Origin of the sequence: Budvicia aquatica DSM 5075 = ATCC 35567 (assembly GCF_000427805.1) — a bacterium.
Taxonomy (GTDB): domain Bacteria; phylum Pseudomonadota; class Gammaproteobacteria; order Enterobacterales; family Enterobacteriaceae; genus Budvicia; species Budvicia aquatica.
This window is the reverse complement of sequence record NZ_KE386587.1, coordinates 3669-44796: the sequence shown is the minus strand read 5'-3', so window position 1 is coordinate 44796 and position 41128 is coordinate 3669. Positions and strand designations below refer to the sequence as shown.

Sequence of the window (41128 nt, the reverse complement as noted above, 5' to 3'; positions counted from 1 at the left end):
TGGTCAATAGGGCTTGGTATACTGAACAGACTGGTCAAAAGGGTGAAACCGACTCTATTGACCGGTAAAAACCGCGTTATTCGAGCCGGTCAAATAACCAAGGTCTATTGAGTGGTACCAAGCGTTAATAACAATAAAGGCTACCCGTGGTGGATAGCCTTTGATGAGGTGGTGGTAAGTAAGTGGNAGGGTGTTATTTATACAATCGGGATGGTTGCAGGGGGATCTCACTGATTGAGCAATGCATCCGGTTCTTGCTTAGCCCCTGAATCTGCTGATGGAATATTACGGATAGCCATATCGTGACTTTCATTTAAGTCGCTTTTGTCTCCGTCATCGTTACCGTTAAGGTGGTTAAAGATAACGCCACCAGCGACAGCGATTAATGCCGTTGCAGCCATGATAAGTTTTAGAGTGATATTCATTGTCGGTATTTCCTGTGGTTTGGATTAATAAGTTTCATCTGATGCTGATGAAAAGTCAGAAGTGGACATGGACGTGGACATAAACATATTGAAGTGGGCCATCATCGCCTGAACCAATACGGCAGCGAAGGCTGATAGGGCGGCTTTAAAGGCTTCCCAGAGTAGAGCGATAAGTTGGGGTGACATTACTCCTGTTCCTCCAGCGTGACCTGACATTGATAGATGCCCAAGTCGTGATAACGGCTGAAGTTACGCTGCCAGAGACAGAACAGCGCGGCATATTGGCTGATGGGCTCAGGCGGCAAATGGGCTTGATAGCCGGTTCCGGTACTGAAGTCGAAGTCAATGGCCCGGTCTAGCTCTTGATAACCCGGTGGCCCGTAATAAGAGAACTCGGTGACATAACAGATGGTCCAGCCGTCGGTCTTATCCCGTTGCTTCTCCAGCCGGATTTCAACCGGACGATATCCACCGGACTCAGCCGAATAGTCTGGACTGCGGTAGTTCAGGGTGATGCTGAAAGCGTTTGGATGCTGTCTTATGCGTCCTGACAAGATCTTAATCAGGGGGATAAAGATAGGCAGGTCACAAGTCAGGGTTAATGGGTTCGGTTTGGTCATAGCAGCCACCCCCGTTGGGCAAATGACACCGTGTTCCCACCACCGACGACAACATGGTCAAGCACGGTGACATCCACTAATGCCAGCGCCTGTTGTAACCGGGTGGTGATGTTCTTATCGGCAGCGGAGGGTTCAGCCAGTCCTGAGGGATGATTGTGAGCGAGAATAGTGGCGGCAGCATTGTGTTTAAGCGCCAGCTTGACCACTTCGCGTGGGTAAATACTGGTTTCGTTAATGGTGCCGGTAAAGACTTCGAGGTACTGAATAACCTGATGCTGGTTATTGAGCAGGATAATGGCAAAAACCTCTTGTTCTCTCTGGCCTAGCTTCAGGGCAAGGAAACTTGCGGTATCGTCAGTGTGGGTTAATGCCGGAGAGTGATACAGCCGCTGGCTGAGTATCTCCCGGGCTTTGTTGATGGTGTTGTCGTCTTCGGTAGGCATAACGTGGTTCTCCGTGTTATCAGGATGTGTGTTTCACTTTTCTTATACCGATATCGACGGGGATTATTGACGAGGGAGGGGCCTGAGCGTGGGCCAGAGCCAGAGCCTGTGGTTAGGTACTAGGTATTACGGGGACAGGTAAAGCTTGGTGCTTATCTTCACTCAGGCTGTGGACCTATGGTCAGTACTCTCAGGTTTCTGCCTGTCTGCCAGTTTGGATGCCAAATCTGCCAAAACTCATTCGGTGCTGTTTTCTAAAAAAGCCTTGCAGGGCACGGTTAAAAAGGAAAATCACTCTCAAGGCTGCCACTTTAGATACCTTTTTTAGAAAACTTCCTACGGAAATATTCATAGTAAAAGTTTTACTTATATCGCTTCAAACTGGCAGATTCAGAGCCCAGATTGTCAATCAGGGTTGATGTCACTGCATTATTTGTAAAACAGCGAATAATCCTAAGTGGCATGTTCTGGCAGAATTGGCATTCGGTGGTTGCTTGAGGCGAAATGCAACTGAGTCCTAAGTGCGGTAAAACACATATAATGTAAAAGTGTGTCCTATGCCCAGATTTGAATGCTCGCAAATTCCCTGAAAGCTTTCAAGATGCAAAGTGATATCAGGTAACGTACGGACTTCATTATTAGTCGTTGCTCAATTTGACAGCCAGCTAAGGGCGAGAAGCGGACCATCGACTGTTACTTACAACAAATTATTTAGAATGGTTCCTCTAGCAAGCTATAAGGCCTTCCGATTAATCAATACAAAGGCAATATATTTATAAATACCAACCAGAGGAACTATTACTATCGAACAATTCAAATAAGAATATACATCTTATGATAGATACTTTTTAACTAAATCTAATGTCTCAAGGCTGTCAGAAAAAATATCCATTGGGAATGAGATTGTTGCTGAAATTTTATGACCATCTGTACTGAGTTCTTCCTGATTCAGAATTAGCGCACCTAGTTCTGCAAGTCCTTTGTCTTGAGTCATAAATGCAATGTTAAAATTAGACTTTTCCGTTTCATGTTTTCTTATCAGATTGATTAACCATTCAATAACGCCCAGATCACAGGCGGTATTATAAGCATTTTCTAGAGTATATTCCTGAGAATCTTTAATTACTTTCTGGGCTGAACTTTTTTTACCAGCCATATTAATTCTCAAGAAAACCAAAATTACAGCAATATCACAACGTGTTAGCGTACACTCATCTGCCAGTTTAAAAATCTCATGCACAATAATGCTTCTGGTTTTACTTGTGAACTGACGATTTATAAGTGGGGCTGCTTTAAACAGGAAGTTCATTCTTTGTTCAAGACTATTTCTTATGGAGTTGGCAATTTTATGATAATATTTATTGCCTTCTGGATATTCTGCAATTTTTATGTTTGGCAAAGCGAGTTTTATAATTTCTCTTGCATGCTTCAGTTGACTATCCATACTATCAGTAGAGGGGATTTGCTTTTCATTAGCTTCTAAGACCCAAGAAGTTAAATCTATTGTTAAATCATTCTCACTTAAGAAAATACTATCAAAATAATCGAGTTCTACAGGGCCTTTTTTTTCATTTAAAAAATACCTATGCTTTAATTTCGATATAACATTCCTGTCAACTAGGAGTAAAGTATTCCTCTTCATGTAACTACATGGAATCCAACCGTTTTTAACTAAAAGGAATGCCTCGTGGGTAGTGTCATTCTTTATGCTTAATTCTAATGAAAATAGTTCTTTGAAGTTTTTAGATCTTATGTTGAATAGTCTGATTTTTACGTTTTCACTTTTTTCCATCTGGCAAAGATCATGGTAATTATTAGGCATAATGTCATATGAAGTAATAATAAGGTCGCCATGTTCTGTATTTCTTATCAGAAGATTGCCATCAGCGTCTCTTTCGACAGTCATTTCTTTATTTTCCATTTTTAGAAGCCTCTAAGGGTAAAATCACTAACTTCTGCATATTATCGTTGGTCCAAACACCTGCCTTTAATCCTTATAAGGTACGATGCGAGCCCCTCGTTTTTTTAAAAACGCCAATACAGCCAAACGCAACTGTTCATCTTCCCAAAAAAAATCAAAATCCTGCCCATTGAAACAGGCTGATATGGAGAGATTACCAGAGAGTGTCTCCTCTAGGTAGTAATCATCAATATTTTTCCCCTCATGAGTAAGGTTTTCTATGATTTCTTCATCTGTAAAAGTTTTTACTGTTGCTCTACTCATCAATATTCACTCCTTTTCGGATGTCTTGGTTTTTCTCTTCTTGGTGGTAAGGGGGTTTTATTTGGGCCAGGATAAATAGTTGTTGTTTCTCCTGGTTCTTTTCCCCAAATAATTGAATGCGGCTGTGCTTTGTGATTTGGTTTAAGATCTAACTGCCTATCATAATATTTATTTATTGTTTCCATATCACCAGGTGAAGGCCATTTCTGATAAATGTCCTCTGTCGGGTGCGTATGAGCAACCGGTCTGCTCCTTTTAGGGACCCCTACTTTTCTTGTACCTCCCGAATAAATAACATACTTCATTTGACCGTCAATCTCTTGCCGAACTAGCAGGATTTCCTTTGCCATACCTGACTCATTATTAGTACTAAGCTTATATAAATCGGCATACGACACTGACTGGTCTGTAATCACTACTCCTGTATCACCCGGTAATTTCCCTGTAGCCAGTATATCTTCCATCGAAGAGGATGTTTTAGGTAAGGATGGCGAACTAGAATTGACTGTTGCATTCCCAAATCCAGTGCCATCTTGTCTAAATAACCCCAGCGGATCTACCCAAGAAACTGGATTTCCATCTACATACTGATACCCATTCAACCCACCACCCAGCTTAATCGGGTCCTGCGTCAAATACCGTCCCAATGCTGGATCATAATACCGGTTGAAGTTGTAATGAAGCCCCGTCTCTTCATCCCAGTACTGTCCCTGAAACCGTAAATTAGTCTCAACCCTGATGCCAAACTCTTCCTGTCGATGTTGGGTTTCTTCCTGTAGTTTTCCATAAGCATTATAACTACAGCTATACACCAGATTACCCAGACTGTCAGTCAGGCTATGCGGTGTACCCAGATGGTCATTCTGATACCAGTAGGTTTCAATCTTCTGGTTTTTCTTGGCATTGCCTTCCACCAGAGCAAGAGGGCGGAAGTTGTCGGGCTCATACAGGTAGCTACGCCAGACGGTGTCTTTATCGGAGCACTCAGCGATGAGCTTGTTACCCTGCCAGATAAACTCAATTTTCTTACCGTCAACGGTTTTACTGGTCCGGCGGTTAAATGTGTCATAGGTATAGGTGGATACTCGACCATTGGGTGAAACATGTTTAATCAACCGGTGGCGGCAGTCGTATTCATAGGTCGTGAGAAGTTTATAGGCGGTGCCTCGGCGCTCAGCAATCAGATTACCAAACCGGTCATACTCAAAGTGGCGGTCACCAAAGAAGGCCAGTCGGTTGCCGGTGGCACTGTTATCGTCGGAGATGCGGTTACCGGCTACGTCGTACTTAAAGGTCTCAACGTGGTGGGCATGGTGATGGTCTTTGTTGGCCTCAGGATAGCCTGCTGATGTCAGTTGACCGACTTCATCATAGCGATAGTCTCTGGCGTTATTGCCGACGATTTTCGCCAGTTCACCATCTGACTGATATTGGTAATCCTGTTGCCACAGGGTCTGTGGGTTGTCATCAAACCCCATGCCTTCACGCAGGTAATGGCGGGATAGTCGGCCCATTTCATCGTACTGAAAACGATTAATCAGACCGTTGCCCTGACGGCGTTCGCGCTCACGGCCGCTGTTATCATAACTAAAGGCCGCTATCGGATTGTCATCCAGCGTTATGCCCCGGAGTTGGCCGTCAATATGGTGGTAACCTATCTTCTGACCATCCGGCAGCTTAGTACCGGTAAGTAAGCCAGTCTGTTTGCTGTAATAATGCCTCAGCGTGGCCCAGTTCTGATGCTCAGCGGTTAACTGGTCTGCCCGGTTGTATTCCCATGCCAGTACCTCTTTACCCGCCTGAATCATCGACAGGCGGCCGTGGTTATCGTACTGATACTTTTCTTCGCTACCGTCCGGCAGAATACGGCTCATCAGGCGCCCCACGGTGTCACGGATATAGCGGGTAATCAGCGGTTTCTCATCGTGCTGGTTACCAAATTCTTTTTTCTCAAGCAGCTTACCGTTCAGGTCATAGGCGTAAGTGGTTTTAACATTATCAAAGCCGATTTCTTCGTTTATCAGGCCGGTAGGGGTGTAACCGATACGGTAGACTTCACCTTTCTGGTTCTCGATTTCACTCACCTGAAGGTGAAGGTTATCGTAACGGTATTGCAGGCTCTGACCATCAGGCAGGGTTTTCTTGGTCAGCAGGTGCAGGGGAGCATCATAGTCGTAAGTGGTGATACGACCGGCTTCATCCTTCAGTCGGGTCACTTTGCCGTAAGGATTGTACTGATATTCACGGGTACGGCTATCCGGGAAAGTGATAACGGATAATCGCCCCAACGGGTCATACTGGTAAGCGGTCGTGCGGTTAAGTTCATCACGCTGCTCAACAATGCGCAGCAGGTTATCGTAGGTATAGCGGCGTAGCCGACCGTCAGACAAATTCTCTTCTAACAGCTCACCGTCATCACCCCATACCCAACGTTGACGTATACCATCAGGATAGGTTGCTTCTGTTTTCTGCCCGCGTTCGTTGTAGACATAACGGGTTGACTGACCCAGCGGATTGACCGATTGGGTCATGTCACCGACGGCGTTATGCACATACTGCCAGAGCTTATCGCCGTCACGAACGCTATCAACCAGTCCCCGCTGATAGCTGAAATAAACCACCCGCTCATCCGGATAAATAATGGTCTCCAGATTACCCTGTTGGTCGTAGTCATAGCGGGTGATATGACCTAAGGCATCAGATTCAGCAATCTTCTTACCGTCATCGTTGTACTGATAGTCAACCCGCGCCCCGTCCGGCGTGATTTTAGCCAGCAGCAGCGACTTCTCACCATGCTGATAAATCTCTTTGGTCCCATCCTGATTGATTAACGTGCCGAGACCGTTATCGATATCCCATTGGTAGCGAACGTCTAGCTGATTAAAGTTACCCCAATGACGGATACAGCGGACCTTTTCGCCCTCATCTTCCCACTCCCAATAGAATGTGGTACCACCAGCGAGTTCACGAGAAAGAATGACATTTTGATTATCGTAGGTGTAGCGCTCAGTCTCTTTAGCGGCATTCTCCGCGCTAATCAGTTGGCGTTCAGGGCTATAGCCATAGGTCATGCCCGGAGCAATAGCCTGCCAGTTAGCCTCTTTTGGGCTATAGCGAGCAAAGGCAACTTCTGTGATGTGGTCATCTTGCCAGCTCAGCAGCAGGGCGGGGCCATTGAGTGATTCCGGTGACAGACGCACCAGTTGTCCCTGAGCGTTATAGTGCAAGGTTAAGGTATTCTGATAGCGGTCTTTGATAGCGACGAGCCGGCCACGGTGCGCTTCACGGGTGAAGTAGTAGGTCAGTGGGCTTCCGGTTGAACGGGCAATATACTGACCATTATGGCCCAAATACAGCTCACCCCCGGCTACCGGATTATCCACAAACGGCATGACTTTCGTGGGCAGCGGCAAGGTAATAATCCGGCCTTCGTTATCCATCCAGTAGGCGAGGTCATTATCATCCTCAAAGCGCATATGGTGGTCGAGTGAATGTGACCAACCATCGCCTAATCCACAATCTCGGGATACTCGGGAGGTGCGATAAAGGCGGGAAAAAGTAAACGGCAACAATCCCGGTAAAACGATATCGTCTAACGCCAGCAACTCTTCACCGTTAATCATGGATATCGGGTCGCCGGTGGTGGGATGAGACCCTGCGGGGATCCCTGTTGGTTCATTATGCAATGATGCTGGGGGTTTTGGTTTTGCCGTTAATACCCTAAGGTCTGTGTAAGGGGCATAACCACGGCGAACCTCGATGATGGCTTTACCCTCTCTGAGATAAGAAAACGGACCGAACTTCAGAGCCACTTGCGTCTTATTGAGCGTCCGGGCGCTTTTCGCCATCACGGCCATCACCGCCACCGCACGGGTGGTTTTTATCAGGCTTTCAATACTGGTACGCACAAAAGGGACGCTCAGCTTGGCTAAGGTACTGGCCCCTTTCACTGCCGCACCCACTCCGGCGGTAAACACACCGCTGAGCGCTAATGCCAGAACCTCAAAAAAGACCTGACCGTCAATATTGGCGCGTTCTTTAGGCGGTAGCAGGCATCGCCAGGCAAGCAAGGCTTCTAAATAGAGATAGAGCATGGCATCATCTTGAACGTTGGTGCCCAGTTTTTTCAGCGTCTCTTTGGTTCGGGTTAAATCTTCCGGCGTAATGTCGATTTTTAACAGCTTATCAAAGGCGTTCTCTGGCCTTTTGGGCATGTCCATCTGCTCAGTCACCACATCCCGAATTTTGTTGGAGATGATAGCGCCGGGGGTTAACGACATAATGCCTGAGGCAATGTCATAAATGCTGGTGACAAAGTGCTCTGCGCCAGTTGCCACGCCTTCACCCATGGCTTTAGCTTCAAGGGCTGCTTGAGCCTCCGCAGGCAGGGCCAGATAACTGGTCCAGCTAGCCTGATTCTTTGGGGCAGCCCAAGTGTCATTCAGCCAGGTGAGTAATGTGGACATTACCGGTGCATAGCCTTGCAGCCAGGCTTCATACTCTTCTTTATTAACATCCGGGTTAATGATTAAGGTGTATTCACCGCTTTCGCTGACGTTCTGAAATTCTTCAGATTCACCCTTGGCATTAAACTTGCCGGAGAACACTTCTTTACCGGCCCCATCCAGAAGCTTAAAGGCGGTATCGGGAAACGGCACAAAGGCATCGTCACTGTTGATATCATCGCTAAAGCCGCCATAGCCGTAGCGGATTATCCGGGTCTTTGTCCGTTCGCACATGGCGACAACACCGGAGTTAGTCAATGCGCGAGGTTCGGGGGAGTTACCTGAGCCGGGAGGGCCATCCAGAGGCATATGTTTGACCGCCGCAGCCAGTAGATTGAGCGGGAAAAACATATTAGGTAGCGTATTACGGGCGGCTTGCATAAATTGTTTTGTCAGTGAGTCTTGGAAGCCGTCCAGACAGTGCGTAAAGCCTTCAATCACGTCTGTATATAACTGCTCTTTATCTGTTGCCGTAAACTGTTTGCGTGGCGCCTGATTGTTTACATTATTGGCCGTGTGGTACACGCTACCGAAGTTATCCATAACGGTTAAACCTTAGGAATTCATTATTATTGTTATTAAACCGACAGCAACCAGCCTGCTTTCGATAAAGGTAAGAAAATAAAGACGGAATTTTTAGTTATAACACCAGAATAAAGGGAAGACGTCTAGCTGGTATAAATGACAGTATCCCTGTTACATACTGATAGCATTGCGTTTTTATGGATGATGATTTATTGAAGATACCCAGCTAGATACAGTTAAAGCAGAAAGCAGAAGAGAAAATCCGCCAGTAACAACAGGATGGTTCTCAAGGTCTTTCATTTTGTGTTCTCTCGTCGGGTATAAGAGAGATAAAACCCGTTTCTGCTTGGGGGTGAGGCTGCCGCTCTTGTTCCTGTTCCTGTTCCCGCTGACGATTCCGACGCCTCTACCTATTAGATATTGCCCGCCTGCCAGTTTGGATGCCAAATCTGCCAAAACAAACTCAGTGCTGTTTTCAGAAAAAGCCTTGCAGGGCACGGTTAAAAAGGAAAATCTCACCTAAGGCTGCCACTTTAGACCCCTTTTTTAGAAAACTTCCTACGGAAATATTCATAGTAAAAGTTTTACTTATATCGCTTCAAACTGGCAGATTCAGAACCCAGATTGTCAATCAGGGTTGATGTCACTGCATTATTTGTAAAACAGGGTTTAATCCTAAGTGGCATGTTCTGGCAGAATTGGCTCAGGTGCTGGCATTGTGCGTGTAAGCCATCAGGAGAGGCGATGAAGGTAACCGTGCTCATGCTGCTAGTATCGGTCGTGGTCCTATTCTAGGTCATCCTTTACCCCTAATTGTGAATGCCTGCACCTGTGTCTGAGCCATATTGATTAACTAACTAACAGGTTGAGGTTTTGGTGAAGTACAGCAGGAGCCAAAGAAAAGGGGTAGGCCCGGCTGAGCTTACCCCTTTGGTCTGGCCTATTGGTTATAGGCTAGCGTTGGTTACGGTTGTAATAACTGATATTGTGGCTGAAGGTTCCCTCAGGGACCACTGAGAGCTCGCGGTCTATCAGGGTAATGCCTTTAAATCCATACTTGTTTTGATACCGCGTTTTCTCCAGTCCACGTTCCAGAAGTTTTTTCGTTAACGTTCTCTGGGTCATTGTCCACTCATTACCTTCATTAGCGTAGGCTTTGAAGGCAGGGTAGAGGTCGGCAGTCGCCGTGAAGCCGTTTCCATTAGTGTTAATCACACAGCATTCAGTCAGGAATTCACCCAGCAGGTCGCTTTCTGCACGGTATTCTGCGTTAGCATCCTGAATAAACTGAGGCAAGTTCGCCTTCAGGGGGCGCTGCTGCCACAGTTGTACGCCTCTGATGACCCAGTTGAGAATGCCCGGCAACTCTGCCTTGAGTTTGTCCGGCAGCGTCGGGTCAATCTGGTTAGCGGTGAACTGGGCAGCGAAGGGTATCATGCACATACGACGCCACATCCCGTGAGACATATCATGGATAACCGGTTTGTGGTTACCGATAATCACCAGCGAGAACTGAGCCATAAACTCGATTTCCTGCTTACCGTAAACTGGTCTGGCAACAAGCGTATCGCCTCCGGTCGCAGACTTAAGCATGACTTCATCGAAGCGCCCGTTCTCGGGGAGCTCATTGCTGACGACCAATCGTTTACCATTGAGCTTGGCAATCGATGCATTGGGGCCTCCACTACTACCATAACGGTTAGCCATTAACGCATCGCTGTTAAGCTGCGTGGAATAAGGCCCTGTCAGGTTCTGCATGACGTTAATAAAGGTCGATTTACCGTTACTGCCATGACCGTAGAAGAAAAACAGCAACTGCTCATCCACACGGCCAGTAATAAAGTACCCCGCCATGCGCTGGAGGAAATCAATCATCTCAGTATCACCCAACATGATATCGGCGATGAACTTTTCCCATGTTGGACAGACCGCCAGAGGGTCATACTGTACCGGCGAGTAGAGACTGATGTAATCCCGACGCCGGTTCTCCCGGCAGCACCCAGAGTTGAGGTCAATAACGCCATTATCGACAGCAAACAACATCGTATTGCTGTTGAATACGGTGGATGAGACTTCCTGCTTAGGTTTAGCCAATTCAATCATTGCTTTCAGTTTTGGCAGGGAATGAAGCTTGCCTGCATGGCTCATGACTTCCTTGGCTTGAAGCCTTAGCGTATCAGCCTTAGCTTTATCCTTCTCGTTATTGGCGTCCGCATAGAGTTCACCAGCAACGCCCAACTGAGCCTGTGCAACCTGTTTGGCATATTCCCATATTTGCATCCTTGCGGGAGTCCATTTCTGGTTGGTAAAGTGCATAAACTCGGCACTTTCTGCTAAGTAGCACAGGTTATCTCCATGCATTCGACAGAAGGCGTTAGCATTACCAATATCGTTGAACCCTTCGTCACCGCAGGCCCCTTTAGTTTTGGGCTCAATGACTTCCACTTGCGGGGTAAAGACCGCTTCAGCACCACTATCGACTACGGTCACCATGGTAGGAGTCTGCATCAGCGCCTCCAGAGAGCCACCGTGTTGTAAGTGGGCATCGATATCACTCCCACGCTCGGGAACAACGTAGTGAGTGGCGCAGGGCAGTTTATGGCGGTATTTGTCTCCGGCATCATCGTTGTCGAAGAAGGTGATAACGCGTCGGGTTTCCGCCAAGGTGGTGATTTCAGCGATTTGTTGATGACTGATTGAACCGTTGGTTGACAGTATCGACCCAAGGTAACTAGCTTCTTCTAGGCTGAGTAAATCGTTTTCACCCTCGACGATAGCAATATCTCCGAGGCGATTCAGACTATTCATATTGTAAAATAGCGCAGCATCGGGCAACCAGCACTTTTTGGGTTGTTGATAACACCAGCGCTTATTCGGGTCTTTGAAGGTAAATCGCCCAATGATAGGGATGGGCGATTGCTCAGGGTCTTGAGTCAGTATCTCGTGGGGGTAAACATAGATACCGGACGGGGCAAAGTCCCGAAGTTGGCCGTTTGCATCTAGGCGAAACATACCCGTGGACAACAGCACCTCTTGGGGATACTTATCCTTTAGCGCCTGATACAGCTTACCATCGGTATAACCGATAAGCTTAGCCCGTAACGTCTCTTCACGATGGCCTCGTTTTTCAGTTTGGTAGGTCATGGCGTCGGGGTTATCCAGTAAGCGCTGGTGGCAATGTTGAGCGATATACTGAAAGATAGACGCGATTAAGGGTATATCGCGGTTATCTTCAACGACATCGACCGGCTCTGATGGACTCGATTGGCGTTCTAGAGTGGCAGAGACTAGGTTGCCATCACCCAGCGCTCGCGCAGCTTCATGCACATCCATGTAGTCACCGAGTTTATGGGTAAGGTCGAGTACCGACAGCGACTCACAGCAGGAAAAACAATAGGCTCTGTTTGAATCAATATAGAACCGAAAGCAGTTGAGATGGCCGCAGAGTGGGCAAGTCTCGTCTTCAGGTTCTAAGACGTTATCCCCACAGGGTTGGGTATTAATGTCCGTCAGTTTGGTAAAAACGTCTGCTATGGAGTACGTTGCGTTAACTTCATCGAAGTTATATTTATAGATAGGGTTGTTCATATGAAATGAACTCCTGCCACGTAGTCATGGGAGTGGCGCCCCTAAGGCTCAGATATCCACGTAAATGTGGTTAGCACAACCTCTCTGGACCGAAGTCCTCTGTACATCAGGCCGTAGCCCTCTGTTGCTTTATTAGGACGACATAGAGAATGTCCTGAACATGTTATAGCAAATAAAATCGAACGAAGGAATAGGGTATATTGCACTGAAAAAAATAAGAAAAACCCCGAATTTGAAATAAGGTGTACACCATCAAACTTATTTCCAATCGGGGTATTTTTAGCCGTTTTAATTAAATGAGCAAACCTTGACTTAGATCACCTTTTTAAGGTTCAACCTCGGTATTAACTCAATGTCGTCCTTCATCATATCCGGCGGATAGCTGCCATAGTTTCTACCGACGCCGCTTTGTGTATGGCCGGTAATCGCATACTGGATATCTTCTCGGATACGCAGGCGACGGCACTGGGTGGCAAAGGTATGTCGAAAGCTGTGGGTTGGCTTGATGCCGTCTCGGGTGATACCACAGACCTCTTTAATATAGATGCTAAACCGGCGGGAAAAGAGATAAGACAGTTTCCCCCGGCTGCTGCGAGAAACGGGGAACAGCTGAGGGGTTGTGCATTGTGCAACAAACTCAAGGAAACCCAGCTCGATGATATGGCTATGAATAGGAACCATCCGGGCTGATTGTGCATTCTTTAACGACCGGCCTTCACCTGAGCGAATATGGATGCAGGGCAGTGGATCTAACACAATATCTTCACGTTGCAATTGGCATATTTCTTCCACGCGAGCGCCAATGTAGTAAAGAATAATCGGAACCCAGTAGAGCATGGCGTCATCCGTTGTCGTCGGCTTTGTCTGAAATGCGGGGCTACTGAATATCCGTTGGATTTCTTGTTCGGTGAAATCCCGGTTAGTCGCTGCTTTGGGTTCCATCCGTGTTTTCGGCGTAGTCCTGACCACATTCTCTTTGATAATGCAGTTCACTACCGCAGACTGGAAGATAGCGGATAACCCATTCAGAATATTTCTAACGCGGGCAGGGCTAATTTTCCGACCCGGAACCAATATTTGTTGTTCTAACGGTAACTGACGAGTGGCTTTGTCAGGGTGAAGCGGCATCTGCGCCATGATGTTTCTGAATTCAGCGATATGAATATTTTCATAGTCATCGATGGGTAAGTCGCCGTGTAACTCAATAAATCGATTAACCGATGTCGTATACTCAATGATACGGTTATCTGCCCGGTCAGGAGATTCTCGACGTAGCTGTTCTTGGTATTGCGTAAAGACAGCGGAAAAGCGGGGCTTGGTCGAGGTCGATGGCTCAGCGCTTGAGTCTTGAAGTTTCTTCTGTAGCTTGTCCAACCCTTTCTTTTTCTCCAGCGCTTTGGGACGGCGATAGTTCAGGTAGTTATTGGTGAGGTCATTCCTCCGTAAGGCCAGTCCCCACGCTAATTCATATCGCCAATTGTCCGTCAGAGGGCAATCTAGCGGCGTTAACTGTAAGGCTTCCTCAATTTCATGTTGCATTAGCATGAGGATTTTTGGCTGCTGATGACACTCCCTACGCTGGCCTTCTTCCAGTTGGTCTTGAAGATAACCGTTATCAACCGAATGGTCACGAGATTGGTCGATGGGCTCTACATAGGTGTAGCGGTCACGGATAAGGTCTTCTTGTGAGAGTATGGAAATAGTCCAGTTCTCAACAATGGCATCAATATCGTTCTGGGTGATGGCCTGTTCCGCAGTGAGTTGCCTTCGGGCGTCTTGGATAATACTCTCAATTTCAGCGATTTTGGCTGGAGCACAACGTTTTGCCACCGACAACACTTTGGTATCGAGGGTACGTTTGATTTCCCCACCGAGAATACTTTTAAGGTCAGCAGGAACAACTTTACGGAGTGTATAGACGCCGTGAGAATTCTTTTTTGGTTGTATCATAGTAGACATAATGTACCACCATTATGTACCACCTCGGTGTGATGCCGGTGGCACTTCATGAAAGATAACTACTGATAAACCAACAAGTTTTTGAGTTATAAAGCAAAAACCCCCGCCGAAGCGAGGGTTCTAAATGATGGTGCCCGGACTCGGAATCGAACCAAGGACACGGGGATTTTCAATCCCCTGCTCTACCGACTGAGCTATCCGGGCAACGGGGCGCATTAAACCGGATATCCGCGTTGTCGTCAATGGCTTTCTGGCATTCCTGCTTTAAATTGATGTCGATCGCCGATTTTTCGCACTAAATTGTTTTATTCGTCTAAATAATCAACATTCTGACGCCAATATTAACCCGCGGCTTCGCTGCGTTTTCTGACCCTTTCCAGATGATCTACAAACTCTTTTGCGTTCATAAAACCGGTCACTCGCAGGTCAGTCAGCTCTTTGCCGTTTTTATCAAAAAATATAATTGTCGGCAGGCCGAGAACGTTCAGGTGCTTGAGTAATGCAATATGTTGGTCGTTGTTGGCGGTCACGTCAGCCTGAAGCAAAACGGAGCCGGAAAGGGCCTCTTTTACCGTCTGATTACTGAAGGTGTATTTCTCAAACTCTTTACAGGTTACGCACCAATCGGCATACAGATCCAACATCACCGTTTTACCTTTTGCCTGTGTTAAGGCCCGGCTAAGGTCATCATTGCTGCTGATAGCGCCGAATGCGGTATGCTCAACCGATTGAAAATGTGCAGCCGGGGTGCCAAATACCCAATCTTGCAATGGGCGGCTAACAATCAATGCGGCCGCTAACAAGATTAGTTGCAGCCAGCGAACCCATCCCTGTGAGCCCCTCAAACTGACGATAAACGCCCATCCGAAGAAAGCCAGGCCCAAGGCAGACCACATGCGCAGTTCCCACAGCTCGCCATACAGGCGGCCTAACAGAATCACCGGCAGGGCCAGAATAATAAAGCCGAAGCCTTCTTTAACAAACTGCATCCACGGGCCACTGCGCGGGAGTATTTTATTACCAAACAGCGTGACTAAAATCAGTGGAATACCCATACCTAAGGCATACAGATACAGCGTGCCGCCACCGGCCAGCAGATTACCGCTTTGTGCGATATACAGCAAAATGGCGGTTAACGGCGCAGTGGTGCAAGGTGAACTGATGAGTCCCGCCAGAGCACCCATCACAAACACACCGGTCGGTGAACCGCCTTGCTGGTTATTACTCCACTGTGTCAGCCGGGTTTGCATGGAGGAGGGGAGCTGTAAGGTATACACGCCGAACATCGACAGGGCTAAAAGAATAAACAGTACCGATAGGCCGATAAGAACGACCGGATGCTGGAAGTAAGCCTGAAACTGCATACCGGCCGCCGCCACGACCATACCTAATGCGGTATAGGTCACTGCCATTCCCTGAACGTACATAAAGGCTAAGAAGAAGGTCCGTTTAAGGGTGTAAGTTTGCTTACCGCCCAGAATAATACCGGAAATCAACGGATACATCGGCAGAACGCAAGGAGTAACGGCGGCCAGAATACCAATGGCTAATGCCCATAACGGCGAGAACGGTAACGATGTTGGCTCTTGCTGCGGGCTTTCACTCTTGGTCGTACTTTGCTCGGCAACATGGTTTACCGGTGCTTCTGGCGTTTGTGCGGTCTGAGTACTTATCGCACTGAGCGGAATCTTACGGGTTTCCGGCGGATAGCAGAACCCGGCTTCGGCACAGCCCTGATAGGTGACAATCACCATTGCATCATCGTTGACTTGCTTAAGCGTCAGAGGAATTGACAGTGCCTGAGTATAAATAAAGGTATCGCCGTAGAATTCATCATGGTGTTTTGTACCTGCCGGCAGCGTGAAATCTGCCAGTTCAGCATGCTCGGCGACGATTTTCATTTGATGCTGATACAGATAGTAACCGGGTGCTATTTCCCACTTCAAGGTAAGCAGATGGTTGTTCTGGCTAAAATCAAAGACAAAGGCCCGATCGACGCTGGTAAATTTCCCGGTCGAAGGCGCTGAGTTGCCAAATAGCGATGCCTGTGCGCCAAAAGAGGCGAAAAACAGGGAAAGCCAGAGACAGACAATTAGCTTAGAGATGTGTCGAGCCATGATAAGTATTCTTTATTGCCGCCGCTTATGGGTAAAGCCAGCAGTTCCGGTAATTCATAAGGATGATGCTGTTTTAGCATCGAGAGTAGTTCGTCCTGACGTTGTCTGTTGGTTTTAAACAACATCTGGACTTCGTATTCTTGCGCCAGCTTGCCCTGCCAATAATAGAGCGAGGTCGCGCCGGGAAGTAAAGTGACACAAGCCGCCAGCTTTTCACCCAAAACTAGCGTCGCCAGCTCTTGAGCGCTGGCCTCATCCGGTGCCGTACAGAGAACAATAACTGCATTGGAACTGTGACCGTCGGGATTTACTGGTGTCATAATGCTTACCTCGTTGTGGAGCAAACATACAGAATTCAGAAAAACACTATACTGGTTGGCCGAACGTTTGTCAGTAAGGGTGAAAACAACGGGGAAGAAGTCGATTAAAGAGAGGTTCACCAATACCAAAAAGGATGACCGAAAAATCAAATTAAGAGAGAGGTTGCACTGTGAATTATCGCGAACGGGGCATCATGGATTGAGCTAGAAAAAATGTTAAAACGTTTATACAGTGTCTGGCCCAAGGGACAATCCTTGGGCCAGACAACAGCGACTAGATAACGATATTACCAACAATAAATCCGAACAGAACCGACAGGGCAATCGCCACTACGCCAGGAATTAAGAACGGATGGTTGAAAACATATTTACCAATACGGGTAGAGCCGGTGTCATCCATCTGAACCGCAGCAATCAGCGTTGGGTAAGTAGGAAGAACGAACAGTGCTGAAACCGCAGCAAATGAAGCCACGATGCCGACCGGGCTTACGCCGATAGCCAGTGCCGCTGGTAACAGTGCTTTAGCCGTCGCTGCTTGTGAATACAGCAGCGTCGCAGCAAAGAACAGGATAATGGCTAATAACCAAGAGTGTTCTTGTAGCAGGCTACCTGACACTTCTTTGATTTCATTGATGTGAGCTTGAACAAACGTATCGCCCAACCATGCAACGCCCAGTACGCAAATACAGGCACTCATACCCGATTTAAACGTACCTGCATTCAGGATGTCGCCAGTGTTGATTTTGCACAGTACACAAATCATGGTAGCGATGGTCAGCATAAACACAACGATAGCGTCATCACGGCCAAGGATTGGGTTTGCAATCAAGCCAACAGATTTACTGATAGCCGTTGCGTAAAGCATAACCGCCACGATACCGATCAGGAACAGTAGCACCGATAACTTAGCGCCCGGCTTAATAACAATTTTCTCAGCGACAGCGCTACTGACTAGGCCTTTAGCTAAGCGGTCTTTATATACCGGATCGTCTTTTAACTCACAGCCCAAGAAGTTGGAGATAATCGATGTCAGCATAACGGCAACGAAGGTTGTCGGAATACAGATGGCTAACAGCATCAGATAGCTCACGCCAACCGGCTCTAACAGACCGGCTGTAAATACGACCGCGGCAGAGATTGGTGAGGCTGTAATTGCGATTTGAGAAGCAACAACCGCAATTGATAGCGGACGTGAAGGACGAATGCCTTGACCCTTAGCAACTTCAGCAATAACCGGCATGGTAGAGAATGCGGTATGACCGGTTCCTGCAAAGATAGTCATGAAGTAGGTCACGACCGGTGCAAGGAAAGTGATGTATTTAGGATTTTTACGTAGAAGTTTTTCTGCCAGACTAACCAGATAATCCATACCACCAGCGACCTGCATCGCTGCGATGGCTGCAATAACCGACATGATGATTTGCAGAACATCGAATGGAATTTTACCCGGGTTGATTTGGCAAACTAATGTGAGTACCAGTACGCCAAATCCACCGGCAAAGCCGATGGCGATACCACCTAGCCTCGCGCCGAGGTAAATGGCCAGCAGGACAATAACAAATTGTACAGCTAACATAGATAGTTTCCTTGATTTTTATCGTGTTATAAAAATAACCCATAACACAAATGAGTTAGTAACAAGTACCGTAGGTATTAAAAAGGCATGTAACTTTTTATAGATAACATGCCTTCGTTTATTGAATTAGCTATTTGTCAGCTAAGTTACTTGTTATCAGTCTTCGTAACGTTTTGCTTTATATTCTGGATGCATCAAGTTTTGGATGGAGAAGATATCATCCAGCTCTGCTTCAGTCAGAAGGCCGCGCTCAAGGACGACTTCGCGTACGGTTTTACCGGTTTCTGCACAAATCTTACCAACGATGTCACCGTTATGGTGGCCAATGAATGGGTTCAGATAGGTGACGATACCGATTGAGCCAAATACGTAAGCTTCGCAAACTTCTTTATTTGCAGTGATGCCATCAACACATTTCTCAACCAGGTTGCGACATGCATTTGACAGAATGTGGATTGACTCGAACATTGCTTCACCAATAACTGGCTCCATAACGTTCAATTGTAACTGACCTGCTTCTGCAGCCATGGTGACGCAGATATCGTTACCAATAACTTTAAAGCAGACTTGGTTAACAACTTCTGGGATTACCGGGTTTACTTTAGCTGGCATGATAGAAGAACCAGCCTGTAACTCAGGTAAGTTAATTTCGTTTAGACCAGCACGCGGGCCTGAAGAAAGTAAACGAAGGTCATTACAGATTTTAGACATTTTAACGGCAAGACGTTTTAATGCGCCGTGAACCATCACGTAAGCACCACAGTCAGAAGTTGCTTCGATTAAGTCTTCAGCCAGAACGCATGGGAAGCCAGATACTTCAGCCAGCTTCTGTACTACCAGCGGTGAGTACTCTTTTGGTGTATTCAGACCAGTACCGATAGCCGTTGCGCCCAGGTTTACTTCAAGCAGTAACTCTGCTGTACGCATGATGCTCTTAACTTCTTCTTTCAGCAGGATGCTGTAAGCATGGAACTCTTGACCTAAAGTCATTGGAACCGCGTCTTGTAACTGAGTACGGCCCATTTTTAATACGTCTTTAAACTCAACGGATTTACGGTCGAAACCAGCACGCAGTACTTCAATTGAATCAACCAGTTTTAGCAGTGACGCATAAACCGCAATACGGAAACCACTTGGGTAAGCATCGTTGGTTGATTGGCATTTATTAACGTGGTCGTTTGGATTCAGATACTGATACTCACCTTTTTGGTGACCCATCAGCTCCAGACCGATGTTAGCGATAACTTCATTGGTATTCATATTCACAGAAGTACCGGCACCACCCTGATAAACGTCTACAGGGAACTGGTCCATGCATTTGCCGTTTTTCAGAACTTCATCACAAGCCTGAATGATGGTATCTGCAATAGTACGAGGAATCGTTTTTAATTCCTTGTTGGCCATTGCTGCGGCTTTCTTAACCATAACCATGCCGCGAACAAACTCTGGGATATCACTGATTTTGCTGTTGCTGATATAAAAGTTTTCAATGGCGCGTAAAGTATGCACACCATAGTAAGCTTCAGCTGGCACTTCACGTGTTCCTAATAAGTCTTCTTCGATACGGATGTTATTTGACATGTAAACCTTCTTTTTTATACCAAGATGAATAAATATGAAAAACTGTGTTGCTAACAATTAAATTATTATAGAAGCGTGTGAACTTCGCTTGGTGTCACGATCATAAGCTGCTTTACTTTAAAAGTATGAACCTAGATCAGATATTTGACATCATAAGCGAAAATCTTGATGTATGTGTGACCTATATCACACTTAATGGTTAGTTGCTGATTTTATCGTCAGAGTTGAAATTTTAGGTTGTCGCCACTATCTAATGTCTAGATAGGTAGTTTATTAGTCTGGTTAATGACCTGATAACAGTAGGTCTATTGTTTGTCAAAATGATGTTAATTGTAAATTTTTGTTGATGCTATTTTAGTATAGTCACTCTTTAAAGATTGCCCACTTTTGTTAGTTAAGGAGACTGCGTGCGCTGGTTGCCAATCATAATTCTATTTTTACTGGCTTATATAGAGATCACCCTATTTATTAAGGTTGCCTCTGTAATAGGCGTTGCATTAACTCTAATTCTGGTGGTTGTAACATCATGTTTAGGTGTCTCTCTGGTCCGAAATCAAGGGCTGAAGACCTTTATGCAGATGCAGGCAAAGCTGGTAGCAGGAGAGAATCCGGCTGCAGAAATGATAAAGAGTGTGTCTTTGCTACTCGCCGGCTTCTTACTATTGATTCCGGGGTTCTTTACTGATTTTCTCGGATTATTGCTGCTACTTCCGCCGATTCAGAAATTGCTGACGCTGAGAATGATGCCATATATCAGAACGTTTACGCCGACATCGATGTCTTCTTATCAGTCGAGCGCAGATAGCTATACCGTTGAGGGGGAGTTTCAGCGTAAAGATGAAGATCCAAATAAACGCATTGACGACAAGTGATAGATAAGCCGCTTCCGTCAGTGCTTTCATTGATACAAACAGATGAATAAAAATTTTTTTTCATCTTTACCCTTGAAGGGGGAAGTTACGCCCCCATTATGAATACCACGAGGCTGGTAATTATATACCCGCTCAACCCTGAAACCTGATAAGGACTTTCTCAAAGGAGAGCTATCAATGAAAATTCGTCCATTACACGATCGCGTAATTATTAAGCGCAAAGAAGTTGAAACTAAATCAGCTGGCGGCATCGTTCTGACCGGTTCTGCTGCGGCAAAATCAACCCGCGGCGAAGTGTTAGCAGTAGGTAACGGCCGTATTCTAGAGAGCGGTGAAGTTAAAGGGTTAGACGTTAAAGTTGGCGATATCGTTATTTTTAACGATGGTTACGGCGTCAAAGTAGAGAAGATCGATAACGATGAAGTATTGATCATGTCTGAAAGTGACATTCTGGCTATTGTTGAAGCGTAATTTAGAACGCTCTTTGTTAAATCGAATTAAAAAGTAAAGGGAAACCTAAAGATGGCAGCTAAAGACGTTAAATTTGGTAGTGACGCTCGTGTAAAAATGTTACGTGGCGTAAATGTTCTGGCCGATGCAGTTAAAGTTACTCTAGGACCTAAAGGTCGTAACGTAGTACTGGATAAATCATTCGGCGCACCTTCGATCACCAAAGATGGTGTATCCGTTGCGCGTGAGATTGAGCTGGAAGACAAATTCGAAAATATGGGCGCTCAAATGGTGAAGGAAGTTGCTTCCAAGGCCAATGATGCAGCAGGTGACGGTACGACTACCGCAACTGTTCTTGCTCAATCAATTATTACCGAAGGCTTAAAAGCGGTTGCTGCGGGTATGAACCCAATGGACCTTAAGCGTGGTATCGACAAAGCGGTTATTGCCGCAGTAGAAGAACTAAAAGGCTTGTCTGTACCTTGTGCTGATTCTAAAGCGATTGCTCAGGTTGGTACTATCTCTGCAAACTCCGACGATTCTGTGGGTGCTCTGATTGCAGAAGCAATGGAAAAAGTAGGCAAAGAAGGCGTTATTACCGTTGAAGAAGGTTCAGGCCTGGAAGACGAGTTAGACGTTGTTGAAGGTATGCAGTTCGATCGCGGTTACCTGTCTCCTTACTTCATCAACAAACCAGAAACTGGCGCTGTTGAACTGGAAAGCCCATTCATTCTGTTAGTTGATAAGAAAATCTCTAACATCCGTGAAATGCTGCCAGTATTAGAAGCCGTTGCTAAAGCAGGTAAGCCACTGGTTATCGTTGCTGAAGACGTTGAAGGCGAAGCGCTGGCAACTCTGGTTGTTAACACCATGCGCGGTATCGTGAAAGTTGCTGCTGTTAAAGCACCTGGTTTCGGCGATCGTCGTAAAGCGATGCTGCAAGATATCGCAACGCTGACTGGCGGTACTGTGATTTCTGAAGAAATCGGTTTAGAGCTGGAAAAAGCAACTCTGGAAGATTTAGGTCAGGCTAAGCGCGTTGTTATCAACAAAGACACCACCATCATCATCGATGGCGTTGGCGAAGAAGATGCAATCAAAGGCCGCGTAGCTCAAATCCGTCAGCAAATCGAAGAATCAAGTTCTGATTACGACCGTGAAAAACTGCAAGAGCGCGTAGCTAAATTAGCCGGCGGCGTAGCAGTACTGAAAGTCGGCGCAGCAACCGAAATCGAAATGAAAGAGAAGAAAGCACGCGTAGAAGATGCGCTGCAAGCAACTCGTGCTGCGGTTGAAGAAGGCGTGGTTGCCGGTGGTGGCGTAGCGTTAATTCGCGTTGCCGCTAAGCTTGCTAACCTGACGGCTGATAACGAAGATCAAAACGTAGGTATCCGTGTTGCACTACGTGCAATGGAAGCACCTTTACGTCAAATCGTTGCTAACGCAGGCGAAGAGCCTTCTGTTGTTGCTAACAACGTTAAAGCCGGCGAAGGTAGCTATGGTTATAACGCCGCGACTGAACAGTATGGCGATATGATCGCTATGGGTATCTTGGATCCAACCAAAGTAACCCGTTCAGCTCTGCAATACGCAGCATCTATTGCTGGCCTGATGATTACTACCGAGTGCATGATCACTGACTTACCTAAAGAAGATAAGTTAGACATGGGTGGCGCTGGTGGAATGGGCGGCATGGGTGGAATGGGCGGAATGATGTAATTCCCCCTGCATTCAGTCTTTCTGAATAGCAAAAACCCCGGTGGAGACACCGGGGTTTTTTTATCAGTAATGCTCAGTTTTTGACGTTCAGTAATGCAGTATTAGTTTTTATGAACCAGCAGCTGATTAATTTTTTCAGGATCGTAAAGTCCGCTGTTCTTTAAACTCTGGGCGGTATCAGCAATAGCATTGGGGTACTGGCGCAGCCAGCGATGATAGATATTAACAATATCAATGATTTTGGATTTTCTGATCTGTGAATAGAACATCACCCAGTAGCTAACCAGATTTCTTATTATAAAGCAGTGTGTCACTAACTGGTAGAAGCTTTCTAGGCTGCTTATCTGCGGATGATATGGATATCCGTCATGATAAATCCGATAGAACAGGTAATTAGTTACAATGTGCGGAAATTCATGACTAATCGGTACAACCGTATGATTCCATACCTCATCCAGCAGGGCAATCTTCTGTTCTCCATTGCCCTGCGTCTGATGTATATCCTGATATATATCAGACCAGAAATTCGCCATCGCCGGGACATTCTCAACGTTAGCCAGCGCCGACACTTGGGAACCAATCTCTGCAAACACTTTCCATTGTAGTGCCATATCATGCGGCGTTTTAGCAAGACCCTCTCTGATAGCTTGCGTGGTTAAAGAGGAAGCTAACGTTTTAAGTCTCGAATTAATATTCTTACTGTTTAGTGACTTATCGCCGATGTCAGGCTGATTATTTAGTGTGATTTTGCCGATGGCAAACAGCTTTTCAGTCAGCGTAAGTTCAGGGCGCAGTGCGACAGAGATACATTCAGTGTTAATCGCATGATAAATGCTATCCAGTGGAGAATGACTGGCCGATGAAATATGTTTGGTTGACTCCAGCCAAATAGAGGTCGGGTTCATGAGTATTTGGCCACAGGCCTCCGGGCACTCAATGGCTAAACTTTTACGGGTTTCGTTCTTCCAGCGGATATTAACGTAGGGATAGTCCAGACAGAATTTAGGGCGGGTATGAAGATCGTCTCGATTGCCTATCATACAATAGGTGCAGGATTTTGACTTATCAAAGAAGGAGCAGTAATTATCGCTGCTCAAATGGATAATGCCCCAATTCTCAAGGTCTGTTTTAGCCAGTTCAATACTCCGTTGAGCCACCGTTCGAATATCACTATCAGAACTGCGGAGATATGACTGTGAGCTGACTTTATCTAATGGGATTTCTTTGCCGATGCAACATGTGCATAAGCATCCACCGCCATTACATTGAAACCGACGAACATATTCAGGCTCATAGATATTGATTATATTCATACTAATTCACGACCGGAAAACGAGAGAATTCCTATATGGATTTTTTATATTACGAAATTATCTGATGTGGGTAAACAAATACTACGTTATTTAATTCGAAGTGACTATTTAGATTGAAATTAATTTATTAACGGCGATGTTAATGTAACGTTGCGTTATTAGATGGCTAATATAAAATATTTTAATCCACTGTGCTGATTAACATAATCAACACAGTGGATTTTAAATGGGTAGCGGGCTTATTATGAGTATATCAGTCTAATTAATCGTTAAATAACTTTAAGTCCAGCGGAGTCTTACTTGGCTGTCCGCCAATTTCTCTGGTTAACTTAGGAACAAGATAACCAGATGTTTTTGCTAGCATTTCACCTATAATTTCTCTGGCGGTATCGTCATCAACCATAAAATGCGCGGCTCCCTGAACCTTATCAAGGACATGAAGATAATAAGGTAGTATACCCGTGTTAAATAATGCATTGCTTAGATTAATTAACCGGTCTGCACTGTCATTTACTCCCTTCAACAACACGCTTTGATTGAGCAGTGTAACGCCAGAACATATTAATTTTTTCATGCTATTAGCGACTTCAGAATCAATTTCATTGGCGTGGTTTATGTGTGTGACCAGAATAATTTTCAGCCGTGAATCTGCAAAGCGCTGGCATAATACATCGGTAATACGAGCCGGAATAACAATCGGTAAACGCGAGTGAACTCGTAGCCGCTGAATATGTGGAATCTTTTCTACTTCAGCGATCAGCCAGTCCAGTTCATTATCTTTGGCCATTAGCGGGTCGCCGCCCGAAAAGATAAGCTCATCCAGTTCAGGATGTTGGCTGACATAGTTTAATGCTGCAGACCAGCTTTGCTTATTGCCCGGATTCTGGTGATAAGGGAAATGGCGACGGAAGCAATAACGACAGTTAACGGCACAGCCCCCCTTTACCAGCAGCAGCGCTCTGTTATGATATTTATGCAGCAGGCCGGGAACGGCTGCGTGCTGTTCTTCTAACGGGTCAGCGCTGTATCCGGGGGCTTGAGTAAATTCAGCCTGCTGGGTTAAAACCTGCAGCAACAGCGGATCTTGTGGATCGCCTTTACGCATTCGCGCCACAAATGCCCGGGGAACCCGTAGGGCAAATAAACGGCGTGCTTGGTTGCCTTTGTTCAACTTAGGGTGGTTTTCGAGAGATAAAAGGCGTAATAATTCGTCAGGATCGGTAATAACATCCGATAACTGGTGTAACCATCCTTCTCTAGTTACTGTGTTATGGGTTACAATGTGCGCCATTTTGAGCAGAGCTACCTAATTAATTTAATCTAAGAAAGAGGACCATCATGGCGACTTATTCTAGCAACGATTTCCGTCCGGGTCTTAAAATCATGTTAGACGGTGAACCCTGCGCCGTTATTGAGAGTGAATTTGTTAAACCTGGTAAAGGACAAGCGTTTGCCCGTACTCGTCTGCGTAAGCTGATTTCAGGTAAGCTATTGGAAAAAACCTTTAAGTCTACCGATAGCGCTGAAGGTGCAGACGTCATGGATATGAACCTGACCTATCTGTATACCGATGGTGACTTCTGGCATTTCATGAATAATTCTACATTCGAACAGTTAGAAGCTGATGCTAAAGCCGTAGGCGATAACGCTAAATGGCTGGTTGAGCAGGCGGAATGTATTATCACTTTATGGAACGGTGCTCCTATTGCGGTAACGCCGCCTAACTTTGTTGAGTTAGAAATTATTGAGACCGATCCGGGCCTGAAAGGTGATACTGCCGGTACCGGTGGTAAACCAGCAACGCTGAGCACTGGCGCGGTGGTAAAAGTACCTTTATTCGTTCAGATTGGTGAAGTGATTAAAGTTGATACCCGCTCCGGTGAGTATGTGTCACGCGTTAAATAACTCATCGCTGAGACTCAAATAAGGCCGTATTCACGGCCTTATCTTTATCTTGTAGACCAGAACACGAGGAGTGCCTTATGTTGAAGACGATCAGTGCCATATTGTTATCATTTATTGTCTTATCCGCTCTGAGTGGCTGCAACACTGTTCGCGGCTTTGGTGAAGATATTCGCCATGTCGGCAGTGCTATTGAACGCGGGGCAAGCTGAATTTAGCTTTTTGCCAGATCTCTCGTCGTATTCAGGACTACTCTGTTTATGTCACCGTTAGTGATTACCGTTTTTATGCTGACGCTAAGCAATGTGTTTATGACTTTTGCTTGGTATGGCCACCTTAAATATTTTCACAGTAAAGTCTGGGTTGTTGCTGCATTAGTCAGTTGGGGCATCGCACTGTTTGAGTATTTGCTGCAGGTGCCGGCTAACCGTATTGGTTACCAAGTCGCCTCCGCAGGTCAGTTAAAGATCATTCAGGAAGTGATTAGCCTGTCGGTATTTATTCCTTTCTCAATGTATATCCTTAAAGAACCTTTTCGGACAGATTATATCTGGGCCGGGCTCTGCCTGTTAGGCGCAGTATTTTTTATGTTTCGTGACAAAATAATGGGGTAAGTGGAAAGTATACGGTCAACTAGCTTATACTAAGCTGCGCAGTTTATTTCTATTGGCTAAGCAGGACGACCTGTTTACGCATCAATCATACGGGGACGACCCCACAGTGTCAGGGGAGTACTCTTTATGGCCTGGATTATTTTATTTATCGCCGGAATATTAGAAGTGGTATGGGCGATCGGTTTGAAATATAGCCATGGATTTACCCGCTTAACGCCGAGCATTATTACCGTGGTTGCGATGGCCGCCAGCGTATTTTTATTAGCTAATGCGATGAAAACTTTACCGGTAGGTACGGCTTATGCGGTGTGGACGGGGATCGGCGCGGTAGGGGCGGCTATTACCGGCATTATACTGTTAGGTGAGTCGGCCAGTTTGATGCGAGTGCTTAGCCTGTGCCTGATTATTGCCGGTATTATTGGCCTGAAGTTCAGCACCTAAATCGTTAAGTTAGTATTATCTTGCTTAAACCTTCACTGGCGATCCTAAATGGCGTGTTAGTGAAGGTTTTTTACTTTCTATAAGCTCTGTTTCTCAGGCATGTTTAACGCCTTCAAAATGGCCAGACTGCCGGATAGATCTTCCTTGTTGTTCTCTGCCAGACTCTTTAGACCGGCAACGATAAATGAGAGTAAGTATTCACAGGCTTGCTCTTTGTTTTCAATAGAGCAGTGCATATCGGATAACCCGCCGATTCTGTCTACTTCAGAGAACGTATTACACATCACACCCACCATAAAATCGAATCCCCATTGAATGCTGGCCTCGTCGGCTTCAGGGATTGAACGGCGCATTTCTGCCTGAAATAAGCGTGCGGTGGCATCAAACTGATCTTTTAACAGTCCGAGGTTATACCCCAGTAAGCTTGAAACTATGCGGGAATAGCTTCTCCATCCCGGCCCGCCGTTAAGGTGCCAGAACAGATAGGGCATGATAAATGAGTGTACGATTTGCTCAATGGAGAGCGGTGCTCCGTTGGCCTGATTGCGAAAGTATTCCAATAGCTGTAGGCGGGAGTCGCTGAGCAGGCCAATCCGGCGCTTGATCACCGCTTCAAACAGCGCTTCTTTAGTGCCGAAGTGATAGTGTGCCAGCGCCAGTTTAACGCCCGCAGTTTGGGTAATCTGGCGGATAGAAACCGAATCATAACTACTTTGTGCAAAAAGCTGTTCAGCAGCATTTAAGATTTTTTCTGATGTTGATATCTGCATGTTGTATTTCATACCGTCAAAAAGTGGGGTGGCTGCCGAAACAGAAAAGATCTGAAGCAAAAATCCAAGATGACCAACTCTATACTTACGACAGACACCGCTCCATTATAAAGCCGCAGGGAGTAAATACACTCAAATTTGAGTCATTGTCCCGGCTAATCCCATCGCATCCATTCTGATGATACTCTTATCTCATGATTTTAAAGCTGTTTTCAAGCTATTTTCTAACTTTCAGTTTGCCTCTCACTCTCAGACCATTTGGCTTCAAAGCTGATTTTTTCAGATCTACCTCACTCTTTACTACAAATTAGTTAGACGTCCGTTCAATAATTTAATAGGTTGGACGTACGACCAAGTTATTGGCTGTTTTTAGACCAATAAATAGAGTGACCGTGATTTTAGTAAAAATAATGTGGGAGTTTTTTATATGAGAATTGTCGATCTAAGCGTCACCATTGAAGACCACACGCCCTGCGATCCTCCATCAATGCCAACCAAAATAGAGTATTGGGGGCACGATAAAGGCGCTGAACATATGCGCCAGTTTTTCCCTACGGCAACCGAAAAAGATCTGCCCGGCGGGTTAGGGTGGTCAATTGAATATATCCAGCTAACAACGCACAGCGGTACCCATCTTGATGCACCTTGGCACTATCACCCGACAATGAACAAAGGTGAACCCGCCAGAACCATAGATCAAATTCCGCTGGAGTGGTGCTTCTCTGACGGTGTGATGCTCGACTTCTCCCAGCAGCCGGGAAATGGCGGAAAAATTACCGTAGCCAATATCGAAGCCGAACTGGCGCGAATTAACTATCAGCTGAAGCCCCTCGATATCGTAGTGATTCGTACCGGTGCCGCCGAGCATTGGGGAACGGAAGCTTACCTGAGTGCCGGATGTGGCATGACTCGTGAAGCCACGCTATACCTTCTGGACCGGGGAATTAAAGTTGTCGGTACGGATGCGTGGAGCTGGGATCGTCCGCTTTCTCTTATTGCTGAAGAATTTGAGCAAACCGGAGATTCATCACTGATTTGGGAAGGTCACTTTGCCGGTATTGAAAGTGAGTATTACCACATGGAGAAGATGAGTAACTTGGATCAACTTCCGCCATTCGGTTTTAAAATCGCCTGCTTCCCGATAAAAATTAAAGCTGCCAGCGCAGGCTGGTGCCGTCCGGTCGCTATGTTCGATCTGTGATTGAGGGATATACCATGACGAGTTCCAGCAATACACCCGTTTCAGGTAACAAAAAGACTAAATGGCATGTCCTGTTTGGCGGCTTCTTTGGCTATATGTTTGACGCTATGGACATTCTGTTACTCGCAGTCGCGATGCCGGTTATTATCGCCGATCTTGGTATATCAAGGGCTGACGGAGGCCTGTTAGCTACTGCGACCATGGTAGGCATTGGCTTTAGTAGCATTATCGTCGGCTGGTGTGCCGATACTTACGGACGACGGAAAACCTTATTCTGGAGTCTGATTATTTTCAGCGTATTGACTATGGCTATCGCCTATACCAGTACCTGGTTTGAAATTCTGGTACTGCGCTTTCTGGCCGGCTTGGGTCTTGGTGGCGTATGGAGCATTATTGTTTCTTATATCACTGAAACCTGGCCTGCAAAACAGCGCGGTCGGGCAGCCTCCTTTGTACTGAGTTCCTTCCCTGTTGGTGCCGGCTTAGCGGCGTTCTTAGCCTATTTGATCATTCCTACTTTCGGTTGGCGTGCTCTGTTTTTATGCGGAGGTGGCGCAATTATCGCGGCGCTCTACTTCCTGATTTTTGTTCCTGAGTCAGAGGCGTGGAAGAAACAAAAAGAAGAGCAAAAAGTGAAAGGCGAGAAGATTTCCATTTCTGAGATTTTCTCCCCGGATATGCTGCGTAATACCATTTTAGCCACGACCGTTGCCAGCTTTGGCCTGATTGGCTATTGGGGATGTACCACCTGGCTACCGCTGTTCCTGACTCAGGATCGCGGGTTGAGCATGGAAACGATGTCTCTGTTCTTCGTGGTGCTTAATATCGGCATGTTCGTCGGATATAACGCGTTCGGTATGTTGGCCGATAAAGTCGGCAGGCGCACGGCACTGGTGCTTTCATTTATGGGAACGGCGATTACGTTGCCAATCTACGTCAATATGACCGGCGATATGTCACTGCTGATTATGGGCCCGGTTTATGCCTTCTTTACTGCTTTCGTCGGGCTGATGGGGTCATATTTCCCTGAACTTTTCCCAACCAGAGTGCGCACTATCGGTGCCGGTTTCTGCTTCAACATCGGACGGGGCGTTTCTGCCTTTGCTCCTTTCGCTATGGGCTTTATTGCACAAAGTTATGGTCTGGTTACCGGGCTAATGATTTGTGCAGTCTTCTTCTGTTTAGCCGGTCTGATGATGTTCGCATTACCTAACATTGATGGCAAAAAAGATAAATCTGCTGCACTGCACAACGCTGAATTACAAGAAGGGAATTAACCAGAAGGTCATTATTATGAATACTAAAACGATTATTACGGTAGCAACCACGGGCGCTTTTCCAACCAAAGAAGATAACCCCAATATTCCGCTGACGCCAAAAGAAATTGCCGCTGATGTGCATGAATGCTGGCAAGCGGGAGCGGCCATTGCCCATCTTCATATGCGTGACGATCTGGGTAAAGGCACCATGAATCTGGATAAATTCAGAGAAACCGTGGGGCTGATCCGTGAGAAGTGCGACATTGTCATCAACCTGACAACATCCGGTGACCTAAATGCTACGGATGAAACCCGGATGGAACACGTTATCGATTTGAAACCGGAGCTGGCTTCTTATGACTGCGGTTCAATGAACTGGGCGCACAGCGGTTTGTTTATCAATCATCCTAAGTTTCTTGAGAAGCTAGGGCAGGTGATGATCGATAACGACGTCAGGCCTGAAATCGAAATATTTGATGCGGGAATGTTTTACAACTCGCTGTATTACATAAAGAAGAACCTAATCAAAACGCCTGCTTATTACCAATTAGTGCTCGGTGCCGCAGGCGGAACCGCTGCCACGGTTGAAAACCTGGTTTATCTAAGAAACTTACTGCCACCGGAGGCGCACTGGTCGGCCTTCGGCATTGGCAAAGGGCATTTACCGGTACTGTTAACAACCCTTGCTATGGGTGGTCACGTTCGGGTGGGTATGGAAGATAATGTGTTTTATAGCAAGGGACAACTGGCGAAATCTAACGCTGAATTTGTTGCCCGGGCGGTACGTTTAGCCAATGAGGCCGGTCGATCGCCGGCAACGCCGGCAGAAACCCGGACCATACTTAGCCTGCGAGGATAACGTTATGACAGATATCGTGATTGTCAGTGCGGTACGTACTGCTATAGGTAGCTTTGGCGGCTCACTGGCATCAGTCGCTGCTCCTCAACTCGGGACATTAGTGGCTAAAGAAGCCATCGTCCGCGCAGGAATAGACGCAGGCATAATTGATGAAGTGGTTTTTGGCAACGTACTACAGACAGGCTTAGGGCAAAACCCTGCCCGACAGGTTGCTATTAATGCCGGACTAACGCAGGCGACTCCGGCCACTACCATCAATGTGGTGTGTGGCTCTGGCCTGAAAAGTGTCATTTTTGCGGCTCAAATGATTGGTTCCGGTGATGTTGATATCGTACTGGCTGGCGGCATGGAGAATATGTCTGCCGTTCCTTATCTGCTTGATAAGGCGCGCTGGGGATACCGAATGGGTGACGGGAAAATTGTCGATACGGTAGTTCATGACGGCCTTAGCTGTGCTTTTAATCATTACCATATGGGGATTACGGCAGAAAATATCGCTGAGCGTTATGGCATAGATCGCCTTCAACAGGATGAAGTTGCGGCTTTATCCCAGCAGCGGGCGGCGTCGGCGATTGGGCGCGGTGCATTCCAGCGGGAAATTTTACCGGTGACTATTCAGCATAAAAAAGGCGAGATTATTTTTGCTGAAGATGAGTATGTACGGCCTGACACCTCGGTGACCTCCCTGGGTCGCCTGCGCCCTGCCTTTAAACCCGACGGAACCGTAACCGCAGGAAATGCCTCGGGGGTTAACGATGGTGCGGCGGCTCTGATGGTCATGAGCGCAAGCCGGGCCAGCCAGCTTGGATTAAAGCCGATGGCCCGTATCCGTGGCTATGCTACTTGCGGTGTTGATCCGGCCTATATGGGGATGGGGCCAGTACCTGCGACCCGAAAAGCGCTGGAAAATGCCAAGTTAAGCATGGCAGATATTGATCTTATCGAAGCCAACGAAGCCTTTGCCGCGCAGTTTATTGCTGTCGGACGAGAGCTGGGATTTGATGCGGAAAAGACCAACGTTAACGGCGGTGCGATTGCACTGGGCCATCCTATTGGGGCATCCGGTGCGCGTATTTTGGTGAGCCTGCTTCATGCGCTGGAGAGTAGAGATAAATCGCTGGGGCTGGCAACGCTGTGCGTAGGTGGCGGACAAGGGGTTGCCGTGGTTGTTGAGCGGATGAAATAAGGAAGGCCTGACGATGAAATCTAAAGTCATTACTCTGGATGCGTTTTCGTCGCAGCTACGCGACGGCATGAGCATTATGTTCGGTGGTTTTATGGGAAACGGAACCCCACCGACTCTGATGCAGGCTCTGCTTGATTCCGGAGTAAAAGAGTTAACCTTGATCGGCAACGATACTGCCGTTCCGGGGCTGGGCGTGGCGCCACTTATCGCGGCCAAGCGCGTGCGTAAAGTGATTGCTTCACATATTGGCCTTAATCCGGAGACCGGCCGTCAGATGATGGCCGGTGAAATGGAGGTTGAGCTGATACCGCAGGGAACGCTGGCCGAACGCATTCGTGCCGGTGGCGCAGGTCTTGGTGGTTTTCTGACACCGACCGGCGTAGGGACGGTGGTGGAAGAGGGAAAGCAGCGCATGACCATCAACGGCCGCGACTATTTACTTGAACTACCGCTACGCGCCGATCTGGCGCTTGTCCATGCTAAACGGGGTGATGTGGCCGGTAACCTTTATTACCGTCGTTCGGCCAGAAACTTTAATCCGCTGATCGCCCTGGCGGCAGATCGGGTTTTTGCTGAGGTTGAAGAACTGCTTAATATCGGCGATCTGGATCCCGATTTAGTTATGACGCCGGCAATGCTGATTGAAGGCATAGTGAAAGGAGAGAGCCAATGACGCCTAAAGAGTTAATTGCCCGCCGGGTCGCCCTAGAACTCAGAGACGGTGATATCGTTAATTTAGGAATTGGTCTTCCCACTATGGTGGTTAACTATATTCCTGATGATGTTGATATCACGTTTCAGTCAGAGAATGGTTTTTTGGGTATTTGCCCTGTGGAACAGGGGGAGCACGATCCCGATTTGGCTAATGCCGGCGGTCAGCCGTGTGGCATTATTCCCGGAGGTTCAACCTTTGACAGTGCGTTTTCATTTGCCTTAATACGCGGCAGCCATGTTGATGCCTGCGTTCTGGGCGGTCTGGAAGTCGATCGGCAGGGTAATCTGGCTAACTGGATGATCCCGGGAAAGATGGTGCCGGGAATGGGGGGCGCGATGGACTTGGTGACCGGTGCCAGAAAAGTCATTGTTGCTATGGAACACTGTGCTAAAAATGGCTCATCAAAGATCCTTCAGCATTGCTCATTACCCCTGACGGCTCAGCGTTGTGTGTCTGTTCTGGTTACCGAGCTGGCCGTTTTTGAATTCAGAGGCGGACATTTGGTATTAACCGAACATGCCCCGGGTGTCTCTCTTGAGCTGATTCGTGAAAAGACGGATGCTGAATTTATCGTAGACCCCGATTTCAGACAGATGAGCATTGCTGCCTGACCCTGATATAGCCCTGCTCTTTTCGCTTGTCGGAAAGAATAGGGCTTCATTTTAATGTCGTTATACCCCTTATTTTGACTTAACCGTTTCAGCATATCAACGCTGCTGTCGTTTTATCGAAACGTTTCGATGCCGGTCACAAATTTCTCATAAATCTTTTGCTTTATCTGACTATCTTCCTAAACTCTCGATCAACGAAACGTTTCGATGACCATCAGCAGGGCAGGAAAGATGAAAAAAGGCAGATTACTTAACTCGACGCTTTCTTGGGCTATTTCACGCTTAGGGCACACAGATACCTTAACGATTGGTGATGCCGGGCTGCCCATTCCCGCCGCGGTAGAACGTATTGATTTAGCACTGACTCACGGTGTTCCTTCATTTCTGCAGGTATTTGATGCGGTCACCGATGAGATGCAGGTTGAGAAAGCCATTGTGGCCGCTGAGATAGGCGATAAAAATCCGGATATTCACCAGCAGTTACTGACCCGCCTTAAGGATCTACAGCAGCGCCAGGGTAATGTGATTGCTGTGGAATATGTTAGTCATGAAGCGTTTAAAACCCTGTCCCATGATAGTCGTGCCATTGTGCGTAGCGGTGAATGTTCACCCTATGCCAATGTGATTTTATGTTCCGGCGTTGTGTTCTGAGGTACTGATATGCAACCTCTGCTGAAAATTAGCGGTATTGAAAAATCTTTCCCCGGCGTTAAGGCTTTGTCGGGCGCCTGCCTGAATGTCTATCCCGGTAAAGTGATGGCGTTACTGGGCGAAAACGGTGCCGGTAAATCAACTCTGATGAAAGTACTGACCGGTATTTACACTAAAGATGCAGGGCGGATTGAATATCTGGGTCAGGAAGTGGCATTTAACGGACCTAAGTCTTCGCAGGAAGCGGGCATCGGTATTATCCATCAAGAACTCAATTTAATCCCTCAGCTCAGCATCGCAGAAAATATTTTTCTGGGGCGGGAGTTTGTTAACGGCTTTGGTCGGATTAACTGGAAGAAAATGTACGCCGAAGCCGATCGCCTGCTGCGTCGGCTAAACGTGGAGTACAGCAGTCGTCGGCTGGTGAGTGAATTATCCATCGGCGATCAGCAAATGGTAGAAATTGCCAAGGTGCTGAGCTTTGAGTCTAAAGTTATCATCATGGATGAGCCGACCGATGCGCTGACCGATACTGAAACCGCCTCTTTGTTTAACGTGATTAATGAATTACGGGCTCAGGGTTGCGGTATTGTCTATATCTCTCACCGGCTAAAAGAAATTTTTGAAATTTGCGATGACGTTACCGTATTACGCGACGGTGAGTTTATTGGTGAGCGCCCGGTTGCAGAATTAGATGAAGACCGACTGATTGAAATGATGGTCGGGCGTCGTCTTGATGAGCTTTATCCGCGTTTGGATCAACCGCGCGGTGGTTTACGCCTTCAGGTGAAGAATCTTTCCGGTAAAGATGTCCATGATGTCAGTTTTGATCTGTATCGCAGTGAAATTCTGGGTATCTCTGGCCTGATGGGCGCGGGTCGTACCGAACTGATGAAGATGATTTATGGCGCATTGCCGCATACCCAAGGCAGTGTGATTCTTGATGGTCAGGCGATTAGAGTAGCTAACCCACAGGACGGATTAAAGAACGGTATTGTCTATATTTCTGAAGACCGTAAAGGCGATGGCCTAGTGTTGGGCATGTCAGTTAAAGAGAATATGTCATTAACTGCGCTGCGCTATTTCAGCCAAAGCTGGGGTGCACTTAAGCATGCAGAAGAGCGGCAGGCGGTAAATGACTTCATCAAACTGTTCAATATTAAAACGCCGACCATGATGCAGCCGATTGGCCTGCTCTCCGGGGGTAATCAACAGAAAATTGCGATTGCCCGTGGCCTGATGACTCGCCCTAACGTGTTGATTCTTGACGAGCCTACCCGCGGCGTTGACGTTGGGGCAAAGAAAGAGATCTATCAGCTTATTAATCAGTTTAAACGTGAAGGGTTGAGCATCATTCTTATTTCATCAGAAATGCCGGAAGTCATCGGCATGAGCGATCGCATTTTGGTTATGCATGAAGGCCATATTAGCGGCGAATTTCCTATTGAGCAGGCAACACAAGAAGTACTGATGGCGGCGGCAGTCGGCAAACAGTACGGTGTTATTCAGGAGTAATATACAGTGAATAGTTCACAGACCCCTTCACCAAGCCGCTTTAATAAAGAGTGGCTGCTTGAGCAAAAGTCGCTGATTGCCCTGATCGTATTGATCATTGCAGTCTCGTTCTTGAGCCCTAACTTTTTTACCGTTAATAACCTGTTCAATATTCTGCAACAGACATCGGTTAATGCCATTATTGCCGTAGGCATGACGCTGGTTATTCTTACGTCAGGTATTGATTTATCGGTGGGCTCCTTACTGGCGTTGACCGGTGCGGTGGCGGCCTCGTTGGTCGGTATGGAAGTGAATGCTTTTGTTGCCATTGCTGCGGCATTGACGCTGGGCGCCGGTATTGGTGCCATGACCGGCGTGATTGTGGCCAAGGGTAAAGTTCAGGCCTTTATCGCTACGCTGGTGATGATGTTGATATTGCGAGGTATCACGCTACAGTTTTCTGACGGTAGCCCGCTGAACCTTGGTTTTTCTGACAGTACCGATATTTTTGAATGGTTTGGTATTGGTCGTCCTTTAGGGGTACCAGCGCCGATCTGGATTATGGCGATCGTATTTATTGCCGCCTGGTATTTGCTTAACCATACTCGACTCGGTCGCTATATCTATGCGCTGGGGGGGAATGAATCTGCAACCCGCCTGTCGGGTATCAGCGTTGATCGGGTTAAGATTATTGTATATGCCCTGTGCGGACTATTAGCAGCACTGGCCGGTATTATTGAAGTGGGGCGTTTATCTTCCGCTCAGCCTACTGCCGGTGGCGGTTATGAGTTGGATGCTATCGCGGCTGTTGTACTCGGCGGAACCAGCCTTGCCGGTGGACGTGGTCGGATTACCGGTACTTTAATCGGTGCACTGATTCTGGGCTTCCTGAGTAATGCACTGAATTTATTAAGTATATCTTCTTATTTCCAAATGATTGTTAAAGGCGCCGTCATTCTATTGGCGGTATTAGTAGATAACAAAAGCAGTAAATAACCTTTTATATAGGAATGATGATAATGAATATGAAAAAGCTGGCTATGTTAGTTTCTGCTACAGCGCTTTCCCTGTCCGTCAGCGCCGGCGCTATGGCAAAAGATAACATCGCGCTTGTCGTCTCAACGCTGAATAACCCGTTCTTTGTTTCAATGAAAGACGGTGCTCAGAAGAAAGCGGATGAACTGGGCTATAACCTGATTATTCTGGATTCGCAGAACAATCCGGCCAAAGAGCTGGGTAACGTGCAGGACTTAACCGTACGTGGTGCAAAATTATTACTGATCAACCCGACAGACTCTGATGCTGTGGGCAATGCCGTTTTGATGGCTAACAAAGCGAATATCCCGGTTGTGACGCTGGATCGCGCGGCCAATAAAGGTGAAGTGCTTAGCCATGTGGCCTCTGATAACGTGGCCGGTGGTAAAATGGCCGGTGATTTTATCGCTACAAAACTGGGCGATAATGCCAAGATCATCCAGTTAGAGGGTATTTCAGGTACTTCAGCCGCTCGTGAACGTGGTGAAGGCTTTAAGCAATCTATGGCTGCGCATCCGTTCAAACTGTTGGCCAGCCAGCCTGCTGACTTTGACCGCACTAAGGGACTGAACGTTATGCAAAACCTGCTGACGGCTCACCCGGATGTTCAGGCCGTATTTGCCCAAAATGATGAAATGGCATTAGGTGCAATGCGTGCATTACAAACCGCCGGTAAGAAAGATGTGCTGATTGTCGGCTTCGACGGTACTAATGATGGTCTGAAAGCAGTGAAAAGCGGCCGTTTAGGTGCCACCATTGCTCAACAGCCAGAGCTGATTGGCAGCAAAGGTGTGGAAGTCGCCGATAAGATTCTCAAAGGTGAGAAGGTTGAAGCTAATATTCCGGTAGAGCTGAAGCTGATTGTTGAATAAATAATGATAGGCCTGCGGGGCGTGTCTTTTCACCCTCTCGGTGAAAAATGAGGCGCGCAGCCGCAGGTAAAGTACCCATATTTTAGCCGAAAATGAGTGCTTGGCTTAATATTTGAGCCTGCCAGACCGGCCGTTGTATCGAATAATTTTCTCTCAAGAGGTATCAGTATGTCCGCGGATAAATTGGTGGTGTTAGGCAGCATTAACGCTGACCACATTCTTAACGTGAATGAGTTTCCTCGCCCGGGAGAAACCATCACCGGCAAAGATTATCGTATCTCTTTTGGCGGGAAAGGGGCCAATCAGGCTGTAGCAGCCGGGCGTAGCGGGGCCAATATTACTTTCATTGCCTGCGTGGGCGATGACAATATTGGTAAGCAGGTGCGCAAGCAGCTGTCTCAGGATAATATTGATATTCAGCCAATAGAATCTATTGATAATATTAACACCGGCATTGCGATGATTTTCGTCAATGGTAAAGGTGAGAATATGATCGCCATTGATGCGGGGGCTAACGCGTCGGTAACGCCTGATTATTTAGCAAAATATCGCCAACAGGTTATTGATGCCAAAGCGCTGCTGATGCAATTAGAGACACCGCTAGAAACCGTTATTGCGGCAGCAAAGCTGGCTAAAGATCACGGTACGTTAGTTGCCCTGAACCCCGCTCCGGCGCGTGAATTACCCGATGAGCTGTTAGCCAATATCGATATTATTACTCCCAATGAAACAGAGGCTGAACAACTGACCGGCGTTGCTATTGATAATGATGATGATGCCAGCCGCGCTTCTGCCGTACTTCATGCCAAAGGCATTCATACGGTAATCATTACCTTAGGCAGCCGTGGTGCTTGGGTTAGCGTTGACGGAACCGGCAGTTTGATTCCCGGCTATAAAGTTGAGCCGGTTGATACTATTGCCGCTGGCGATACCTTTAACGGTGCTTTAATTACTGCCTTGCTTGAAGGGGATGAATTGGGTCAGGCGGTAAAATTTGCTCATGCGGCAGGTGCAATTGCGGTGACCCGCAGGGGGGCCCAGCCTTCCGTTCCGTGGCGTAAAGAGATTGATCTGTTTTTGACCAATCATGTTTAACTGACTTCTTGATAAAACTGATAGCAGGAGTTATGTAGTGGCAACGATGAAGGATGTCGCCCGGTTAGCCGGAGTTTCAACATCAACGGTCTCACACGTTATTAATAATAATCGTTTTGTGAGTCAACCAGTTAAAGACAAAATTCTTTCAGCCGTTGCCGAACTGAACTACTCTCCGTCAGCCGTTGCCCGCAGCCTTAAGGCTAAGCAGACGCGCACCATTGGTATGTTGCTTACCTCCAGTAATAACCCCTTCTATGCAGAAGTTGTCCGCGGTGTAGAACAGAGTTGCTATGAGCGAGGCTATAGCCTGATTTTGTGTAATACCGAAGGCAATACAGAGCGTATGGGCACCAGTCTGGAGACGTTACTCCAGCGTCGGGTCGATGGCCTGATTTTGATGTGTAATGACCGTAATCCCCTGTCTGAGGCGCTATTTCTCCAGTATCCGGAGCTTCCTATCGTTATGATGGATTGGGCGCCGTTTAACGGTGCCTGCGATACCATTCAGGATAATTCGTTGCTTGGCGGTCAGTGTGCAACGGAATATTTAATCGGCAGAGGTTACCGGCGCATTGCTTGCATTACCGGCCCTCAGGATAATACTCAGGCTCGTCGTCGTTTATCCGGTTATCAAAAGGCGATGACCGATGCCGGACTGACACTGGAGGATAGCTACCAGATCTTCAGTAACTTTGAGTTCTCCGGTGGTCAGAAAGCGATGGAGCAATTACTTCAGCTGCCAGAACCGCCTGATGCGATATTTACCTGCAATGATGCTATGGCCGTGGGGGTTTATTTAGTATTAAGCCGTGCCGGATTAACACCGGGAAAAGACATTGCGGTCATTGGATATGACGATATTGAGCTGGCGTCGTTTATGTCTCCGCCGCTGACCACCATCCATCAACCAACGGATGCGCTGGGCAAGCTGGCGATCGATACACTGTTGGAAAGGCTTAATGCTCAAATGACTGAACCACGTACTTTGGTTTTAACGCCTAGGCTGGTGGAACGGGAATCGGTCGGTATTATGTGATGTTGTTTGCCGTTTTATCGGTAAAGTGAATAAAACGGCTAAAGATTAGCGACAGGGCGAATTAGTCATCGGTCTGATAGCTGAATACCGGCAAACCAATCTTGAAGTAGATAGCTAATATTCTGAAGGTAAAGCCAAAAATGAGTGTAGCAATAATGGCAATATCGGTAGCAATTTTAAAGTGAACCAGCCCGATATACAGTAGTGCCGAAAGAAATGATACGCTGGCATATAGCTCTTTTTGGAAGACCAACGGGATACGGTTACAGAAGATATCTCTTAATACCCCACCGAAAACACCGGTTACCAAGCCTGAAATAGCCACGATTAAAACCGGCAGCCCCATGCTCATTGCAACCTGTGCACCAATGATAGAAAACACCACCAGGCCAATTGCATCTAATACTAAGAAGAACTTACGCAGGTAGATCATAACGCGGGCTGTCGCAACGGTCATCACCGATGCAATTGCAACAATCAGCACATATTCAGGATGAGCGACCCAGGTCAAAGGGTAGTGGCCCAGAATCATATCCCGAACGGTCCCTCCGCCAATAGCCGTTACCGCAGAGATAATAATAACGCCAAAGATATCCATTTTGCTTTTACCCGCCGCCAGTGCGCCGGTCATGGATTCAGCCGTGATTCCAATGATATAGAGATAAAATAGCATTTTGTTATAGCTGTAAATTATAAGGTTGGTGGGTATTTTATGTTCCACTGCAAACTTAAGCAAACCAAATAACAAGATGGAGGGTAATTTGATATTTAGTGGTTTTTACTTGGTGTTTTTTATCTATTTTGCAGTGTTTAATATCGATTTTTCTGTTGTTTTTTTGTACGTTATGGTGAGTTGGGTTTCTAAGGCACTAAATTCTCTCTTTTACTCCACTTACTCGATTCTCTATAGGTCGTCATCCCGTTGAAAAACGGAACGGGTAGCCGTAGGCGCGCAGCAAATATTCGCATAGCGAATGGTCGAAAGGGTGATCGTAGTGAATCATCCAGCTTTTGACCTGATGTTATTCGACCAAGACCAAAGGTCAAATTCAATGGCTGGATACCGTTTTTCAACGGGATGACGACCCTACTGCAAGGGCAAGGGCAAGGGCAAGGGCAAGGGCAAGGGCAAGGGCAAGGGCAAGGG

Annotated in this window: 37 protein-coding genes and 1 tRNA gene; 19 read left to right on the top strand and 19 right to left on the bottom strand. The window is 46.8% G+C overall.

The features are described from left to right. Positions 1-227: 227 nt before the first annotated feature. The 14 genes from YWE_RS0123835 to aspA all read right to left on the bottom strand — a co-directional run bounded on the left by YWE_RS0123835 (position 228) and on the right by aspA (position 19883). On the bottom strand, positions 228-425 hold the full coding sequence (locus YWE_RS0123835) for a hypothetical protein (RefSeq protein WP_029096160.1): 198 nt from the start codon (positions 423-425) through the stop codon (positions 228-230). 24 nt (positions 426-449) lie between these two features. Next, positions 450-611, bottom strand: a complete 162-nt coding sequence (locus YWE_RS31150) for a hypothetical protein (RefSeq protein ID WP_154661460.1) — start codon at positions 609-611, stop codon at positions 450-452. Further along, positions 611-1045, bottom strand: a complete 435-nt coding sequence (locus tag YWE_RS28595) for a DUF2787 family protein (RefSeq protein ID WP_051323560.1) — start codon at positions 1043-1045, stop codon at positions 611-613. Before YWE_RS28595 ends, YWE_RS31150 begins: the two co-directional genes overlap by 1 nt. Next, positions 1042-1488, bottom strand: coding sequence for a RadC family protein (gene radC, locus YWE_RS0123820; RefSeq protein ID WP_029096692.1), 447 nt, complete (start codon positions 1486-1488; stop codon positions 1042-1044). The genes YWE_RS28595 and radC overlap by 4 nt, the downstream gene beginning before the upstream one ends. A gap of 832 nt (positions 1489-2320) precedes the next feature. Beyond that, positions 2321-3409, bottom strand: coding sequence for a hypothetical protein (locus tag YWE_RS28590; RefSeq protein WP_051323559.1), 1089 nt, complete (start codon positions 3407-3409; stop codon positions 2321-2323). Positions 3410-3475: 66 nt separating this feature from the next. After that, on the bottom strand, positions 3476-3712 hold the full coding sequence (locus tag YWE_RS0123810; RefSeq protein WP_029096691.1) for a hypothetical protein: 237 nt from the start codon (positions 3710-3712) through the stop codon (positions 3476-3478). Next, the gene (locus YWE_RS28585) at positions 3712-8760 is read right to left on the bottom strand and encodes an RHS repeat-associated core domain-containing protein (protein WP_051323558.1); all 5049 of its coding nucleotides are present in this window, start codon (positions 8758-8760) and stop codon (positions 3712-3714) included. The genes YWE_RS0123810 and YWE_RS28585 overlap by 1 nt, the downstream gene beginning before the upstream one ends. 936 nt (positions 8761-9696) lie before the next feature. Beyond that, positions 9697-12330 (bottom strand): phage/plasmid primase, P4 family, encoded by a 2634-nt coding sequence (locus YWE_RS28580; RefSeq protein WP_051323557.1) that lies wholly within the window; start codon positions 12328-12330, stop codon positions 9697-9699. Positions 12331-12642: 312 nt separating this feature from the next. After that, positions 12643-14289 carry a site-specific integrase gene (locus YWE_RS0123795; protein ID WP_029096690.1) on the bottom strand — a complete coding sequence of 549 codons (1647 nt, stop codon included), beginning with the start codon at positions 14287-14289 and terminating at the stop codon, positions 12643-12645. Between the two features lie 128 nt (positions 14290-14417). Next, positions 14418-14493: transfer RNA gene (locus YWE_RS0123790), tRNA-Phe, on the bottom strand. A gap of 137 nt (positions 14494-14630) precedes the next feature. Further along, a complete protein-coding gene (locus YWE_RS0123785; RefSeq protein ID WP_029096689.1) occupies positions 14631-16406 on the bottom strand; it encodes a protein-disulfide reductase DsbD in 1776 nt (591 codons plus the stop codon). Further along, entirely contained in the window at positions 16382-16726 is a 345-nt protein-coding gene (gene cutA, locus YWE_RS0123780; protein WP_029096688.1) for a divalent cation tolerance protein CutA, read from the bottom strand. The genes YWE_RS0123785 and cutA overlap by 25 nt, the downstream gene beginning before the upstream one ends. 274 nt (positions 16727-17000) lie before the next feature. Continuing rightward, a complete protein-coding gene (locus tag YWE_RS0123775; protein WP_029096687.1) occupies positions 17001-18302 on the bottom strand; it encodes an anaerobic C4-dicarboxylate transporter in 1302 nt (433 codons plus the stop codon). A gap of 156 nt (positions 18303-18458) precedes the next feature. Next, positions 18459-19883 (bottom strand): aspartate ammonia-lyase, encoded by a 1425-nt coding sequence (gene aspA / locus YWE_RS0123770; RefSeq protein WP_029096686.1) that lies wholly within the window; start codon positions 19881-19883, stop codon positions 18459-18461. A gap of 407 nt (positions 19884-20290) precedes the next feature. Here aspA and YWE_RS0123765 point away from each other — a divergent pair, with 407 nt between their 5' ends. The 3 genes from YWE_RS0123765 to groL all read left to right on the top strand — a co-directional run bounded on the left by YWE_RS0123765 (position 20291) and on the right by groL (position 22924). Beyond that, positions 20291-20755 carry an FxsA family protein gene (locus YWE_RS0123765; protein ID WP_029096685.1) on the top strand — a complete coding sequence of 155 codons (465 nt, stop codon included), beginning with the start codon at positions 20291-20293 and terminating at the stop codon, positions 20753-20755. Positions 20756-20932: 177 nt separating this feature from the next. Further along, positions 20933-21226, top strand: coding sequence for a co-chaperone GroES (locus YWE_RS0123760; protein ID WP_029096684.1), 294 nt, complete (start codon positions 20933-20935; stop codon positions 21224-21226). Positions 21227-21277: 51 nt separating this feature from the next. Continuing rightward, a complete protein-coding gene (gene groL, locus YWE_RS0123755) occupies positions 21278-22924 on the top strand; it encodes a chaperonin GroEL (protein ID WP_029096683.1) in 1647 nt (548 codons plus the stop codon). 101 nt (positions 22925-23025) lie between these two features. Here groL and fliB read toward each other — a convergent pair whose 3' ends face one another. After that, positions 23026-24237: a flagellin lysine-N-methylase gene (fliB, locus tag YWE_RS0123750; RefSeq protein WP_029096682.1), complete on the bottom strand. Its 1212-nt coding sequence runs from the start codon at positions 24235-24237 to the stop codon at positions 23026-23028. A gap of 262 nt (positions 24238-24499) precedes the next feature. After that, positions 24500-25528, bottom strand: a complete 1029-nt coding sequence (gene epmB / locus YWE_RS0123745) for an EF-P beta-lysylation protein EpmB (protein ID WP_029096681.1) — start codon at positions 25526-25528, stop codon at positions 24500-24502. 47 nt (positions 25529-25575) lie between these two features. Here epmB and efp point away from each other — a divergent pair, with 47 nt between their 5' ends. The 4 genes from efp (at position 25576) to sugE (ending at position 27194) form a co-directional block, all read left to right on the top strand. After that, a complete protein-coding gene (gene efp / locus YWE_RS0123740; RefSeq protein ID WP_029096680.1) occupies positions 25576-26142 on the top strand; it encodes an elongation factor P in 567 nt (188 codons plus the stop codon). 77 nt (positions 26143-26219) lie between these two features. Beyond that, the gene (locus YWE_RS29975; protein WP_071605931.1) at positions 26220-26351 is read left to right on the top strand and encodes an entericidin A/B family lipoprotein; all 132 of its coding nucleotides are present in this window, start codon (positions 26220-26222) and stop codon (positions 26349-26351) included. A 48-nt stretch (positions 26352-26399) separates the two neighbouring features. Then, positions 26400-26753: a DMT family protein gene (locus YWE_RS0123730; protein WP_029096679.1), complete on the top strand. Its 354-nt coding sequence runs from the start codon at positions 26400-26402 to the stop codon at positions 26751-26753. Between the two features lie 126 nt (positions 26754-26879). Continuing rightward, complete coding sequence (sugE, locus tag YWE_RS0123725; RefSeq protein ID WP_029096678.1) at positions 26880-27194, top strand: quaternary ammonium compound efflux SMR transporter SugE; 315 nt, start codon at positions 26880-26882, stop codon at positions 27192-27194. A 77-nt stretch (positions 27195-27271) separates the two neighbouring features. On the opposite strand, the gene YWE_RS0123720 is transcribed toward sugE, so the two are convergent. After that, entirely contained in the window at positions 27272-27964 is a 693-nt protein-coding gene (locus tag YWE_RS0123720) for a TetR/AcrR family transcriptional regulator (RefSeq protein ID WP_029096677.1), read from the bottom strand. A 427-nt stretch (positions 27965-28391) separates the two neighbouring features. On the opposite strand from YWE_RS0123720, the gene YWE_RS0123715 reads away from it, so the two are divergent. The 12 genes from YWE_RS0123715 to rbsR all read left to right on the top strand — a co-directional run bounded on the left by YWE_RS0123715 (position 28392) and on the right by rbsR (position 39981). Further along, complete coding sequence (locus YWE_RS0123715; RefSeq protein ID WP_029096676.1) at positions 28392-29165, top strand: cyclase family protein; 774 nt, start codon at positions 28392-28394, stop codon at positions 29163-29165. 14 nt (positions 29166-29179) lie between these two features. Beyond that, positions 29180-30442 carry an MFS transporter gene (locus YWE_RS0123710; protein WP_029096675.1) on the top strand — a complete coding sequence of 421 codons (1263 nt, stop codon included), beginning with the start codon at positions 29180-29182 and terminating at the stop codon, positions 30440-30442. Between the two features lie 16 nt (positions 30443-30458). Beyond that, positions 30459-31283 (top strand): beta-keto acid cleavage family enzyme, encoded by an 825-nt coding sequence (locus tag YWE_RS0123705; protein ID WP_029096674.1) that lies wholly within the window; start codon positions 30459-30461, stop codon positions 31281-31283. 4 nt (positions 31284-31287) lie between these two features. Then, a complete protein-coding gene (locus YWE_RS0123700) occupies positions 31288-32469 on the top strand; it encodes an acetyl-CoA C-acetyltransferase (RefSeq protein ID WP_029096673.1) in 1182 nt (393 codons plus the stop codon). Between the two features lie 13 nt (positions 32470-32482). Further along, the gene (atoD, locus tag YWE_RS0123695) at positions 32483-33142 is read left to right on the top strand and encodes an acetate CoA-transferase subunit alpha (protein ID WP_029096672.1); all 660 of its coding nucleotides are present in this window, start codon (positions 32483-32485) and stop codon (positions 33140-33142) included. Then, positions 33139-33795: a 3-oxoacid CoA-transferase subunit B gene (locus YWE_RS0123690; RefSeq protein ID WP_029096671.1), complete on the top strand. Its 657-nt coding sequence runs from the start codon at positions 33139-33141 to the stop codon at positions 33793-33795. Before atoD ends, YWE_RS0123690 begins: the two co-directional genes overlap by 4 nt. A gap of 231 nt (positions 33796-34026) precedes the next feature. Beyond that, a complete protein-coding gene (gene rbsD / locus YWE_RS0123685) occupies positions 34027-34446 on the top strand; it encodes a D-ribose pyranase (protein WP_029096670.1) in 420 nt (139 codons plus the stop codon). Between the two features lie 9 nt (positions 34447-34455). Continuing rightward, on the top strand, positions 34456-35961 hold the full coding sequence (rbsA, locus tag YWE_RS0123680; RefSeq protein ID WP_029096669.1) for a ribose ABC transporter ATP-binding protein RbsA: 1506 nt from the start codon (positions 34456-34458) through the stop codon (positions 35959-35961). Positions 35962-35967: 6 nt separating this feature from the next. Next, entirely contained in the window at positions 35968-36936 is a 969-nt protein-coding gene (rbsC, locus tag YWE_RS0123675; RefSeq protein ID WP_029096668.1) for a ribose ABC transporter permease, read from the top strand. A gap of 23 nt (positions 36937-36959) precedes the next feature. After that, positions 36960-37847, top strand: a complete 888-nt coding sequence (gene rbsB / locus YWE_RS0123670; protein WP_029096667.1) for a ribose ABC transporter substrate-binding protein RbsB — start codon at positions 36960-36962, stop codon at positions 37845-37847. Between the two features lie 168 nt (positions 37848-38015). Continuing rightward, positions 38016-38942 (top strand): ribokinase, encoded by a 927-nt coding sequence (gene rbsK, locus YWE_RS0123665; RefSeq protein ID WP_029096666.1) that lies wholly within the window; start codon positions 38016-38018, stop codon positions 38940-38942. A 37-nt stretch (positions 38943-38979) separates the two neighbouring features. Beyond that, the gene (gene rbsR, locus YWE_RS0123660; protein WP_029096665.1) at positions 38980-39981 is read left to right on the top strand and encodes a ribose operon transcriptional repressor RbsR; all 1002 of its coding nucleotides are present in this window, start codon (positions 38980-38982) and stop codon (positions 39979-39981) included. Between the two features lie 61 nt (positions 39982-40042). On the opposite strand, the gene YWE_RS0123655 is transcribed toward rbsR, so the two are convergent. Both YWE_RS0123655 and YWE_RS31275 read right to left on the bottom strand, forming a co-directional pair. Further along, entirely contained in the window at positions 40043-40654 is a 612-nt protein-coding gene (locus tag YWE_RS0123655) for a trimeric intracellular cation channel family protein (RefSeq protein WP_036017053.1), read from the bottom strand. Positions 40655-40842: 188 nt separating this feature from the next. Continuing rightward, on the bottom strand, positions 40843-41128 hold a 286-nt coding region (locus tag YWE_RS31275), incomplete at its 5' end, for a hypothetical protein (protein ID WP_211231059.1).

Coding starts and splice junctions, on each gene's coding strand:
- YWE_RS0123835 (WP_029096160.1), bottom strand. CDS start 425: ATGAATATCACTCTAAAACTTATCATGGCTGCAACGGCATTAATCGCT.
- YWE_RS31150 (WP_154661460.1), bottom strand. CDS start 611: ATGTCACCCCAACTTATCGCTCTACTCTGGGAAGCCTTTAAAGCCGCC.
- YWE_RS28595 (WP_051323560.1), bottom strand. CDS start 1,045: ATGACCAAACCGAACCCATTAACCCTGACTTGTGACCTGCCTATCTTT.
- radC (WP_029096692.1), bottom strand. CDS start 1,488: ATGCCTACCGAAGACGACAACACCATCAACAAAGCCCGGGAGATACTC.
- YWE_RS28590 (WP_051323559.1), bottom strand. CDS start 3,409: ATGGAAAATAAAGAAATGACTGTCGAAAGAGACGCTGATGGCAATCTT.
- YWE_RS0123810 (WP_029096691.1), bottom strand. CDS start 3,712: ATGAGTAGAGCAACAGTAAAAACTTTTACAGATGAAGAAATCATAGAA.
- YWE_RS28585 (WP_051323558.1), bottom strand. CDS start 8,760: ATGGATAACTTCGGTAGCGTGTACCACACGGCCAATAATGTAAACAAT.
- YWE_RS28580 (WP_051323557.1), bottom strand. CDS start 12,330: ATGAACAACCCTATCTATAAATATAACTTCGATGAAGTTAACGCAACG.
- YWE_RS0123795 (WP_029096690.1), bottom strand. CDS start 14,289: ATGTCTACTATGATACAACCAAAAAAGAATTCTCACGGCGTCTATACA.
- YWE_RS0123785 (WP_029096689.1), bottom strand. CDS start 16,406: ATGGCTCGACACATCTCTAAGCTAATTGTCTGTCTCTGGCTTTCCCTG.
- cutA (WP_029096688.1), bottom strand. CDS start 16,726: ATGACACCAGTAAATCCCGACGGTCACAGTTCCAATGCAGTTATTGTT.
- YWE_RS0123775 (WP_029096687.1), bottom strand. CDS start 18,302: ATGTTAGCTGTACAATTTGTTATTGTCCTGCTGGCCATTTACCTCGGC.
- aspA (WP_029096686.1), bottom strand. CDS start 19,883: ATGTCAAATAACATCCGTATCGAAGAAGACTTATTAGGAACACGTGAA.
- YWE_RS0123760 (WP_029096684.1), top strand. CDS start 20,933: ATGAAAATTCGTCCATTACACGATCGCGTAATTATTAAGCGCAAAGAA.
- groL (WP_029096683.1), top strand. CDS start 21,278: ATGGCAGCTAAAGACGTTAAATTTGGTAGTGACGCTCGTGTAAAAATG.
- fliB (WP_029096682.1), bottom strand. CDS start 24,237: ATGAATATAATCAATATCTATGAGCCTGAATATGTTCGTCGGTTTCAA.
- epmB (WP_029096681.1), bottom strand. CDS start 25,528: ATGGCGCACATTGTAACCCATAACACAGTAACTAGAGAAGGATGGTTA.
- efp (WP_029096680.1), top strand. CDS start 25,576: ATGGCGACTTATTCTAGCAACGATTTCCGTCCGGGTCTTAAAATCATG.
- YWE_RS29975 (WP_071605931.1), top strand. CDS start 26,220: ATGTTGAAGACGATCAGTGCCATATTGTTATCATTTATTGTCTTATCC.
- YWE_RS0123730 (WP_029096679.1), top strand. CDS start 26,400: ATGTCACCGTTAGTGATTACCGTTTTTATGCTGACGCTAAGCAATGTG.
- sugE (WP_029096678.1), top strand. CDS start 26,880: ATGGCCTGGATTATTTTATTTATCGCCGGAATATTAGAAGTGGTATGG.
- YWE_RS0123720 (WP_029096677.1), bottom strand. CDS start 27,964: ATGCAGATATCAACATCAGAAAAAATCTTAAATGCTGCTGAACAGCTT.
- YWE_RS0123715 (WP_029096676.1), top strand. CDS start 28,392: ATGAGAATTGTCGATCTAAGCGTCACCATTGAAGACCACACGCCCTGC.
- YWE_RS0123710 (WP_029096675.1), top strand. CDS start 29,180: ATGACGAGTTCCAGCAATACACCCGTTTCAGGTAACAAAAAGACTAAA.
- YWE_RS0123705 (WP_029096674.1), top strand. CDS start 30,459: ATGAATACTAAAACGATTATTACGGTAGCAACCACGGGCGCTTTTCCA.
- YWE_RS0123700 (WP_029096673.1), top strand. CDS start 31,288: ATGACAGATATCGTGATTGTCAGTGCGGTACGTACTGCTATAGGTAGC.
- atoD (WP_029096672.1), top strand. CDS start 32,483: ATGAAATCTAAAGTCATTACTCTGGATGCGTTTTCGTCGCAGCTACGC.
- YWE_RS0123690 (WP_029096671.1), top strand. CDS start 33,139: ATGACGCCTAAAGAGTTAATTGCCCGCCGGGTCGCCCTAGAACTCAGA.
- rbsD (WP_029096670.1), top strand. CDS start 34,027: ATGAAAAAAGGCAGATTACTTAACTCGACGCTTTCTTGGGCTATTTCA.
- rbsA (WP_029096669.1), top strand. CDS start 34,456: ATGCAACCTCTGCTGAAAATTAGCGGTATTGAAAAATCTTTCCCCGGC.
- rbsB (WP_029096667.1), top strand. CDS start 36,960: ATGAATATGAAAAAGCTGGCTATGTTAGTTTCTGCTACAGCGCTTTCC.
- rbsK (WP_029096666.1), top strand. CDS start 38,016: ATGTCCGCGGATAAATTGGTGGTGTTAGGCAGCATTAACGCTGACCAC.
- YWE_RS0123655 (WP_036017053.1), bottom strand. CDS start 40,654: ATGCTATTTTATCTCTATATCATTGGAATCACGGCTGAATCCATGACC.